General features: G+C 44.4%; 47 protein-coding genes, 2 pseudogenes and 1 CRISPR repeat array (1 of these 50 cut by a window edge). Of the genes and pseudogenes, 19 read left to right on the top strand and 30 right to left on the bottom strand.

Translation table 11 applies throughout. The features are described 5' to 3' along the window. The 3 genes from pstC to BM283_RS01815 all read right to left on the bottom strand — a co-directional run. Positions 1–548, bottom strand: partial view of a phosphate ABC transporter permease subunit PstC gene (gene pstC, locus BM283_RS01825; protein ID WP_090688439.1) — the 5' end (the start) only. The gene continues 835 nt to the left of window position 1, outside the view; the window shows 548 of its 1383 coding nt (coding positions 1–548); it begins with the start codon at positions 546–548; its stop codon lies beyond the left edge, outside the window. Positions 549–605: 57 nt separating this feature from the next. Beyond that, on the bottom strand, positions 606–1652 hold the full coding sequence (locus BM283_RS01820; protein ID WP_175491995.1) for a PstS family phosphate ABC transporter substrate-binding protein: 1047 nt from the start codon (positions 1650–1652) through the stop codon (positions 606–608). A gap of 321 nt (positions 1653–1973) precedes the next feature. Then, on the bottom strand, positions 1974–2606 hold the full coding sequence (locus tag BM283_RS01815) for an Hsp20 family protein (RefSeq protein WP_090688436.1): 633 nt from the start codon (positions 2604–2606) through the stop codon (positions 1974–1976). Positions 2607–2976: 370 nt separating this feature from the next. Here BM283_RS01815 and BM283_RS19810 point away from each other — a divergent pair. Together BM283_RS19810 and BM283_RS01805 are read left to right on the top strand one after the other, a co-directional pair. Continuing rightward, positions 2977–3144 (top strand): annotated as a pseudogene (locus tag BM283_RS19810) (transposase); the annotation flags it as partial. A gap of 231 nt (positions 3145–3375) precedes the next feature. Next, complete coding sequence (locus BM283_RS01805) at positions 3376–4809, top strand: NHL repeat-containing protein (RefSeq protein ID WP_090688428.1); 1434 nt, start codon at positions 3376–3378, stop codon at positions 4807–4809. Between the two features lie 177 nt (positions 4810–4986). On the opposite strand, the pseudogene BM283_RS01800 reads toward BM283_RS01805, so the two are convergent. Next, positions 4987–5070 (bottom strand): annotated as a pseudogene (locus BM283_RS01800) (transposase); the annotation flags it as partial. 560 nt (positions 5071–5630) lie between these two features. Here BM283_RS01800 and BM283_RS17865 point away from each other — a divergent pair. Beyond that, the gene (locus BM283_RS17865; RefSeq protein ID WP_139225163.1) at positions 5631–6029 is read left to right on the top strand and encodes a hypothetical protein; all 399 of its coding nucleotides are present in this window, start codon (positions 5631–5633) and stop codon (positions 6027–6029) included. A gap of 1316 nt (positions 6030–7345) precedes the next feature. Continuing rightward, positions 7346–8674: a PhoH family protein gene (locus BM283_RS01785; protein WP_090688418.1), complete on the top strand. Its 1329-nt coding sequence runs from the start codon at positions 7346–7348 to the stop codon at positions 8672–8674. A 313-nt stretch (positions 8675–8987) separates the two neighbouring features. Here the strand turns inward: BM283_RS01785 and BM283_RS01780 are convergent, their stop codons facing one another. Next, a complete protein-coding gene (locus BM283_RS01780) occupies positions 8988–10745 on the bottom strand; it encodes a bifunctional ornithine lipid synthase OlsF (protein WP_090688415.1) in 1758 nt (585 codons plus the stop codon). 322 nt (positions 10746–11067) lie between these two features. Next, positions 11068–11379, bottom strand: a complete 312-nt coding sequence (locus BM283_RS01775; RefSeq protein WP_090688411.1) for a hypothetical protein — start codon at positions 11377–11379, stop codon at positions 11068–11070. A 151-nt stretch (positions 11380–11530) separates the two neighbouring features. Here BM283_RS01775 and BM283_RS01770 point away from each other — a divergent pair, with 151 nt between their 5' ends. Next, on the top strand, positions 11531–11752 hold the full coding sequence (locus tag BM283_RS01770; RefSeq protein WP_090688408.1) for a hypothetical protein: 222 nt from the start codon (positions 11531–11533) through the stop codon (positions 11750–11752). On the opposite strand, the gene BM283_RS01765 is transcribed toward BM283_RS01770, so the two are convergent. The 5 genes from BM283_RS01765 to BM283_RS01740 all read right to left on the bottom strand — a co-directional run bounded on the left by BM283_RS01765 (position 11749) and on the right by BM283_RS01740 (position 16626). Continuing rightward, entirely contained in the window at positions 11749–11931 is a 183-nt protein-coding gene (locus tag BM283_RS01765) for a hypothetical protein (protein WP_090688405.1), read from the bottom strand. The genes BM283_RS01770 and BM283_RS01765 overlap by 4 nt on opposite strands. A gap of 88 nt (positions 11932–12019) precedes the next feature. Further along, on the bottom strand, positions 12020–12415 hold the full coding sequence (locus BM283_RS17860; RefSeq protein WP_139225162.1) for a hypothetical protein: 396 nt from the start codon (positions 12413–12415) through the stop codon (positions 12020–12022). A 1213-nt stretch (positions 12416–13628) separates the two neighbouring features. Beyond that, the gene (locus BM283_RS17855; RefSeq protein ID WP_139225161.1) at positions 13629–14027 is read right to left on the bottom strand and encodes a hypothetical protein; all 399 of its coding nucleotides are present in this window, start codon (positions 14025–14027) and stop codon (positions 13629–13631) included. A 797-nt stretch (positions 14028–14824) separates the two neighbouring features. Beyond that, positions 14825–15592, bottom strand: coding sequence for an alpha/beta fold hydrolase (locus tag BM283_RS01745; RefSeq protein ID WP_090688393.1), 768 nt, complete (start codon positions 15590–15592; stop codon positions 14825–14827). After that, complete coding sequence (locus BM283_RS01740; protein WP_090688390.1) at positions 15589–16626, bottom strand: M14 family zinc carboxypeptidase; 1038 nt, start codon at positions 16624–16626, stop codon at positions 15589–15591. Before BM283_RS01740 ends, BM283_RS01745 begins: the two co-directional genes overlap by 4 nt. A 292-nt stretch (positions 16627–16918) precedes the next feature. On the opposite strand from BM283_RS01740, the gene BM283_RS01735 reads away from it, so the two are divergent. Beyond that, positions 16919–17830 (top strand): patatin-like phospholipase family protein, encoded by a 912-nt coding sequence (locus BM283_RS01735; protein ID WP_090688385.1) that lies wholly within the window; start codon positions 16919–16921, stop codon positions 17828–17830. A gap of 273 nt (positions 17831–18103) precedes the next feature. Here BM283_RS01735 and groL read toward each other — a convergent pair whose 3' ends face one another. Beyond that, positions 18104–19699: a chaperonin GroEL gene (groL, locus tag BM283_RS01730; protein ID WP_090688382.1), complete on the bottom strand. Its 1596-nt coding sequence runs from the start codon at positions 19697–19699 to the stop codon at positions 18104–18106. 244 nt (positions 19700–19943) lie between these two features. After that, positions 19944–20420 carry an Hsp20/alpha crystallin family protein gene (locus BM283_RS01725; protein ID WP_090688379.1) on the bottom strand — a complete coding sequence of 159 codons (477 nt, stop codon included), beginning with the start codon at positions 20418–20420 and terminating at the stop codon, positions 19944–19946. 631 nt (positions 20421–21051) lie between these two features. On the opposite strand from BM283_RS01725, the gene BM283_RS01720 reads away from it, so the two are divergent. After that, positions 21052–22035, top strand: a complete 984-nt coding sequence (locus BM283_RS01720) for a diacylglycerol/lipid kinase family protein (protein ID WP_090688376.1) — start codon at positions 21052–21054, stop codon at positions 22033–22035. Positions 22036–22075: 40 nt separating this feature from the next. Here BM283_RS01720 and BM283_RS18555 read toward each other — a convergent pair whose 3' ends face one another. Beyond that, on the bottom strand, positions 22076–22237 hold the full coding sequence (locus BM283_RS18555; protein WP_175491994.1) for a hypothetical protein: 162 nt from the start codon (positions 22235–22237) through the stop codon (positions 22076–22078). A 206-nt stretch (positions 22238–22443) separates the two neighbouring features. On the opposite strand from BM283_RS18555, the gene BM283_RS01715 reads away from it, so the two are divergent. The 8 genes from BM283_RS01715 to BM283_RS01680 all read left to right on the top strand — a co-directional run bounded on the left by BM283_RS01715 (position 22444) and on the right by BM283_RS01680 (position 33787). Further along, positions 22444–23286 (top strand): GNAT family N-acetyltransferase, encoded by an 843-nt coding sequence (locus tag BM283_RS01715; RefSeq protein ID WP_090688373.1) that lies wholly within the window; start codon positions 22444–22446, stop codon positions 23284–23286. Between the two features lie 2 nt (positions 23287–23288). Beyond that, positions 23289–24215: a UDP-2,3-diacylglucosamine diphosphatase gene (locus BM283_RS01710; RefSeq protein ID WP_090688370.1), complete on the top strand. Its 927-nt coding sequence runs from the start codon at positions 23289–23291 to the stop codon at positions 24213–24215. Beyond that, a complete protein-coding gene (locus tag BM283_RS01705; protein WP_090688365.1) occupies positions 24212–25225 on the top strand; it encodes a glycosyltransferase family 4 protein in 1014 nt (337 codons plus the stop codon). The genes BM283_RS01710 and BM283_RS01705 overlap by 4 nt, the downstream gene beginning before the upstream one ends. Positions 25226–25624: 399 nt before the next feature. Then, positions 25625–25939 carry a hypothetical protein gene (locus BM283_RS01700; RefSeq protein WP_090688362.1) on the top strand — a complete coding sequence of 105 codons (315 nt, stop codon included), beginning with the start codon at positions 25625–25627 and terminating at the stop codon, positions 25937–25939. Between the two features lie 111 nt (positions 25940–26050). Beyond that, positions 26051–26359 carry a transposase gene (locus tag BM283_RS01695; RefSeq protein WP_175491993.1) on the top strand — a complete coding sequence of 103 codons (309 nt, stop codon included), beginning with the start codon at positions 26051–26053 and terminating at the stop codon, positions 26357–26359. A gap of 299 nt (positions 26360–26658) precedes the next feature. Beyond that, on the top strand, positions 26659–28494 hold the full coding sequence (locus BM283_RS01690) for a two-component system response regulator (protein ID WP_090688355.1): 1836 nt from the start codon (positions 26659–26661) through the stop codon (positions 28492–28494). 79 nt (positions 28495–28573) lie between these two features. Continuing rightward, the gene (locus BM283_RS01685) at positions 28574–32923 is read left to right on the top strand and encodes a response regulator (RefSeq protein WP_090688350.1); all 4350 of its coding nucleotides are present in this window, start codon (positions 28574–28576) and stop codon (positions 32921–32923) included. A gap of 420 nt (positions 32924–33343) precedes the next feature. Next, entirely contained in the window at positions 33344–33787 is a 444-nt protein-coding gene (locus tag BM283_RS01680; protein WP_090688347.1) for a rhodanese-like domain-containing protein, read from the top strand. A gap of 105 nt (positions 33788–33892) precedes the next feature. On the opposite strand, the gene BM283_RS01675 is transcribed toward BM283_RS01680, so the two are convergent. Together BM283_RS01675 and BM283_RS01670 are read right to left on the bottom strand one after the other, a co-directional pair. After that, positions 33893–34441: a glutathione peroxidase gene (locus BM283_RS01675; protein WP_090688345.1), complete on the bottom strand. Its 549-nt coding sequence runs from the start codon at positions 34439–34441 to the stop codon at positions 33893–33895. An 84-nt stretch (positions 34442–34525) separates the two neighbouring features. Beyond that, positions 34526–36979 carry a Lon protease family protein gene (locus BM283_RS01670; RefSeq protein WP_090688342.1) on the bottom strand — a complete coding sequence of 818 codons (2454 nt, stop codon included), beginning with the start codon at positions 36977–36979 and terminating at the stop codon, positions 34526–34528. A gap of 558 nt (positions 36980–37537) precedes the next feature. On the opposite strand from BM283_RS01670, the gene BM283_RS01665 reads away from it, so the two are divergent. Beyond that, the gene (locus BM283_RS01665) at positions 37538–38869 is read left to right on the top strand and encodes an MATE family efflux transporter (RefSeq protein ID WP_090688340.1); all 1332 of its coding nucleotides are present in this window, start codon (positions 37538–37540) and stop codon (positions 38867–38869) included. A 101-nt stretch (positions 38870–38970) separates the two neighbouring features. On the opposite strand, the gene BM283_RS01660 is transcribed toward BM283_RS01665, so the two are convergent. The 3 genes from BM283_RS01660 to BM283_RS18550 all read right to left on the bottom strand — a co-directional run bounded on the left by BM283_RS01660 (position 38971) and on the right by BM283_RS18550 (position 41687). Further along, positions 38971–40179, bottom strand: a complete 1209-nt coding sequence (locus BM283_RS01660) for a Fic family protein (RefSeq protein ID WP_090688338.1) — start codon at positions 40177–40179, stop codon at positions 38971–38973. Between the two features lie 618 nt (positions 40180–40797). Continuing rightward, a complete protein-coding gene (locus tag BM283_RS01655) occupies positions 40798–41229 on the bottom strand; it encodes a PGPGW domain-containing protein (protein WP_090688336.1) in 432 nt (143 codons plus the stop codon). Between the two features lie 308 nt (positions 41230–41537). Beyond that, entirely contained in the window at positions 41538–41687 is a 150-nt protein-coding gene (locus BM283_RS18550) for a hypothetical protein (RefSeq protein WP_175491992.1), read from the bottom strand. Between the two features lie 756 nt (positions 41688–42443). Here BM283_RS18550 and BM283_RS01645 point away from each other — a divergent pair. After that, positions 42444–42767: a BON domain-containing protein gene (locus BM283_RS01645; protein WP_090688332.1), complete on the top strand. Its 324-nt coding sequence runs from the start codon at positions 42444–42446 to the stop codon at positions 42765–42767. Between the two features lie 692 nt (positions 42768–43459). Here the strand turns inward: BM283_RS01645 and BM283_RS01635 are convergent. Next, positions 43460–43813, bottom strand: coding sequence for a hypothetical protein (locus BM283_RS01635; RefSeq protein ID WP_090688325.1), 354 nt, complete (start codon positions 43811–43813; stop codon positions 43460–43462). A gap of 287 nt (positions 43814–44100) precedes the next feature. On the opposite strand from BM283_RS01635, the gene BM283_RS01630 reads away from it, so the two are divergent. Together BM283_RS01630 and BM283_RS01625 are read left to right on the top strand one after the other, a co-directional pair. After that, positions 44101–44412 (top strand): helix-turn-helix domain-containing protein, encoded by a 312-nt coding sequence (locus BM283_RS01630; protein WP_217646406.1) that lies wholly within the window; start codon positions 44101–44103, stop codon positions 44410–44412. A gap of 310 nt (positions 44413–44722) precedes the next feature. Beyond that, positions 44723–45118: a hypothetical protein gene (locus BM283_RS01625; RefSeq protein ID WP_090688321.1), complete on the top strand. Its 396-nt coding sequence runs from the start codon at positions 44723–44725 to the stop codon at positions 45116–45118. Between the two features lie 186 nt (positions 45119–45304). Next, positions 45305–46773: a CRISPR direct-repeat array (repeat unit 28 nt; unit sequence TTTCTAAGCTGCCTATGCGGCAGCAAAC). Positions 46774–46904: 131 nt separating this feature from the next. On the opposite strand, the gene cas6f is transcribed toward BM283_RS01625, so the two are convergent. From cas6f to BM283_RS01580, 10 genes are all read right to left on the bottom strand, one after another. Beyond that, complete coding sequence (gene cas6f / locus BM283_RS01620) at positions 46905–47489, bottom strand: type I-F CRISPR-associated endoribonuclease Cas6/Csy4 (RefSeq protein WP_090688318.1); 585 nt, start codon at positions 47487–47489, stop codon at positions 46905–46907. A 3-nt stretch (positions 47490–47492) separates the two neighbouring features. After that, positions 47493–48518: a type I-F CRISPR-associated protein Csy3 gene (csy3, locus tag BM283_RS01615; RefSeq protein ID WP_090688315.1), complete on the bottom strand. Its 1026-nt coding sequence runs from the start codon at positions 48516–48518 to the stop codon at positions 47493–47495. A 3-nt stretch (positions 48519–48521) separates the two neighbouring features. Further along, a complete protein-coding gene (csy2, locus tag BM283_RS01610) occupies positions 48522–49427 on the bottom strand; it encodes a type I-F CRISPR-associated protein Csy2 (RefSeq protein ID WP_217646405.1) in 906 nt (301 codons plus the stop codon). Further along, positions 49424–50674, bottom strand: a complete 1251-nt coding sequence (gene csy1 / locus BM283_RS01605; protein ID WP_090688312.1) for a type I-F CRISPR-associated protein Csy1 — start codon at positions 50672–50674, stop codon at positions 49424–49426. The genes csy2 and csy1 overlap by 4 nt, the downstream gene beginning before the upstream one ends. A gap of 64 nt (positions 50675–50738) precedes the next feature. Then, positions 50739–51647: a hypothetical protein gene (locus BM283_RS19205; RefSeq protein WP_217646404.1), complete on the bottom strand. Its 909-nt coding sequence runs from the start codon at positions 51645–51647 to the stop codon at positions 50739–50741. Between the two features lie 26 nt (positions 51648–51673). Next, on the bottom strand, positions 51674–54076 hold the full coding sequence (cas3f, locus tag BM283_RS01600; protein ID WP_217646403.1) for a type I-F CRISPR-associated helicase Cas3f: 2403 nt from the start codon (positions 54074–54076) through the stop codon (positions 51674–51676). Further along, positions 54073–55062: a type I-F CRISPR-associated endonuclease Cas1f gene (gene cas1f / locus BM283_RS01595; RefSeq protein WP_090688309.1), complete on the bottom strand. Its 990-nt coding sequence runs from the start codon at positions 55060–55062 to the stop codon at positions 54073–54075. Before cas1f ends, cas3f begins: the two co-directional genes overlap by 4 nt. Positions 55063–55154: 92 nt before the next feature. After that, positions 55155–56123: a helix-turn-helix transcriptional regulator gene (locus BM283_RS01590; protein ID WP_090688307.1), complete on the bottom strand. Its 969-nt coding sequence runs from the start codon at positions 56121–56123 to the stop codon at positions 55155–55157. 351 nt (positions 56124–56474) lie between these two features. Then, the gene (locus tag BM283_RS01585) at positions 56475–56816 is read right to left on the bottom strand and encodes a nucleotidyltransferase domain-containing protein (RefSeq protein WP_090688304.1); all 342 of its coding nucleotides are present in this window, start codon (positions 56814–56816) and stop codon (positions 56475–56477) included. After that, on the bottom strand, positions 56795–57196 hold the full coding sequence (locus BM283_RS01580; RefSeq protein ID WP_090688298.1) for an HI0074 family nucleotidyltransferase substrate-binding subunit: 402 nt from the start codon (positions 57194–57196) through the stop codon (positions 56795–56797). The genes BM283_RS01585 and BM283_RS01580 overlap by 22 nt, the downstream gene beginning before the upstream one ends. Positions 57197–57671 lie beyond the last annotated feature (475 nt).

Here is a 57671-nt window from a genome sequence, read left to right as displayed (position 1 = left end):
ATACCCATCGTAGTAAATATTGCGATGGTCGAACAGGCTATCAGAAAAACCAGTATTGTACTTTCAACCTTATTGCGCGCCCTATGTTGTTGGTCAACACAAGATAATGCATAGGCAGCCCCAGCCAGACCGAGCGCTATCATCACAACAAATAATGCCATGTCACTGATAGTCTGCAAATCTCGATAATGGTCAGCCGCTGCGGCAATTTCTGGGCGAGTCATGTCAGCTACCATGTTTCCGCTTACTATGTTCCGAATTTCGTTGATGACAAGATTTAATTGCTGTTCTGAAAGAGAGGTAACCTCTTCAGAAAGACCAGCAATAACAAGATTAGTGATAATCGCTGATTCAGAAAACTGCCAGAAAGTAAAAATGACGAGTGCTGGGATACCGCACCAGAGCGCTGTGTAATAGCCGTAGTAACGGGGTAGTGAGTTTAGCTTCCTAATATTACCATTTGCAATCACTAAAGCACGTCGGCGCCCAAAGTAGAAACTGGCCACCATTAATACAAGTAAAATAAGAAAAAGGATGAGCGTATGCATGTGCAATCTCAAGTCAGTAAAGGTGGCGCAGATACAACTGTACCCGATTAAAATCTGTTAATTACAAATTATATTTGCCTTTAGCTGCTTAACCGTCTGAGCAACTTCAGCACGCTCTGCGGCTGGCAAAGGAACCAAGCCTCTGTCTGACAAATAACCCTCATCACCCCAAGCTTTCTCACTGGTAAACTCGTTCAAATATTCCTTGATTCCTGGAATCATGCCAACATGCGCTTTCTTCACATAAAAGAAAAGTGGACGAGAAATAGAATAACTGTGATCTGCGATGGTATCGAATGTTGGCGCCACACCATCTATAATTGAACCCTGTACCTTGTCAATATTCTGATCCAGGAAGTTAAACCCGAAAATACCTAACGCCTTTGGATTTGTCTGCAGCTTCTGCAAGATCAGGTTATCGTTCTCACTCGCATCGACATAAGCACCATCTTCACGGATGGTTTGACAAATTGCCTTATATTGCTTTTCATCCCTTTTTTCTATCGCAGCAATCCAGTCAAAGTTTTTACATCCTGCCTCCATGGCAAGCTCAACAAAGGCATCGCGGGTACCGGAAGTTGGGGGCGGACCCAGCACTTCAATGGCAATATTGGGTAATTTTGAATTGACCTGTTTCCAAGTCTTATAGGGATTGGGAACCAGTTTTTCGCCCCCTCTGGGATCGGGTACATTCTTGGCTAGCGCTAAAAACAAATCTTTCCGTGAAAACCGCAATGCCGTGGTTTTCTTGGAATTGGCGATGGCAATACCATCATAGCCAATTTTCACCTCAATAACTTCAACGACACCGTTTGCTCGACATAAATCGATCTCTGATTTTTTAATCGCACGAGAAGCATTGGTGATATCAGGATGCGCCACCCCTACCCCACCACAAAAAAGCTTAAAACCGCCGCCTGTCCCTGTAGATTCAATTTTCGGTGTTTTAAAACCTGTTGTCTTACCAAAAGTTTCCGCCACTACTGTAGCAAAGGGATAAACCGTGGAGGAACCAACAATATTAATATAATCACGCGCAGCTTGAGCAGAACCGAGACTGGCAACCATCAGCATAATTGCTAGAATAAATGATTTTCTAAACATTTTTTCTCCTGGGCAAAACACGCTGGTCAGTTTCAGAATGGGTAAATAGCTTCCCCATTCATGACAAGGCTATACTGTATACTGCGTTTGTTACATAATTATGACCATACGAGCTGCAAGCCCCAAGGCATACACCATCCTGAAATCCAGTACTTGCTTTCCCAACTATGAAATTGCCTGACTGAAAGTTTTCAATTTGCTCAGATAACTTCACTTACGCACGATCGTATATTCCCCAGACAGACATAAGTACGCCTACTCTTGCCATCAATAAACAAACAAGAAAAATCATTCTTTTTCCAGGCGGGAGAATTTCCTGAGTTACTGAATTTCGAGTTCCTTGATAGCTTTCACATGTTTTTTTGGCAGGGTTAATTCCAGCACGCCGTCTTCATATCTTGCCTCAGCCTTATTCACATCGATTTCCTCATCCATTTTAAATGTACGTGAAACAGGTTCCTGAGAGCGTTCGAAAGAAATTATTTTTTCACCTTCTTTTTGGCCTACCTTTTCCCTTCTTTCTACATTAATAACAACACAGCTACTATCCAATTGAACTTTTATGTTACTTTTGTTTACCCCAGGAATATCTACATAAAGCGTATAAGCAGAAACATTTTCAGTTAAATCAGCTTTCATTTTTGGAATCTCTCCTATATGTATGCCTAAATTATTGAGCCAATCTCCAAGTGTAACAAGTACGTCAGTGACATTACCGGGCAGAACTGATAATGGTTTTATAGTCGTCTCTTCACAAGGCAGTGGCTTGGCACTTATCTCACGAGAAGATGGCTGTGTAAGCTGTGGAGCTGTTTTCTCACCATGCGAAGTAGAAGGTGACGTTTTGGCACCTGATTCCTGTGTGGTTGTTTTCTCGCCATGTGAAGTAGAGTGTGACTTCTTGGCACCTGTTTCATCCGGCTGAGATGAAGAGTGGTGTTTAGTACTCGTCATAATCGTTCTCCTCTCATCTATGAAAAGCGACCCTTTCTTTAGATCAATGCGTTTCTCAAATCAGTAACTAGAGAAAGAGTATGAATTACCTCATCGTCTTCATTTTATTCGTAGTGAGATATTGATTTGAGTTCACGCTATGTCCTTTCAGACTCGACCCGTTTCCAAGTGTTAATTAAAAAAGATTAGATGAAATAAGAGTCGAATACCAAAAGTAATCTCCATAATACGGACCTTAAAAAAAAAAAAAATACGTATTAATACGTATCTAACGAGAGTTCAAGATAAGAAAAGAAGCAAAAGGAATTTGAATCGTTTAGGATGAGGCTGTTTTGAAAAAGGGTTTCATCATAAGAGGAGTGAGCTTCCGATGGATGCGATAGCGATTTTTTTGCAGTTGACGACTTTTGTAAAGAGTTTGAGCCGTGGGAAGCAGCACTTATGTTTATGTAAATGCTCGATCATTGAAACCGTCAACGCCCCATTGAACAATATCTCGCAAATCGAGCATTCTCGCCATCGCATCTCATTTAATTTTTGCTAACCGGTGGCTTGATTAGGGTCTTACGCATTCCCTGAGAGAAAACTCTTTAATAGTAGGCTCTCTCAGGCTCTTCCAATCGTGATGTGATGATTCTTATGTCGAACTCACGTGTCGTTAATAAAAGCGTAACGTTCTTAAACCAGAATTCACAGCGCCAGATGGATTTAATCATGTACTCTCTGATTTATCCGGCAAAATTTAATTTATTCTGCTAGGAATACAGTTATGAAAAATAAATCTTGTTTTATATTTGTGGTGGCTGCTTTGGTTGCTGGTTCTTCAATCCATACTGTTGCCGAAGGTGTTACCGGACCTTCTAGCTCTGCCTCCCCTTATCTGACGCCCTTAACCAACGGTGTAGAATTTACTTCTATTCTGACGGTAGGCGACAGCGTCAGGCTCAAGCATAAAGGCAACGAGACTTATCGCATGGTCGGCATTCCGGATGGTTTGGGTGCCTACGACAACAACGATGGCACCATCACTGTGCTGATGAATCATGAATTGCGCAACACAGCCGGGGTGGTACGTAACCATGGCGACAAAGGCGCGTTCGTGTCCAAGTGGCAAATTCGAAAGAACGATCTCAAAGTACTTAATGGCGGAGATTTGATCAAGAAACTTGAACTAACCAATCCCGACCAGACTGCCATCAATCGCCTATGCTCCGCCGATCTGCCAATGCTCGGTGCTTTCTTCAACAGCAACACCGGTAAAGGCTTTAGCGAGGGGCGCATCTTCATGAGTGGCGAAGAAGTTGATGCTGCCGGCCGCGCCTTTGCCCATATAGCGGAAGGCCGTCAACATGGCCTCTCTTATGAACTGCCCGCTTTGGGCAAAGCAGCTTGGGAAAACTTGGTGACCAGCCCTTATGAGCAGGATAAAACCATTGTGGCTGGATTGGATGACGGCAGCCGTCTTGCCAGCAAGGTCTACTTCTATGTCGGTAATAAGCAAGAAGCCGGCAATCCAGTTGAAATGGCCGGTTTGACCAACGGTATCAGCTATCAGCTTCTGATTGGTTCTCATGTAACTGAGGCTACCATCCCGAATGGCCATACTGATCAATTTAACTTGGTCGCATCCGGCGGTACTGGCCTCAATCGCGTCGAAGACGGTGCATGGGACACAAAAAATCCAAATCGTTTTTATTTTGTAACCACTGACCAATTTGATGGTAATAGCCGTTTGTGGAGCGCTACATTTCAAGACATCACTAAACCAGAATTAGGCGGTGAAATCAAGGTGCTGATCGACGGGGCCGTGAGTGGCCCACAAATGATGGATAACATGACGGTCGATAGTGCCGGCAATGTCTGGATTCAGGAAGACGTTGGCAATCAGGTTCACCTCGGCAAGATCTGGAAATTCGAGCCGACTACCGGCAATCTGACAACCATTGCTCAACATGACGCCGAGCGCTTCATCTCTGACGCTTCAGCTGACATTGATGGTGCGGGCAATAAGCAATCTGACGAAGAATCCTCCGGTATTATAGAAGTTACTGAGATGTTTAACGGCGTTCCTGGCTACGACATAGAGAATAACCGTTATTTCCTGTTAGATGTGCAGGCACACTACAGTACCGTTAATGGCGCCGCACTCGATCCGGAACTGGTAGAGGGAGGTCAACTGTTGATGATGAAAGCGCCCAAGTAAAAGATCGCAGTCATGTCAGGGGGGCGCTTCCTGACATGATATTTTAACGTGAGTTCGACATAAGAATTATCGCTTTCCAGCTGGAAGAGCTTGAGAAAGCCTAATATTAAAGAGTTTTCTCTCAGGGAATGCGTAAGACCCTAATCAAGCCACCGGTTAGCAAAAATTAAATGAGATGCGATGGCGGGAATGCTCGATTTGCGAGATATTGTTCAATGGGGCATTGACGGTTTCAATGATCGAGCATTTACGTAAACATAAGTGCTGCTTCCCCACGGCTCAAACTCTTTACAAAAACCGTCGCTTGTTTAAAGGTGATGTAAGGGAAAACACAGCAGCACCAGCAAATAAATCAACCGATAAGTTAATGACACACTGAGATATAAGAGCGGCCTTTGAGGATGTATGGTTATTCATACATAAAACCTGCATGTTGGTTAACGGAAGCATTGAACTTTCTAAGAAAGCAGGGATGAGCTAATTTAAAAATCGTTTCTAGTCAGCCCTACCTCGTTAGTACAAAAATCGTCTATCTTCATATTTCTGCAATAATCAATCAGTATTATAAAAGCCATCTAGGAATTGTCAGAAAATCATGGAATCGATTTCTAGCCATAGGTAGCTACTAGCTAAACTTCCTCCCATCAGGTAGCTACCTATTCTAAACCATCAAGGGAGACGCAGCTGGCGAAGTGCATACCACTTGCATAACCTTTGCCGGGTATTTTTAAAATACGCTTACGAATCAGGTTGTGAAAAGCATTTAACCTCGTACCTATGCCGATCAATAAGCAATAACTTGTTATAGAAAGGATTATTAAATGATTAAAAGTACAAATTCAGCTACTCAATTATCAATCGAGAACAGGCCAGTTGATTATTTTTCTTCGGTGCATTCTTTGGGGCCAATTTTACACATGTTGAATACTCCATCTTCTACAGTTTGCGCAAACCGTGAGCCAAATTCACAGTCTTTCCTGTATTTGAAACTAGCTAATTATTCGATGCTCGAAGCCATGGCAAGACGTATGGGTATTAGTCTAAACGAGATGACAAATGAAGTAGTGACTATAGGTATTGCATATATTCTCAGTCATTTGAAAAAAAACTCAAAGAAGGAAATTAATGAATTGGCTGAGAAGGTTGTTCAGGAGGTTGAATTAGAAAATCTTCTGTGGGAAGAAAAAATGCCTAACGAACTGAATGATACAGTAGCTTAAATGTGTTTTGATAAAGCATATGAAAAGTTAAAGTGATTTTTAGAGGCAAATAATACGGAAACCATTAAAACTAGAAGCTTCCGCCTTAAAATCGACCGGGTTTGCAGAATTTTAAAAAATGTGAGTTCGACATAAGGATTACGCCACCACATCTGGAAGAGCCTGAGGGAATCTGATATTAAATTGATGTTTTTTTGACGTGAGGGATAAGTCACCAATCCAGCGATCAGATTAACAAAGAAGTTAAATAGATTGCGATGGCGGAATGCTCGCTTTAACAGCACAAAAGTACCACAAGCCACTTTATAGCAGATCAACAAAGCCGTTTTAGCTCATTACTTGGAAAATAGCACCGCTGATGCTTTAAAACTTCACTGAAGCAACCTTGCCATGGTTATCATGACTTCGCTTAGACATAGTTAGTTCTCCTCATCGCTGGCGCCATTTAAGCGATAACTGCGATAAGCGTTGCCCTACCACGGCCCAAATCCTTTACAAAAGTCGTCAATTGCACAAAAAGCCACTACTATACTATGCATCAAAACCTCACTCCTCTTGTGATGAAACTTTTTATCAAAACTGCTTCACCATAGGGGATTCAGATTGCTTTTGCTGCTTTTCTTATCCTGAACTCATGTTATCTAGTTACTTCCAAAGCTTTCTCAAATCATATGCTCAGGATCATGCCAGAGACCGCTAAAATTACTATTTGCACAACCAATTTCAGATAACAGCATGCCAATGTCGTTATCCTTACTCTTGCTTTTATATTCATTTTTTCTTATATAAAAAGTTTATCAAAATCATATCTTCAGGGATATCTTCAGAATTAAGCCTGAAACATTACGATATCTCTTTCATGTGACAATTTAATGACGCATATAAAAAACATTAAACAATGCTTCGTCACCAGACGAATTGCTAGAGAAAAAGTCACTTAAATGCGTTGATTAATAAGTGATCTAGATTAATATCTGTGCAAAAATCATACTAAGGGCAGTGGCAGAGAGAGTCATAAAATTGACTGAGCAATACTACAGTTACAATTCAAGCTCGAATGTCAAGCACTTCTATGCAGGCACCCCATTGAAGCTAAGAAAATTAAAAAAGACCGGGATTTTGAGCAAAATGTTTTTATCTGTTTTTTTTGATAAGAAGAGGTGTATATTTTCTTATTCCATTTCCAAATCAAAAATGACACGAAGGCGAGCCGCAGATAGTGGAAATAATATGGCAAGGAAAAGCTGATAAGGTCAGTCTGGATTTAGAAATGGGATCAGCCCCCCCCTCTAGCGATAATCAATCACATCAAAACTATGGCCAAACGCGCTAAAAAAATTTATGTATTGGATACTTCTGTTTTACTCTTCGATCACAACTCCATCAAAAATTTTGAAGAAAATGATGTAGCCATTCCTATTACCTGTTTGGAAGAGCTGGATCGCTTTAAAGTAGGAAATGAAACAAAAAACTTTGAAGCAAGAGAAGCCATCCGATTTCTGGATAAGCTTTCAGGAAATTATGGTCTTAACAACTGGATCGCGCTGGGAACAAAAAAAGGAAAACTGAAAATTGTAATGTCGAATCTAGTTAAAGGAATGGATGCAGAAGAGATCTATGGAAAAGGAAAGAATGATCATAAGATCATTAATGCTGCGCTGACGCTAGCTCATTCCGAAAAGTCTGCCAAAGTTATTTTGGTCACCAAGGATATTAATCTACGCCTGAAGGCCAAGGCCATAGGGCTACCTTCAGAAGATTATGAAACTGGCAAAGTAAAAAACGTCAAAAATATTTCGACTAGCTTTCCAGTGATCGAAGAGATCTCTTCCAATATGATTAATGAGCTTTTTAGGAAAGGCAGCATTAACGAAGGAGATCTCCTCGGCAAACATAAAATTGCCAATGGTTATTACATCATTAAAAATGGTAGTGACTCTGTTCTGGCACGATACAATGAAGCTCTGGATACGATAGAACGGGTCGAAAAAACGTATGTTTATAATATCAAACCTAGAAATGCCGAGCAGGCTTTCGCTGTGAATGCATTATTGAATGACCATATCAAGCTTGTTGCTCTTCAAGGTGTGGCCGGGACCGGAAAAACGTTATTGGCGCTAGCATCTGCACTCGAGCAAAAAAATAAATATGACCAGGTCATTCTCGCCCGGCCTATTATTCCATTAAGTAATCGCGAGATCGGATTCTTGCCTGGTAGCGCTGAGGATAAGATTTCTCCCTACATGCAGCCATTGTGGGATAACCTGAAATACATCAAAAGCCAATTCCGCACTACTGAAAAGAAAGCCAGGATTTTGGATGACATGGAAGAAAGCGGTAAGCTTTCAATCACTGCGCTGGCCTTTATCCGTGGACGAAGTTTGTCCAATGTCATATTCATCATTGATGAAGCACAAAACTTGACACCCCATGAAGTTAAAACGATTATCACGCGTGCCGGTGAGGGAACAAAAGTAGTGTTCACGGGTGATATCAACCAAATCGATACACCCTACATGGATGAACAATCAAATGGCCTTACTTACCTGATCGATCGTTTGAAAGGGCACCCTTTGTTCGCGCATATCCGGCTTGAAAAAGGGGAACGCTCAGCGCTGGCAAATCTCGCGAACGAGATGTTGTAATTCTCATGCGGTGCGTTATTAAGGCAAAGTGCTTTTAACTTAAAAACCACTTTAAGTTAATAGCATTTTCATCCCAGCTCGAGACTTGGACAAAAAATACTGAGAGCATCTCAAGCATACGCTCACAGCGGCTGGCTTATCCTAGGTTCAGTTCTTAACCGACTGAAACCTTGGGTAGGTACGGTTTCAGGAAAACCAAAATATTGAGTTATGCCATCTCTAAATCAAAACTGACACGAGTTGAACCGCAAGCACTGGAAAACCGATAAAGTCAAATTTGATTTCGAAATGGCAATTAGTTATAGATAACTTATTATGCAAAGCTAAGATTTTCAATAACTCTTGCATGACTTTCAATATAGCGTTGATGTTTTTTTTCTTTAATGCTATCGATATGGACTAGAATCAAAGCATCCACACAATTAGAAAAATCAGGATCAATATTAAAACCCAGAAATTCGCAACCTCCTGGATGACATAGCTCTACATACTGTTTATATAGTATAGGGATCTTTACACCTAAACTATCCAGCTGTTCTTTAAGAATGGCAAATGCATACTTGTATTCAATTTCGCTTGATACCTTTTTAAATGGTATAAAGTCCTTAATCTGTATAAAACTAAATGGAAGTCTGGGAGCGGAAAGCATTTTGTCGTTGCCAAAAAGTTCTGTATAAAAACTTGCAATGACTTTTTGTGCGGGTTCAGGCAATGAAGTGCTCAAGGAAACAGGCCCAAACATATATTGTATTTCCGGGTGCAGATAAAGATAAGCGCCAATCCCATACCAGAGATAATCCAGACTACGCTTTCCCTGATATCTAGGTTGGATAAAACTACGCCCCAGTTCTATAGCATTTTCAAGATAGGGAATGAAAGACTGATCAAATTTAAACAGGCTGTTAGTATACAGACCCGTTTCGCCATATTTCCTAAGAATCTTGGCTGCTTCCCCTATTCGGTAGGAACCAATGATTTCCAGCTCATCTTCGTCCCATAAAATAAGGTGTCGGTAATAGCGATCATAATTATCGATATCTAAAGAATTACCCGTGCCTTCCTGCACCTGGCGGAAGGATAATTCGCGCAGACGTCCAATTTCACGCATTACACTGGAATTGGAAATGTAATCGAATAGATAAATATGCTTGCCATCCTGTGTTTTACCTATTAATTGTGAAGCTTTTAGTTCTTTACGAATGAGCTTGGTTTTGACTGGATGGATAATATTCTCAATGGGTTTAAATAGCTCCTTTTTCTTCTTCTTACCCAATAAGTAAACATGTTTGCGCATTAATTTGGCAATACTTTTTTTGGGCATATCCATTGCTGCTATGGATTCCCACGGGATAGGCTTGCCAATCCTGAATGAAATTTCACAGCCTTTATGATTAAACATTTCATTGACCAGCATCATGGTGCCCAACGGTTTATAGATACTGGAAAGACCATAAAAAAGCATGGAATTTTTACCGCCAATATATACAGGAACAATCGGTGTATTGGTTTTTTTAGCTAGAGATAAAAAACCGGTTTTCCACTTGCCATCACGGATCCCAAGAGGAGAGATACGTGAGACCTCTCCAGTAGGAAACATGATGACAGCTTGTTCTGCTTCCAGTGCTTCAACAATTTGCAGCATACTATCGCGGTGCTTCGCTGTTTTTGATAAATTATCAACCGAGAGAAATAAGCCTTGCAGGGGATCGATACAGCTCAGCAATGTAGTCGCAACAATTTTAACGTCAGTTCTGATCTCTGATATTAATTTAAGAAGCGCCAATCCGTCTAGAGAACCAAGCGGATGATTAGCGACAATCAATACACGACGCTGGTCAGGTATATAAGCCCGGTCTTTGCTAGAAACCTGAAAGGTAAAATTAAAATGTTCAAGAACGGCATCATTGAATTCTAATCCTTCCAGATATTGGTGAGTTTCAATAAAAGAGTTAATTTCATCCTGATGGAAAAGTTTTTTTAATACAGAAGAAGCGACCTTCAACAGAGGTTGATCAATGGTCTCATCCACCTTTTGAAAATAATCTTTTAGTAAGACATCAACATCCAGCATAAATCTTCTCCCATTACACAATTAATAATGGATAAGATATATGATCAATATGACCAAGAAATGACGTAGAAATTACTCTAAGAAAATGAACTGGAAGAATTGAACTCAGATATTCCATTAGGAAAACCTTCTAATGAAAAATATGGGTTTATTTGACGTGATTTCAGGATTAGGAAAACAGCAGAAGGAATCTGAATTCTTTATGATAAATGGATTCTGGTAAAGAGTTTCATCATTATGTGCGAGAAGAAACATTCGCTTAACATTAAGTTATCTTAAGATCTTCCAATTATAGGTGGATAATTCTTATGTCTAACTCACGTTAAATATCTTTCCTATAGCTGCTTCCTGCGCTTTGTTTCACAATGAAGTTGGCAAAACCCATGCGTGCCTCGAAATCGGCATTCAGGCCTTGCGAGCGGCACCAACCAGAAAACATTTTAGGATCGATACGGGTGCGCACAACGGTATACCCATCTTGCTTAAGATTGTCCTCATCTTGCTCCGCTTCAGCAAGCCATACGTCGAAGCTTTGTGGCAGCTTATGACTATCAGTCATGATTCTGAGGATGGCATCGTAATCTTCGCGATAGTACCAGACCATGCCTATTTTAAAACGAGTTGATTTTTCCATGGTGTTTCTTTTGTTAATGAATAGCTGGTGCAACTTCATGCTTTATCGGTATCAGGCAACCAATCCTAAGCACAGGGCGTGCTGGATATTAGAAATCATGGAAAGTTCAATAATACATCGGGCCCAAGAGAATTTAAAATGGAGGAATTCAATGTTAATTATTGTTGGTGACAATTTCTCTAAATCATTGAAGCGTGTTTTTATTTTCTATGTCATTTATGAAGAGATCACTGACATCCGGTTGAGTATTGGCAATGAGGTAGTCACGGATGGAGCAAGCTTTTTCGCTGGGAATGTTAAAGACAAGCCAACCGAGTCCTGCATTCCTGCACCCGAATCTGATTCTGTCATCTTTGAGCTTTACAATGATTAGCCGTGGCTAGTCTTCCCAGACATACCTTCATCACTTTTAACTGGTGGTGTTTTTGGCGCTTCATGGAGCAAATTTGCTCTGACAACGGCGAGTTCGGCTATTAATGTTGACAGCTCGTGTGCTGACAATGTTTCATTGATTGACAAGCTCACAGATTTTTTGTTTTCGCTTAGTTTCATCGGTTCTCCATTGTTGTTAATAGTTGGGTGGAACTAACTATTCTATCAGCATAGGAGAGGATGCCTATTCAGCCAATATATAAAGAAGCTATTTAAGAGCATCAAGCGTAATTACTGATTCTTTATCACAATCCAGACAAGTGAAGGAAGCATCGACTATGCCCATATCTCCAAATATTCTATGTGGTGCACCGCCTGTGCTTATTAGCTTTGTCGAACTGCAATATCTACATCGATAAACCTGAGGATTTCTGCTATGGAAACTTTCAATCTTTTCATTCAATGCGCCGTTTTCGAGCTTAAGATTCTTAATTTCAGATTCAAGATTGCACATCAGATCCGCCAAAGCAGAAGTCTTTATTCTGTATGCACAAAGCTCATTCTCGTAAGCTACGATCTGGTCCTTCAAAAGCAGAAGCTGCTCTTTAAGATTTTCAATAGATTCATGTTCATTAATAAGTTTTTTAATAATTTCGATGGTCATGATAGGGCGAGGGTAAAAAGATTAGGTTGTGTAATACTCACGAATCTTGCTACCAAAAAAGTAGTGCAGTTTGATAAGTCTGATTTCCATCATTCTGTCATTACTAAAATTGCCATTCTCAAATCGATTGAAGTGAGAAAATAATCTATTGCAGATTGCCAGAATTAGTTTACTGGCTATTCGTTAAATTTTTGTGTAGCAATCAAGTCATATTACCAGTAGGGGGATAAGGATGAGTAATAAGAAAATCCTGTACGTAACCAAATGTATCAAATATAAGGCTAGTGCAAGTCGGGTCTGTCATATCAGTTTTTCTGCTGCTTTGCGTAACGAGCACGAAGGATTTTTGCAGTTTTCTTTTGATGTCGAGACCTAAATGTCAGCGGTGATGAGCCGCAATCGCTAAGCTATGCGGCTTTTTTATTGCCTTATGTGTGCCCTCCATAGCCGGACCTGGCGGGGAGCCAGAAGGCTCATCGGCGTCTGTTGGAAGCGTAGCTTGTGGTTCGTTCAACGAACAAGAATCAGCACATTATCATCACTAACGTGAGTTTGGGATAAAAAAGCAGCAAAATGAATCTGAATTTCTCATGATGAAGCAATTTTAAAAAGAACTTCATCACTAAAGGAGTCAGATTCCGATGGATACTATGCTATTGATTATTTGTGCAATTAACGATTTTGCAAAGGGTTTGAGTCGCAGTGAGAGGAGTGCCTGTCGGAGTCATCGCTAAAACGGCATTGTCGACGAGGGAATCTGTGTCTAAGTGAAGTCATGACAATCATGGGCGGAATTTTATCTGTCGGGCTACCAGACGTTTAAACACTATTATCTGAATTACATGTTGAGGTATTAGCCATCTATTTCCCAGGATTAGGGAGCCACAACCGCGTTGTTGAGTTGCAACAAAGGCAGCTTGTGGTACCTTTATGCTGTTAAAGCCAGCATCCCCATCGCAGTCCATTTAACTTTTTTGTTAATCTGATAGCTGAATTGGTGCCTTACGCCTTTCGTGAGAAGAGACCTTCAATTAATCTCAGACTCCCACAAACTCTTCCAGATGTGATGATGTGAGCCTTATGTCGAACTCACATTTTTATAAGGTTCTAGAGACTTGACCAACTTAAACCAAAAGCTTCTAGTTTTGATGTTTTCCATACTATTTGTCTCTAAAAATCAATTTAACTTTTCATATAATTTACCAAAACACATTTAAGCTGCTGTATCATTCAGTCCGTTAGGTATTTTTTCTTCCCTCAAAAGGTTTTCTAATTCGACCTCCTGAATAATTATCTCAGCCAATTCATTAATTTTCTTCTTAGAGTCTTTTTTCAAATGACTGAGAATGTATGCAATCCCTATATTTATCACTTCATTTGTTATATCGTTTAGACTAATACCCATGCGATTTGCCATCGCTTCGAGCATCGAATAATTAGCCAGTTTCAAATACAGGAAAGACCGGGAATTTGGCTCACAGTTTGCGCGAACTGTTGAAGATGGAGCATTCAACATACGCAAAATTGGTGCTAAAGAATGCATCAGAGAAAAATAATCACTTGGCCTGCTCTCGATTAATAGTTGAGTAACTGAATCTGTACTTTTAATCATTTAGTAAGCCTTTCTATAACAAGTCATCGCTTATTGATCGGTATAGGTATGGGGTTACATGCTTCTCACAACCTGATTCGTAAGCGTATTTTTAAAATACCCTCAAGGGTTTTGTGCAAGGACGTATGCACTTCACCGACTACGTTTCTCTTGGCAGATTAAAATAGACAGCTACCTGATGAGAGGAAGTTTAGCTAGTAACTACCTATGGCTAGAAATCGATTCCATGATTTTCTAACACTTTCTAGATAGCTTTTATAATACTGATGGATTATTGCAGAAGTATGAAGCTATACGGTTTTTTATACTAACGAGGTAGCACTGACTAGAAACGAAACGATTTTTCATTTAGCTCATCTCTGCTTTATTAAAAAGTTGAATGCTTCCGTTAATAAACATGGAGGTTTTATGTATGAATAACGATATACCCTAAAAGAGCGCTCTTACATCTTCATGTGTCATTGAGTTATCGGTTGATTCATTTGCTGGTGCTGGTGCTGCTGCTGTGCTTTCCCTTACATTACCCTTAAACAAGGGACGATTTTTGTAAAGAGTTTGAGCCGTGGAGGGCAGCACTTATGTTTATGTAAACGCTCAATCATTGAAACGCCGCCAATGACCAATGGAAGAATAGTATCTCGCAAATCGAGCATTCCCACCATCGCAATCCATTTAACTTTTTAATTAATTGGTGGACTGACTAGTGGCTTACGCGTTCCATGAGAAGAGACTCTTTAATATTAGGTTTTCTCAAGCTCTTTCAGTTGTAATATGATGATTCTTATGTCGAACTCACGTTATTTAAATTCCAGCAGTTGAAGAAAATCAGAGTTAAACCATTGCTTGATGATATTTGCCAGCCACTCTGGCTCATCCAGTGATAGATCATGGCCAGCCGTATCATGCTCCATATAGCTTGTTTGCCAAGTCTGCGCCAATTTCAGGCTACAGCGATAATCCACCAGGCGATCAGCCCGACTGGCTACAATAAGTACTGGTTGCTTCGGTTTGGAGGTTATCGAAAATTTTAACGCAGCCAGGAATTGGTTTCTCGCGCTGACAGTTGACACGGGGTTTTCTTGTTGCCATTGTTGCCAGGTCGTAAGCAATTGACTGTTGTGGCTGTGACGATTTGAAGTCAGAGTCAGAATATCCGATTCCTTTTGCAAAGATGACTGAAAAATCATTTTTATAACATGGGGATAAATCGTCCAGCGTAGACGGTGATAAAACGGTGAAAGCGGTCTGGCACTGGTATTGATTAAAACGGCCGCGTCCACTTCATCCGGATAGCGCATCATCCAATCAATCGCAATCATCCCTCCCATGGAAAGTGCAATCAGTCTGAGCGGCTGGTTGTTGGACACTTTCTCGCGCAATGCTTCTGTCATGCCTGCAATCGTTTTTGGGCTGGTAACATCATGCAACCGGCCATTACCAGGAATATCCAGCATACTAATATTCGCATGAGGAAACTGTTGCTGCAGATACTCGGTAAACCCTCCCCAGTGTCTGGTTTCACGCAACAATCCTCGAATCAATACAAAATGCTCGGGATATTTCATGTGTACCACAGCGCCCGCGCTTGTTGCTCTAATTCCAGTGAGTCACTCTTAATAAGCCAGTTTTCATAAGATAAAGTCGCGTGCAACAGAAATTCCATCAGTATTAAATGCCCCCTCAGCACTCGGTTAAGCCGGTGTGGTTTTATCGGATGATAAAGCCCCTGTAATTGACGTAACTGCAGCGGATTCTTGCGAATCCATCGCCAGGATCCCATTTCCAGCGTTAATGGCAGAAAAATATGATCACTTGCCAGCGATTTCAGATAAAGAAAATCCCAAAGATCACCATGTACCAGGTAATGTTGTGATTGTGGCTCAAAAAGATAATCTTGATAGGGATAAGTCTGCATAAAAAGCTTACGCAGATAAAAAACTTCTTTTAAATGTTTAATAGGTTCAAGTCGGCTCCTGGCATAAGGAAACCAGATCTGATTACGCGTACCAAAACCGGAATGGCAATCCAGAACCAGGCTGAACGGGGCAGAAAAAACCTCCCGGGTAATAAAATCACATAACGCTTGTGCTTCAGGCTGCATCCCTTCAGAAGCCTTCCCACGGTACCATGGCAAATAAGATGAAATCCGGTGCCCCCCTGCCAGCCAGATGGTTTTTTCATGGCTATCTACCGGGGCATTACGCATCAGGTCAACCCCTTGCCCATTCGCACGGGTATAGTTAAGCATACCAACCGGATTAATGAGCGGTAAAAAATTAATGCATACCCGCTGCAGAATATCACTCAAAACCTGATCCCACTTCAAGCGTTCCAGCAGAGCTTCCAGAAAAGCAATGACAACTTGTGTTCCAATGCGCTCTAGCCCATGGACACCTGCAACATAGGTAATACAAGGAACAGTTCGTGCCCTGTTACCGAGTGTTATGGCATAAATTGGCAAGCTACCTTCATCACAGGATAAATGACAAAGCACTTGACTGCTTAGACCTGTTCTATCACCCAAATGAATCATTGCTTCAATTTGTTGTAGCTCAGGTAATAACTGTTTCAAGGTATTAGTGGTATTAGCAGCAGGCATAAAAACTCGTTCTCGGCAATCTATCTCATCTGTGGTAGATCATGTTTTCCTAACAAAGATTGCATCCATATTTAACATAAACTTCAAGAAAGTTTAATCAATTCTTTTTAGAATTCATTTCCCTACTCAACTTTTTAAAAGCGATTTATAGGGTAATAATGAAAAGTATAGTTCCCCTTGAAAAATTTTGCTGTACTGCAGAATCCAGTAGCCATGAGTTCAAAAATACATCCACCTCGCAGCTAATAGCATACATCTCATACGTAGTAACATAAATCCCGGGAGATCGGTTGTGCAACACAAATATGTTTTGAGTTTAGATGGAGGCGGTAGCCATTTGTTAATTCAACTTAGCGTATTAGCTTGTCTGGAAGAGGATAGCAGTTCTTCAACCTACAATTTATTTGACATGGTTGCGGGCTCATCATCCGGGGGGCTGATTGCATGTTTAATTCTGGGCCGGACATTGACTGCCAAAGAGATAATCCATACTGTTCTCCAAGAGAAAATGTTAGAAAAAATGATGGCAGAACATAGGATGAGCAGATTGCTAAATCTACTGCAAATTCGCCCCAAATATAAAGGCACACCCAAAAGCCTGGTATTAAAAAAGGCATTAGGAAACTTAAGGCTTTCATCACTTAATAAACGAATATTGATTCCCAGCTTCAACCTTAATCGGGATCAGTTAGAAATTTTCACCAATGAGAGTCAGCCGGATTTTCTTCTTAGCGAGGTGGCAGATGCTTGCACGGCTGCACCAGCCTATTATCCTCCCGTACAAATGGAAGATGGGAGCTGGCGAATCGATGGGGGCATAGGTATGAATAATCCTGGCCTTAGTGTCTATCTTCATGCTAAAAGGTTTTGGAAGGAATATGATATAAAAGTACTTTCCATTGGATCAGGCTGGCGCAGTTTCGCTATAAATGGCATAAAAGCCTGTGGATATGGCGGAGTTCAATGGTCAGCAAAAGGGATCGCTTCATTAATTCTTAGGGAAAAAATGATTGCAAATGTCAAAATTACTGAGGAGATATTGGGTGATCGTGTGTTATATATCAATCATTATCTAAAAAATTATGATATGCCAGGTAATATGGATTCTGCAAATAATCCAGTATTCCAGCAAAAGGCATTAGAAATTGGCAGAATGTGGTATGCGCAACATCGGGAACAGATTCAACAATGGTTGCAAATCTGATTAATCACGATTGCCATCATCCCAAGAGCGATCTTTAGGATTATCCCTCTCTTAACAAAGGGAAAATATATTGAGAGATTTCAGACTGGATGCCCACATATCCTTACTCATGACCAAGCATCAAACTATTCCCCAGATTTGTAATTCCATTTCCAGATCAAACTGACTTTGTCGGCTTCTCTTTGCCGTCGCCTTCGTATCATGTGCGACTTCCAAATGGTATTAGGCACTTACACCCATCCCCCCAGCTCTGTTTAATTTATTTAGCTTGCTTTATACGGCTTGAGCCTCTTCAGATAAACCAGCGATCATGATATTGGCACTAAGAATCAGACCGGCAATTGAAGCGGCATTCTGCAAGGCACAACGTGTCACCTTGGTGGGATCGAGAACGCCCATTTCCAAAAGGTCACCATATTCCTTAGAGGCTGCGTTATAACCAAAGTTACCGGTATTTTTCAATACATTGGCGAGCACGATAGAGGGCTCATCTCCCGCATTGGTTACGATTTGCCGTAAAGGGTCTTCTAGCGCCCGCAGTACAATCTGAATACCAGCATCCTGTTCAGAATTATCACCTTTTAGTCGTCTGATCGCTGTTCTGGCTCGTAATAAGGCAACCCCTCCTCCTGGCCCAATCCCCTCTTCCACAGCAGCGCGAGCGGCACGCAAAGCATCTTCAATCCGGCTCTTTTTCTCTTTCATTCCCGTTTCAGTAGCGGCACCCACTTTGATGATGGCTACTCCGCCAACAAGCTTGGCGAGACGTTCCTGTGATTTTTCCTTATCGTAACCGTTTGAAGCTGTTTCAATCTGTTGGCGAATTTGTTGGATACGACTTTGAATCTGTTCAATCTTTCCCATTCCACCAATCAAAGTCGTCGTTTCCTTATCCACTTCGACACGCTTGGCCTGGCCAAGATCTTGCAGCGTCATCTTTTGAAGTAGAAGACCGGTTGTCTCAGCGATTACCATGCCCCCAGTGAGAACGGCCATATCTTCCAGCATCGCCTTGCGTCGGTCACCCAATCCCGGCGCTTTGACAGCTATGGATTTAACAATGCCGTGAATATTATTGATCACCAGTGTTGCCAGCGCCTCTCCCTCAACATCCTCTGCAATGATCAGTAATGGGCGATTAGCCTGGGAGACTTGCTCCAGTAACGGTAATAGGTCATGGATATTGCTTATTTTCTTTTCAGACAGAAGGATATAAGGATCATCCAGTTCTGCCTTCTGCTGGTCTGGGTGATTGATAAAGTAGGGAGATAAGTAGCCTTGATCAAACTGCATTCCTTCTACTATTTCCAATTCGTTTTGCAGACTCTGGCCATCTTCGACCGTAATGACCCCCTCCTTGCCTATTTTCTCTATGGTTTCAGCAATCATTTCACCGACCTCAGTATCTGCATTAGCAGATATTGTCGCCACCTGAGCAATTTCTTTTCGGGTTGAGCAGGGTTTGGATACTTCCTTAAGGGCTTTCACTATAGCCGTAATCGCTATGTCAATGCCGCGCTTCAAATCCATTGGATTCATTCCTGCCATCACAAACTTCATCCCTTCATGCACGATCACCTGGGCGAGGATAGTCGCAGTGGTAGTCCCATCGCCAGCCACACTAGATGTTTTGCTGGCCACTTCTCTCACCATGAGCGCACCCATGTTTTCAAATTTGTCTTCAAGCTCGATTTCCTTCGCCACCACCACGCCAGAATTGGCAACAAGAGGTGGGCCATTCGGGCGTTCGAGAATGACGTTGCGGCCTCGCGGGCCTAGTGTGATCCTGACTGCATTGGCCAGAATATCCATGCCCCTGACAATTTTGCTGTATACCGCATCCTGAAACAGGATTTGCTTTGCCGGCAACGGAGCCTCCTGAATGAATTTTTTATGGTCTTGCTCTGATTATTTTATTACAACAGAACTATCCAATAAACTGAGCTGAGGCAAAAGTCCAGTTCATCTTCTTCATCTGATCATAATTTATACTGAGGTTAGTACAAGAACACAAGAACACAAGATCAAAGTGACACGTAGCCCCAGTTTGTAAACCATCATTTTCCTCTAGGCATAAGTACCTCCGCAGCAAAAAATGCTCGCCTCTCTTTAATTATTTGATCTCAAGCTGCTTGATAGCTTTGACATGTTTTTTTGGCATCGTCAATGTTAGCACACCATTTTCATACTTAGCTTGAGCTTTATTCACATCGATTTCCTCATCCAGTCTGACTGAACGGGAGATAGATTCCCAAGAGCGTTCTCTGGAGATAAACCTTTCCCCCTCTTTTTGTTCCACCTCTTTCTTTTTCTCGACTTTGATGGAAATACGGTTACTTTCCAAATCAACTTTTATATTCTCTTTATTGACACCAGGAATATCAGCAAGAATAGTATATGCAGTATCATTTTCTGATAAATCAACTTTCATTACAGATAATTCTCCGATACGTATGCCTAAGTTACCAAGCCAATCCTCAACAGTAGCAAGTAGATCAGATCGAGCAACGATACTGGGCTGAGTTGAAGATGGTTGCGTAGCACTTGATTTACTTTGCAGAGATGAAGCGGGGTGCTGGGCACTTTTCATGATAGGTCTCCTTATCTAAAGCGGTGAAATTTTTGGAAGTCTCGTCAGCCAGTTTCCATCACATCGCGACTGATAAAATCGGCATAAATTACTCAATCACTGTTCTTACTGTTCTATCCATTAGCAACGTAATGCTGACTGACTCCCTCGTCATCTATTTTCTCTCTCATCTTGTTATGCCTGCTCACACGATTCGCTTTGCATAGTTTTAAGAGACAAGAAAGGTCACTAGCCGAGATAATGATTTATCTTAGACTACCCACAAGGAATAATAAATAAGTAGAAACACGTATTTCTGATGGAGAAAAATACCGAGATTTTTTCTCATTTCGATAAATCGCTTATACACGAAGCTTTAATAATACTGTCATCTGTTTGTCATCATCAATTGGTAGCATTCCATTAGTGTTAACATTTTATGATTCAGGTTGATTTCCACCAATCGGGTGAAATTTTTTTACAATTCAGGAAAATTATTCAAGATTTGGTCTAGTTTTAAAAGTTTTTCACTTGAAAAAAGTCAACTCAATTTTAGTCAAATAAACTCCCGCCGTGATTGGTTCGTTTACCAATTTATTAAAGAAACTAAATTAACGAAGTAATTAGTTAATCAGATCTTTATTAATTTTCCGTGAAAAATGAAAGCACATTTCTGCCAAAGGGAACACTGATTACCATTCCCTCTCCTCAAAAAATATTAATTATTTTCAATCCTATTTCCAGTGCGGGCAATACAGAATCATTAGCCCATGAATATGGGAGATTTCTTGCTCATCATGGGATAGCGGTGGAGGTCTGCGAGTCAAAGAAAAAAATGAAATCTTACCTACCTCTCGAGACAGCCATGACAGGACATGATCTTATAGTCGTGGTCGGGGGTGATGGAACAGTCAGAAAACTCCTTCCTTTACTTAGTAAAACAGATACCCCCGTTTACATGGTTCCCGGTGGAAACGAGTCCCTATTTGCCCATTCCTATGGAATGAGTGCAAACCCAAAGGATTTACTGCGAGCGATAACGGATGGAAGATGTCTGGAGCAGTTTTATGGCCTGATCAGCGGCAATGGGATTCAGGGAGAAAAGCCATTCTTTATTATGGCTTCGATGGGTTTTGATTCGCTCACAATCAAGCTGATTGGCAAACGAAAAGGACCGATCAGTGATTCTGCTTATGTTTGGAGCGGACTTAACGCCTTAGTTTTTTTACACCACCCTATCGTGACAGTCCATGTTGATGGGCAAGCTGTCATTGATTGCCAATCAGGCTATGTCATAGTGGCTAATAGCGCAGCTTATGCAAGAAATTTACAACTTGTTCCTACTGCCAGCCCATCTTTAAAAAAGCTTGTCCTTGGTTTTTTACCTGACGCAAAGCGTCAACATGAATTGATTAAAGCATTGCGTATGCTTCAACACAAGCCTGCAGGATTTCCTCTGCAATATTTTTCAGGAGAAAGCATCTCCCTTACCTTACACAGCCCCTCCTACCCTCTGCAGGTAGATGGCGATTATTTCCGCAATCGCGATATTGAAGCAGGAAGCACAATAAAATTCAGTATCAGTCAAAAACCAATCAAAGTATTGATTCATACAGACCTGCCTCCATGCGTTTAGCAGGTGAGTGAACACCGTATCCTACACTAGGCCAATATCCTCAACTATTGGCATGAAGCAGGAACGGAAAAATGCGACCAATTTCCCCATCATCTGCGAAAGCCAGCGGTACCAATTGGATTTGGAAAAATTTGTCCAGAAGCGTTTGTTCATCCCCGTTTACATTATGGGACAGGGTGGCTTGATGAAATATAGGACTCATTACTTTTTTCATTCCCCCAAACATGACACGGAGGTGAGCCGCAGACAATATAAATATCCTACGACAGGGAGAAGCCGACAAAATCAGGTTTGACTCTTTGGAATTTCATAAAAGCGACATAATAAATTCATGAAGTTCCTCAAGAATGCTAGGTAATAAGTGAGCAAAATAATCCAGTAACCTAACATTAATAAAAGGAGTCAAAAATGATTGCGCTACTTACATTTAATAGCGAATCATCTATTTTCCCACAAAAAACAATTCCAGCTCTGAGGGCTGCACCACTCATTTCTACAGATAGAGTGAAAAAATCCAATATCGTGACCACATGGGCAAAACGTCAAAGTGAGATTCGTGAAGCGCAGAAGTTGAGATACGAAGTGTTCACAGATGAAATGGGTGCAATTCTTCCCGCTCATATCCCTGGTTTTGATATCGATGACTTTGATGAGTATTGTGAACACTTACTCGTGCGAGATCGTGAAACCTGGCAGGTCATTGGCACTTGCCGCGTCTTGACCCCTGCACAAGCCCAGCTTGCAGGTCGAACCTACATCGAAGGCGAATTTGATCTATCTCCCTTGCAACCGTTGCGAGCGCATATGGCTGAATTAGGCCGAAGCTGTGTGCACAAAGATTATCGGAATGGCATGGTTATCCGAGCGTTATCGAAAGCATTGATCAGCTTTATGATACTTAAGAAGTTAAGCTATCTGATAGGTTGCGTGAGCATACCGATGAATATGAGTTTAGCAAACAATAAACGAGTATGTTCGGGAGATGTAGCTGCAAGTATTTGGCGCCAGGTTAGGGATCAGCATAGGGTGGAGACTCACTATCAAGTCAGACCCCGTTTTCCTTTGCCGGTTGATTGTTTGGATCAATCTTTAAAAATTGACCCACCTCCCCTGCTTAAAAGGTATCTCCGCTTAGGGGCAAAAGTATTAGGAAATCCTGCCTGGGATCCTCACTTTAATACGGCTGATTTGCCTATGTTATTGCAAATAACAGATTTACCAAGCCGCTACCGTAAACATTCTCTGAGGTAATCATGAATAAGCTCAATGGTTATTTTTATGCTAATGCTTTAAAAGCTTCCTTCTTAAACAACGAAGATTCTTCAACAATCATTCCTAAACCCAGAGTTCGTACGGTTTTTATCTCCGATATTCATCTGGGTACCCCAGGTTGTCAGGCACAAGCCTTGTTGGAGTTTTTGAGAGCTTATCCAAGCGAACAGCTCTATCTAGTAGGAGATATTATCGATGGCTGGCAGTTACGCCAAGGTTGGTATTGGCCACAGTCTCACAATGATGTCATACAGAAGTTACTACGCCGTGTCCGGAAGGGTTGCAAGGTAGTGTATGTGCCAGGTAATCACGATGAGTTTGCCCGTCAGTTTTTGGGTCACTCTTTTGGTGGGATAGAAGTCGTAGAGGAAGTGATCTATCAGACTGTTGATGGTCGGAAATTCTGGATAATACATGGTGATTATTTTGATGGCGTTGTGCAGTGTGCTAAATGGCTTGCTTACGTCGGTGATAATCTTTACGAATTAACCTTAAAACTCAACCGTTATTTGAGTTCTCTTCGCGCTCGGTTAGGTATGCCCTATTGGTCACTTTCCCGCTATCTTAAACATAAAGTCAAAACAGCAGTGAGCTATGTGACTTCTTTTGAGCAAGCCGTAGCTATGGAAGCACGTCGTCGTGGGTTGGACGGTGTCATCTGTGGACATATACACCACCCTGAGATACGCGATATCAATGGAATTACATACTGTAATGATGGAGACTGGGTCGAGAGTCTTTCGGCATTAGTCGAACACTTTGATGGACGAATCGAACTCGTTCACTGGCCTCAGTGTCAGCGAGAGCTGGAGAATCAAAGTTCGGCTAGTGCGGAGGATACTTTGGCCATCCCTGACCATATGCCTGCTACGGCAAAAGTCAAAGAAAAAGATGAGGCACTCGCATGAGACTGGCCTTAATAACGGATGCATGGCACCCCCAAGTTAATGGTGTGGTCACCACTCTGATGGAGCTGGTTAAAGAGCTCGAAAAACTCAATCATAGTGTGAAAATCATTCACCCCAATCTTTTCAATACTCGTCCTTGCCCAGGTTATCCAGGAATTGATCTGGCGATTCGCCCCACAAAGCAAATGGCGCAAATACTGAAAGTACTGAATCCTGATGTCATTCATATCGCTACTGAAGGCCCGCTGGGCTGGGCAGCCCGTTCCTTATGCCTGCAATCAGGCTGGCCTTTTACCTCTGCATTTCATACAAAATTTCCAGAGATCTTTAATGCATCGGTCAAAGTCCCCGTTTCCTGGGGATATGCTCTGCTTAGACGCTTTCACCAACCTTCAGCAGGGGTGATGGTTCCGACACAATCTGTTTTATCTGGTTTGCAAAAACGAGGTTTCCAGAATCTCAAACCTTGGACGCATGGAGTCGATACTGATTTATTTAAGTATCATCATCGGTCCGTTTTTTTCCCAGCTCTAGGTACGATACCCAGACCTATCGCACTATTTGTGGGCCGTATTTCATATGAAAAAAATATTGAAGCATTCCTGGAAATGGATTTTCGGGGAAGTAAGATCGTTAGCGGGGCAGGACCACTGGAGAAGCAACTCAGGCAACGCTTTCCTGAGGTATATTGGTTGGGAATATTGCCACGCAATGAATTAGTGACGCTATATGCGAGTGCTGATGTTTTTGTATTCCCTAGCAAAGCGGACACCTTTGGATTGGTTCTACTTGAAGCGATGGCAACAGGTACACCTGTCGCTTGTTATCCTGTTGATGGTCCGTTAGAAGTGATTGGTAATAGCGGCGGCGGAGCCATGTCAAATGATCTGGAAGATGCCGTTTCGAAAGCCCTGCAAATTTCCCGGGGGGAAGCACGAGCAAGAGCCGAAGCTTTCAGCTGGTATGCTGCTGCAAAGGATTTTATTGATTATTTAGAACCTATTCGGTAATAGAAAATATTCTATCTTTTAAGGCTGTGAATAAAAAAGATACTGGAAGGCTGGGCATACGTGACCTCGTAGCCAACATAAATTTTTTCAGTAAAGTAAATTGCCAACGATGCGGGCAAACTTACATTAAGTAAATCTATTTCACCTATATCGCTAGCTAGCTTTCTTTGATTGGAAACATTGATCGCCACTCTCGGTCTCAAAATTATCCCAGATTTTCCATTAAGAAGATTTTTTAATGGAATCCATTAGAATAATAAATTGTTAAAATAAGAACAGTCTGTTAGGTTAAGGCAGTTTGATTTATGCGGCAGTTTGATTTATGCACGTTTTTCTTGTGGAAGATCCGTGGATTTTGAGCTTCGCTTTAGTAATTAAGAGATAGCGGCTTGGGATAGCATGGGGTTGATAAAGCGGATGCTGGACCGAATTGAATTTAGTCAAGCTGTGCCAGGCTGTGGCTTGCCACAGCCTGGCAGTACTCGAGGCTATGCACCGATTCAGTTACTTTTACAGTTCATGTTATCAGTCTGGTGTAGCGCAAACCGTTTTGAACAGACGGAAGTGACACGGCATCATCCTGTGCTGAAAGAGCTGTTTGATTTCAAACGAATGGCTAAGGCCAGAGCGACAGCCATAGCACTCATAATGCATTGGCCTTTTGGTATGATAAGTACGACAGTTTGGATAAGCTGGCTGGTGGGCATTGAATGATGGCATAGAGCTGACTGCTTTTGACAATCAGGCGCCTGTTGAAAAAAACCGTGCCGGGTGATCGGTATTCGGCAAAAGATCAATGAGCGATCTGATACCAGAGGTAAGACGTTGTCTTTATTTGCAGATGATCCGGTTTTTGCTCAATACCGTTACAGTGCATGGGTTACCGATATGGATTTGCCTGCAGCAGAGCTTTGGCGTTTACATCGTGGCCATACTGACCGTGAAAACTGTATCAAGGAACTGAAATATGATTTTGGTGGACAAAGCTTTAACCCCGTAGATTTCCTGGCTACTGAAGCTGCCTTAATGACAATCATGCTGGCCTATAATTCGATGAATTTGTTTCGTCAGGCAGTATTACGAAGTGATAGGGTGTCAGGCAAACCTGATTCCAACACACCCTTAAAACCCTAAGTAACAAGCTCTTTGCCAAAGCAGGTTATATTACTCATGAAGGTCGAAAAAAGATTATTAACTAGCCGCTGTCATACTACAGCTTGAATGAATCAATCGTCTTTGGGATAAGTCCAAAACATTTGGTCTTCTCCGTTAAATTCAGCTCAATATTTTTCCCTTAATCGGCTCCAGCGGAAAATCGGGGATTATTTATGATGGTTGAATAACAAGCTGACGGCGGATGGGCTCGGTAAATCTAGTTGGTATTTACTTTGCGCCATATAACAAGGCTAATCATATTATAAAAGAACAATCATATGCTCAGACCAAAAGTTCTCATCGTTAATGACCACCCAGCTAGTTTGCTTGCATTGGAAAGTCTCTTAACCGACACGGCGGAAGAAAATGGCTTTGACATGGTGACTGCGCACTCCGGTGAAGCAGCCTTGCGGCATGTACTGCATCAGCAGTTCGCCGTCATCTTGCTCGATATCAGCATGCCTGGCATGGATGGTTTCGAAACCGCGGAGATCATTCACTCCCATCCACGCTCAGCATCGGTCCCCATTATTTTTGTCACGGCGCATCATGATGACGAAATGAATCGCCTTAAGGGATATCAGAAAGGTGCAGTCGATTACCTTTTTATTCCTGTCATTCCCCAGATATTGAAAAACAAGGTGCTGGTTTTCGTCGAGCTTGCCAAAAAGAACTTGCAACTGCAATATCAGACTGAGCAGTTGGAAGAGCTCAATCGCGATCTGCAGGTAAAGCAGATGCAGGATCTCAAGAAAATTAATGCCGCGCTGGAAGCCGAGATCATCGAGCGCCGGCAAGCGGAAGAACGTGCGCATAGTCTGGCAACTCGGGATGCGCTTACTGGTTTGCTGAACCGCCGCTCGTTGGTAGAACATCTAAAAGAGGCGATCGCGCGCGCCAAGCGTCAAAAGAAAAGCCTGGCAGTGCTGTTCCTTGACATGGATAACTTCAAAACCATCAATGACACACTCGGCCACGATGTCGGTGATGATTTGCTGATACAGATGGCTAAGCGGATTAGCGGTGCTGTACGCGGATCTGATATGGTTGGGCGGCTCGGAGGCGATGAATTTGTGGTGCTGATGGAAGACTTGCTATCTTATCAGGACGCGGCGTTGGTAGCAAAAAAGATTGTGCAAATCAATACGCCGCCATGCACTATCGGCGTACATAGCCTGAAGACCTCGGTCAGCATTGGCATCAGTCTGTTTCCACAGGATGGGGATACGGTACAGACTTTGATGAAACATGCTGACCTGGCGATGTACCATGCCAAGCAGCAAAGACGCGGCAGCGTGCAATTCTTCCACGAAGAGTTGAACAAGCGCCTGCTTGAGCGCATCCAGCTTGAACAGGAAATACAACACGCATTAGAAAAAAACGAATTTGAGCTGTACTATCAACCCAAAGTGGATATTCTTTCTAGCCAGGTCATCGGCCTCGAAGCGCTACTGCGCTGGCACCATCCGCGCCTCGAACTGATTTCTGGAATCGATTTTATCTCCGCAGCCGCCGATAGCGGTCAACTGGTAACAATAGGGGAATGGGTTCTCAATGCTGCTTGCGAACAAGCAAGACGCTGGCGCGATAATGAATCAAGCTTGAGCAAGCTACCGATTGCAATCAATATCGCGATTCCGCAGATTTTTGCAGGACTCCCCGGGACCCTCCGTAGGACGCTTCACAAATACGGCATTCTCCCATCATCGATACAACTGGAAATCACTGAATCGCTTTTGATCCGTGACCTGGAAATGGTGACATCGGTGTTGCGCCAAATTAGCGAAAGCGGTATTTCAATCGCTATCGATGATTTCGGCACTGGTTATTCATCGCTTTCGGTGCTGAAAGCGCTACCGATCGATATCCTGAAAATCGACCAGTCCTTCGTGCGCGACTTGGGTAAAACCACTAGCGATACCGCCATCGTGGCAGCTATCATCAATATGGCGCACGCACTTGCAGTACGCGTAGTGGCTGAAGGCGTGGAAACCAAAGAACAACTGGCGATACTAAAATCGCTCAAATGTGATGAAGTTCAAGGCTTTTATATTGGCCAGCCACTACCAGCCGATACACTGGCACAGCAATTATTGCAAACGACCAGCGCATGAGTCATTGGGTAGATCAACCTTCACTCGCCACTTCGCTTGAGGCACATACTCTAACCAACTGAAAAACAAGGCAAGCTTGATGGATATGACGACAGATTTGACTGAAGAGCTGGATGTAAGGCTCTTGCTGAAAGTATTGACCGCTCTCAAAAAGGGCAATTTTTTTATCCGCATGCCGTCCGACTGGACCGGGTTACCCGGCAAGATCGCCGATACGCTGAACGATATCATCGAAATAAATCAGCAAATGGCAAAAGGCATCACCCAAGTCAGCCGGGTGGTGGGACGTGAAGGACAGCTCACGCAACGTGTCCCCGTCTTGAATGTGGCAGGTGGCTGGGCTGCCAAAATCAAAGCTGTCAATACACTGATTGACGATCTGGTTCGCCCGACCACAGAAATGGCGCGTGTGATCAGCGCAGTCGCCAAAGGTGACCTGTCGCAAATGGTGGCATTGGATGTTGACGGGCGTCCACTCAAGGGGCAGTTCCTAAGCGCAGCTTCTACCGCAAATACGATGGTAGACCAGTTGAATTCGTTCGCCTCGGAAGTTACGCGCGTAGCGCGTGAAGTCGGCACCGAAGGTAAACTGGGCGGCCAAGCCCATGTACCTGGAATCGCTGGTATATGGAAAGATCTGACTGACAGTGTGAACTCGATGGCGGGCAATCTTACCTCGCAAGTGCGCAATATCGCGGAAGTAACCACGGCAGTCGCGAATGGCGACCTATCGAAAAAAATTACCGTGGATGTGAAGGGCGAAATCCTGGAATTGAAAAATACCATCAATGTGATGGTGGACCAGTTGAATTCGTTCGCCTCGGAAGTTACGCGCGTAGCACGTGAAGTCGGCACTGAAGGCAAGCTGGGCGGCCAGGCCCATGTGCCTGGAGTCGCTGGTACATGGAAAGATCTGACTGACAGTGTGAACTCCATGGCGGGCAATCTTACCTCACAAGTGCGCAATATCGCGGAAGTAACCACGGCAGTCGCGAATGGCGATCTATCGAAAAAAATCACTGTGGATGTGAAAGGCGAAATCCTGAGATTGAAGAATACCATCAATGTGATGGTGGACCAGCTCTCCTCATTTGCAGCAGAAGTAACGCGGGTAGCACGTGAAGTGGGTACCGAAGGAAAACTGGGGGGCCAGGCTTATGTGCCAGGGGTTGGCGGCACTTGGAAAGATCTGACGGATAATGTCAACTCCATGGCATCCAATCTGACCGGTCAGGTGCGCAATATTGCTGAAGTGACGACTGCGGTAGCCAATGGTAACCTGTCGAAAAAAATCACCGTGGATGTAAAAGGTGAAATCCTGGAATTGAAAAATACCATCAATGTGATGGTGGACCAGCTCTCCTCATTTGCAGCGGAAGTAACTCGAGTGGCGCGCGAGGTCGGTACCGAAGGCAAGCTGGGCGGGCAAGCCAGCGTGCCGGGCGCGGCCGGAACCTGGAAAGATTTGACCGAGAATGTCAACCAGCTCGCAGCTAATCTGACTACCCAGGTACGCGCGATTGCAGAAGTGGCGACCGCGGTGACGCGCGGCGATCTGTCGCGCTCGATCCAGGTAGAAGCGCGTGGTGAGGTGTCTCACCTCAAGGATAATATCAATGAGATGATCCGCAATCTCAAGGAAACTACGCAAAAAAATGCGCAGCAGGACTGGCTAAAGACCAACCTGGCACGCTTCACGCGCCTGTTGCATGGGTACCGCGAGCTCGATACGGTGACCAGGCTGATCCTGTCCGAACTGGCGCCGCTGGTATCCGCCCATCATGGCATATTCTATATGATGGATGTCACGGAGCAGGACGAGCGGCTCCGCATGGTAGCAAGCTATGGCTACCGCCTTGGCAATAATGGATGGCCGACTTCATTTGCGCTAGGCGAAGGGCTGGTTGGCCAGTGTGCGCTGGAGAAGAAATGCATCTTGCTTACCAATGTCCCGGGCGACTATATCAAAATCTCTTCCGGCTTGGGAGCGGCGGTGCCTACCAATATTATCGTGCTGCCTATCCTGTTCGACGAGCAAATTAAGGCAGTGATTGAAATCGGATCGTTGGAGTGCTTCACCGAAACCCGTCTGTCCTTTCTCGGCCAATTGATGGAATCGATAGGCGTAGTGCTCAACATGATCGAAGCCAACAGCCGGACTGAAAGCCTGCTGGCGCAGTCGCAATCCCTGGCGCACGAATTGCAGCAAACCAACCGTGAACTGGGGGAAAAAGCACGCCTGTTATCCGAGCAAAACATTGAAGTGGAGCGCAAGAACCGCGAGGTCGAGCATGCCAAGCTCGCGCTTGAGGAAAAAGCGGCCCAGCTGGCGCTGTCGTCCAAATACAAATCGGAATTTCTAGCCAATATGTCGCATGAGTTGCGCACGCCCTTGAATAGCCTGCTGGTTCTGGCCCAGCAGTTAAGCGACAACCCTGCAGGCAATCTGACCCACAAGCAAGTCGAATTCGCCAACACCATTTACAGTTCAGGCAGCGACCTACTGACGCTGATCAATGATATTCTTGACCTGTCGAAGATCGAGTCGGGCACAGTTACGCTGGAAATCAGCGAGTACAGGTTTCAAAACCTGTGCAATTATCTGGAGCGGACCTTCCGCCATATGGCCGAAGCCAAGCGCATCAGTTTCTCAGTAGAGCTCGCCGGCGACTTACCATTCTCAATGATGACAGATATCACCCGCTTGCAACAGATACTAAAGAATCTGTTATCAAATGCATTCAAGTTCACTACCCATGGCTCTGTATCACTGAAGATAGCGCTGGCGCAGGAGGGATGGAGCGTCGGTCACCCCACCTTGTCGCAAGCTGCTGCGGTACTGGCTTTTTCTGTGACCGATACTGGAATGGGCATTACGCCGGATAAACTGCAACTGATTTTTGAAGCTTTCCAGCAGGCGGACGGCAGCACCGCACGCAAATATGGCGGTACCGGTCTGGGGCTATCGATCAGTCGCGAATTGGCGTTCATGCTGAACGGGGAAATCCGGGTGCAAAGCAAACTCAACGTCGGCAGCACATTCACTTTATTCCTGCCTTACGACAGCAGTGTTCTCACCAATGATGAATTAGTGAGCCAGTCATCGTCGCAGGCGGCAGTGCTGACTAGCAATGTCATCCATATGCCCGAGAAAGCGTTCGATCATACCAAACCGGCCGAGCCGGCCAATACGGTAGTAATGACCACAGTGGGGGATGCGACCCTGGATGACAGGGCGCTGATTGCATCCGGCAGCCCGTCCATCTTGATCGTAGAAGACGATCCGCGCCTGGCTCAAACCCTGTTGGATTGTGCTCACGAAAAGAATTTCAAGGGGATCGTGGCATCGTATGGTGATTCTGTACTGGCCCTGGCGCGTGATTACCTGCCGACCGTGATCTTACTGGATATCGATCGGCCCGAGGCTGATGGCCTGTCAGTGCTTGACCGCTTGAAGCGCGACCCGGGCACCCGCCATATCCCGGTCCATATCCTCTCAAATCAAAAGGAAGGCGAGTACAGTTTACGACTCGGCGCCATCTCTTATCTGGTTAAACCGGTGAGCTTGGAGCGGCTGCAGGAGGAATTCGTCCACATGCAGCAATTCCTATCGAATCACAAGCGAAGCCTGCTAGTAGTGGAGAATGACCGGAAACGGCGCAACACCATAATTGGTTTGATTGGCGAGTCCGATGTACATATCGTTACTGCCGAAACCGGGCAGCAGGCGCTGGACACACTCCAATCCGATCATTTCGATTGTATGGTACTGGATCCTACTACCCTACCGGACATGAATGGCTTGGACCTACTTAATAGGATAGGTCAAGATGAAAGCCTATGCACCATGCCAGTCGTGATCTACGCAGCCAATAAACTCGAGCGCAAGGAAATGGCAAAACTCAAACATATCAGCAAAACCATCGTGGTTAAGGAAGCCCGTTCGCCGGAGCGCTTGTTGGATGAGACCGCGCTATTCCTGCATCGTTCTCTAGCCAGCCTGTCCGAGCCGAAGCGGCGCATGCTGGATGAGAGCCAGGCTGCCGATAACGGACTGAGCGGACGCCAGGTCTTGATTATCGATGATGACTTGCGCAATCTCTTTGCGCTCAGTTCGGTACTGGAGCAACAGCAGATGAAGGTATTGTTCGCGGAAAATGGCAAGGATGGCATCGAAGTTCTAAAAAACAATCCATCGATTGAAATCGTGCTGATGGATATCATGATGCCTGAGATGGATGGCTACGATACGATGCGGACCATCCGCCGCATACCCCGCTTCAAGCAATTGCCCATCATTACGCTGACTGCCAAGGCAATGAAAGGTGACCGTGATAAATGCATTGCGGCTGGCGCATCCGACTATATCACCAAGCCGGTTGATGTTGCGCGGTTACTTTCGATGATGCGAGTATGGTTGCATAAATAACTACTTCAAAAATGTGCGAAGGCGAGCTGCAGACCGTATCAATAATACGGCAAGGTGAAGCCGATAAAGCTAGTTTTATTTAGAAATAGAATAAAAAAGAAAGCTGCGATGATGCAACTTCCTTTTTATCGCACTATAAACACTCAACAGAAGGCAGCGCCGAGTCTATTCATCACTGCCTTCACTTATCGGAATCATTGGGGTTACTGCCAGAACGCCTTATTTTATTTACTTTACTGATTTTAAAGCCAATAACCATTGGAGGAAAACCATTAATACGATATGCTTGGTAAGCAAACGCAGAATTTACAGCTCAATCTCAGTGCCGCTTATGCAATATCCTATCAAGTATTTCCAGAAAGTATGGCAAGAATTTGTGGTTTATTTTCATTTTATTAGAAAAAAAATATAGGAAATAACATGAAAAAATATTTATATGCTCTGCTGTGCTTGTTTCTGCCTGCAGTCAGCGCCATCGCTACAGAGCATACCGCACCTGCAGAAGTCATGGGAGCGGTCACCGTAGACACAGCGACCGCTAAACGGTTATACGATCAAGGCAATATTTTTATTGATGTGCGTAATTTGGAATATTTCAATTATGAGCATATCCAAGGGGCCAAGCATCTGGATGTCAATAGTGAACTTTTCACGGACGGCGATCTGAATATCCTTGCCGAGAAGGGTCAAGGCGTTGTGTTTTATTGTAATGGGATTCATTGCCTAGGCAGCTCTAAAGCCAGCAAAAAAGCAGCAGAATGGGGATGGCGCAAAATCTATTACTATCGAGAAGGATTTCCGAAATGGAAAGAGGCTGGCTATCCTATTGGCTCTTTTGAATATCCACAGAGCGTAGCACACTGATGGACTTGATAGAGCACATTTTGTAGCGTCCTATCTTAAGCCAGCTAACCTGGATAGCTCACCAGGTTAGCATAGACCAGCTAATCAAATAGGTAGTTGAGTCCGTTACTTGGATGTTTGCTGGAGCGCTTGCTCGATTGTTGCGACCATTTCCGGATCAAAAGGTGTGGTATGGGGACTGAATTGCTTGATCAGCTTACCATCCTTACCAATCAAAAATTTATGAAAATTCCAGGTAGGATAAGTACCGGAAACTTTTGCCAGTTGCTGAAAGAATGGGTGGGCATCTTCTTTCTTGACGGTTATTTTCTCAAACATAGGAAATTTGACACCATAAGTTAACCGGCAAAAATCCTGTATTTCTTCCTCCGTGCCAGGCTCCTGCCCCATAAAATCATTGGAAGGAAAGCCAAGCACTGCGAATCCTTGTTTCTTATATGTCTCATGTAATTTCTCCAATCCATCATATTGAGGGGTATAACCACATTTACTGGCAGTATTCACCACGAGCAGCACCTTACCCGAATAAGCATGACATAAGTTTACGACCTCACTGCCTGCCAGCTTTCTAAAATTCTGATCGAGTAAGCCATCCTGGCAACTGAAAACAGGTTGAACAAAAAAAATTAATACGAATAGCAATAAAATACGCATCAATGCCTCCTTCTGTAAAAATTAATCTTATGGCGGCTCACTACAAATAATCGTGATCCTTATCGATCCTTATCGATCCTTTTCCTACCTTTCAGCGGACCCGAAAAACCGCCTGCGCTCTGTCTTAGTGTGCTGGGTAAGCTGGCAAGCAATACGGTAAGTACGAAGTACTTTCTGCGCATATCCCAACACACTGTCATAAGGATAATGAATCACCTCGTTAAGATCTGCTTCAGGCGCGAAGCCAGCCGGAAAATCGGTCAGCAACTCAATGCCTTCATTCACATGTTCTGCAGTATAAATATGAAACAAGCCTTGAGTAACGGCTTCGATTACATGGTATGACAGCATGAGATGCCTGCGGTTGCGATGAGGAATCAGCACCCCATGCGTCCCATCCAACCCCGCTTTCTCACAAACATTAAAGAACCCTTCTATTTTTTCATTGAGGCCCCCTACCGGCAGGATTTCACCATACTGATTCATTGCCCCCGTTACTGCAATTCCCTGTTTGAGTGGCACGCCTGATAAGGCAGAAAGCAAAGCATACCATTCTGCACACGAGGCAGAATCTCCTTCTATTCCATTATATTCCTGTTCAAATACAATAGAAGCACTGAGTGCAAGCGGCGCGATATGCGCAAACAGGGCCGCTAGATAGCTCTGCAGGATAAACATACCTTTATCGTGGATCGGCCCGGAAAGCCCTACCTCGCGCTCGATATTCAACACGCCTCCATTTTCACCCGCGAACGTGTGCGCGGTAATACGCACCGGTGCGCCAAAACAATGGTCTCCCAAATCTATTTGCGTCAAACCATTAATCTGCCCAACCTTTTTTCCTTCGATCACAATCGAGACATCCCCATCTGCAATCGATTCCTGCAGACATTGATCCGGATAATTATGCCGATGGATACGTGCTTGCAGCGCATTCTCGACATCAGCTACATCCACAAGGCAACCGGTGTGAGCTTTGCACTGAGCAGCGCTCTCCAATACCAGTGTTTCTGTACGGCTGAAAATAGCACTCTGACGGGACTGATCGTTAGCTGCCCGGTGACAATCTTCCAACAATCGCGCAACCGCAGCTGCGGTAAAATGGGGCAAACCGGCTTCATGGCAGGCGTGCGCCACAAAAATGGAAGAAGCAAGGCGGCTTTGTGCGCTGGCTATGAAGCTATCAGCAAAATCAACCTTGATACGGAAACGCCTGGCAAGCTCTGGATTCTCTTCCTGTAATATATAGTATTGTTCACGCGAGCCGATCAATATAATCTTAACCTGAATCCGCACTGCTTCTGGTTCGAGCGAAACAGCTGGAATCTGGGTTAAGGTCGTGCCGGGCTCTTCAATTTGCAGCAAATGACTGCGCAGCAGGCGGCATAATTTCTCCCAAAGCAGGCTGTCCACTAACACATCATCGAGGTGCAGCATGAGAAATCCTCCATGGGCCTTGAGCAGACTACCCGCCCGAATGCGCGTAAAGTCTGTCTCTAAAACGCCTTCTACGGATTGATACTCAATGCTGCCAAACAGTGAGCGAACAGACGGACTTTCTTCGATAATTACCGGTGCTCCCTTCAAATCATGATTATCTACCACCAGATTAATCTGATAGCGTGCTAATAAGGAGTTAATTTCCTTTTTGCGTTTTTCTTCGTCAGTATCAGAGAATTTGAATAACGCGACATTCTCGAGAATATCCTCCTCCATCTTCCCCAGATAGCGGTCGAATTTGCTGCGGTATTCTGCAGATAATTTCAGCATACTGCGAATTGCCTTTAATTCACCTTCCAGTAGCAACTTGACCTTATTGCGCTGCAACGTTATCAGAGCCTCATCTTTGATTCGCTCCAAGGGGCGTATCTTTTCAAAATAGCGTGCAATTTCAGCCTGTAAGGCTTGTTCTACTTCCTCAATTTCAGCTCTTCGCTCCTTAGGTAACGCCAACACTTGAGGTTCAGTCAAAATTTTTCCAGATTTATCTATTAGCGTGAAAACCATACGGCCGGCTTCCCGCTGAATAGCAAAATGATGTTTCTCAGCAAACGCATCAAGCTCAGCAAAGGCTTTAGCCTCTTCCAGTTTAAAGTTTTTTTCGATCCGTTTGCTTTCCGCCTTGAGAGCAGGCTCCTCAAGACATCGGGGTATTTCTGTCTGCAGATATTTCGCTAGCTGTGTCAATTTTTGGCGCAACAGACGCCCCTCTCCTGCCGGCAAATGCAAGGCTAAGGGTCTTTCTGGTACACCGAAGTGATGCAAATAACACAAATCAGGCGGAACAGGCTTGTTTGACGCTACTTTCGTCATTGCCTGCCGCAGCAAGGAAGACCGTCCACTCCCTACTTCCCCAAGCACGAATAAGTTATAATCCGGCTGCTCCATTTCGAGCCCGAAGTAAGCAGCCTTCTCGGCACGCTCCTGCCCGATCCAGGAAAGTGGTTGACCGACCAGTTCTGAAGTATTGGTAAATCCAAGTAAATCGGGATCAATCGTCAGGCGGAGCTGGTGCGGAGTCAGTTCAATAATTGGCATTTATCAGTATTTTTATTGTTAACAAGAAATCCACAATTGTAACCGTTTAATCATTGTTCCTGACAGGAACAATGACAACTACAATGACAGCCACAGTGTCACCATCACGTGCCATACTGTTTCAGGTTGTGCTATTTTATTAGATGAGCAATTTACTTCCGATTCGATTTCCCAATCAAACCGGTTCGAAAGTGAGCCGTAAATAGGTATCAATAATCAATAAGACCACATCAGGCTTGATTCAGCAAAGGAATGAGTTAGCGAGCGGTTGAAGAATATATTCGAGACCATTCATGATAGGCGAAAAAAGCCGATTTATTTTATATCTGATAAATGAGTATTTTGAGTCCTTTTCATCCCACAGCAGCCACATAGATCATTTTTAGACAGCCTCATTCCATTTCCAAATCAAACATGACGCGCAGGCTAGCCGCAGACAGTATAAAAATAATACGGCAAGGGGAAGCCGACAAAATCAGTTTTGATTTAGAAATGGAATTAGCCCTGTTGCGGATGCTCTCTGCCTGACTACCTACCATTTATTCAAATTAAAACACGATGACTCATCCCATTCGGCCTTTTACTGTCACCCACCGCCTGGTTTTCACCCTTGCCGCCCCGATGACCCTCGCTTATCTGACGACGCCCCTACTGGGAATAGTCGACACGGCGGTAGTGGGCAGGCTAGGAGAAGCGTTCATGATTGGTGGGCTGGCGGTTGGCGCTATTTTGGTTGATGTGATTTTTACCACCTTCAACTTTCTGCGTTCTGGCACGACCGGTCTCACTGCCCAGGCTTATGGCCGTGAAGATCAGACTGAAATTCAGGCAACGCTGTTGCGCTCACTGATAATAGGCGTTGCCAGCGGGAGCCTTTTACTCATGCTTACTCCACTGCTGTTATCGCTGGGTCTTTATCTGATGGAACCTAGTGAAACGGTTGCTATTGCTACACAGCAATATGTGCTGATCCGTATGCTCGGTGCGCCAGTGACACTGGGAAATTACGCCTTGTTAGGCTGGTTCATCGGGCTGGGCAGGACCCGGACTGGACTGCTGCTACAGATCGTGCTCAACGGCAGCAATATTATTCTTTCGATCTTTCTTGGTCTGCACCTGTCCCTAGGGATCAAAGGCGTCGCAGCCGCGACTGTCATGAGTGAATTGTTGGCTTTCCTGCTCGGCTTGCTGATTTGTTATCCATTCTTTAAATGCAGCGCACGGCCGTCTTGGCAGCGATTGCTGGATCGGGCTGCGCTTTGGCGCTTTGCTAATCTCAATTTTGATATTATGCTGCGTTCCTTTGCGCTACTGTTCGCTTTTGCTTTCTTTACTACCCAAGGGGCCTATCTGGGCGAGCAAACGCTTGCAGCCAATGCCGTGTTGATGAATTTTTTCATGCTGGCCAGCTATTTCCTGGACGGCCTGACCTCTGCTGCAGAACAACTTGCCGGTCGCGCCATCGGGGCAAATTACCGCGACGGCTTCATGCGCAGCCTAAAGTTGACCTTAGGCTGGAATACCGTGATGGCAAGCTTGCTGGCGATGATGCTCTGGCTCTTGGGTGAGCCCATGATCGCACTCATTACGACGCTGGAATCAGTACAAATGGAAGCAGCGCAATACCTGCTGTTAGTCGCCCTGCTACCGCTCACTGGAGTGCTTGCCTTCCAAATGGATGGTATCTTCATAGGCGCTACCTGGTCACGTGACATGAGTCTGATGATGCTGGTTTCGCTCGGTGCTTATCTGGTGACATGGTGGTGGCTGCGTGATCTTGCCAATAGCGGTTTGTGGCTCGCTTTGCATGTATTCCTGCTGGTACGCGGCCTTACTTTGTCTGCACGCCTGCCGGTAAGAATAAGACAGACATTCAGCCAAACTGAGTGAAACCAGTCATCTCATTCATCTCATTTCACTGCCCAATCAAAATGGACGCGAAGTTGATCAAAGGCAAACCTGGAGCATCAGAGTCATACGAGAAGCAAACTTCATAGTTGTTTTTTACCTAACGGCTTGATGTTTTGCGGTCTGATCACTCCCGGCCAAAGGTTATGATGGGTATCCAGGAAAACCAATTCCATTTCACGCAGATGACGTAAGTCTCGTTGCCGTGTCTTATCATTTAACTTCAAATACAGGCCTGTGTACCAGGGTGTCTGACGAATTTCATCCAGTGGCATTGCGCGACGCCTGCCCAGCAGCTGGGAAACAATCGTATATTGACGTACATTGATGCGCTTTTCCTCAAGTAAGCGGTGCAGCTTACTTTCAAACAGTAACAGTGCCGTCATCTGGTTTACCCTGTCTTGCAGCGTGTTGATCGTCTGACGGATACCCTCCAGGTAAAACTCGACAAATGGGTGATTAGGCCAGGCCTGCCCTTTTTCTGCGGTCTTGCGACAGGTATTAAATAGCGTGAAATAGCTATCGATGTTAGCGAGATAATAGCGTGCCAGGGCAAACGGCGCATAGCGATAACCTGCCGCTTGCAGCAGAGTAGCTTCGATTACCCGGCCTACCCGGCCGTTACCGTCCCAGAAAGGATGAATGAGCTCATAATAGAGATGCACCAGCGGCGCCCGAACCAATACAGGCACACCAGATCTTTCCATTTCCGCATGCCAGCCGATAAGCGCATCCAGCAGGCGATCAATATCCTTCCCATATTGAGGTGGCTTATAGCGTCCACCGTGGCCTTCATCTCCGACATAGGTAACATGATGCTTCGGATTATTGCGAAGCTTGCCAGGCTGGTTATTGGGATGAGGGATTTGCTGCGTAATGAGACGATGCACCTCAAGAATGAATTCCCGATTCAGCGACCACCCGGCAGTTCGGGCAACCTGTTGCGATAAGTCATAAGCAGCCTTGATGTTCACTGCGCGACGCTGTTCAATTTCCTTGACCTGCGCTGGATCAAGCATTAAAGCATTGGCAGTTTCGTCTTCACTCAGCTTGCCTCCTTCAATGGTATTCGTACCAAACACACTGCTGACCACCACTTCTCGCTCCAGCTGATTAGCCACTTGAGAAAAAGGTGAAGCAATAAAACGGTCATGCGTATCTTCAGCACGCTGAAGCGCCAGTTTAATCCGAGCAGCTTCAACGCCCACCTCGAAAACAAACGGACCAAAACGATCCATGTCAATGCGACGTGTTAAATATTCCAAGCCTGGAGCCAATTCAATGTCAGGCATAATGTCCTCACAAATGTCTTTTTATTGATATTTATTTCACATATTATTCAGTATATTACATTAAAAATCCAGATTATCAATGATCAGATAATGTCCATTTATTATGAGCCTATTGATATCACTCGCTCGATCAAATGGTTTTCTGGCACATAACAGCTTCACCTGCCGGTCATGCGATCAAGCCCACTCATACAATTTTTTCGCAGACATAGAGCAAGTCAGCTAATTTAAACTCCGATCAAACCTGATCCAATGACAAGCCGTAGCAGTACAAATCCTACAGCAAGGAAAAAGCCGACCAAGTCAGATTGAATTTAAGGGCGCCAATAAACATTTCAGCGTTCGAAACAAGACAAGGCGAGAACAAACAATGTTGACGCAGCCTATCACTGATAGGTAAGGAGCTTTTTTGTGAACAACGAAGTATGGTGACGAGAGGGGTAAGCAGGCAATCCACGAAGTGGATGCTCGCAAATATGAATTTTTAGAGGTGCTCTTAAATGAAATAAGACATTCAGCGGCCCTTTGATGGAGCAAGCTTTCCGGCTCTGACCAGAAGTAGTTAAAAGCCCTGGGTAACCAGGCAAGCGCGAGATCACTTCTCGCTTTCAGCTACCATTAAGAACGAGGCGCCAGAATCAGGGAAGGTTTATTAAATTTATGGCGGATGGAATTAATTGCTTTCAATATACTGGGTTGACTAACAATTCTGGCTTCCAGCTCACGTTTTTTGGGAAAATCCAGTAGAGAAATGCCAATCAGCATGGTCAATAAGCCCTGCCCCGGTACAAACAGCATAATAAACCCGGCCAGAACGAACACACTACCGACCAGGTTTTTAATGATTAAGCCTAGTATCCGTAGCACCGGATGATGATTTTTCATCCAGTGGCGTGGCGTACGCGTGTCAAAATAGTCCGCTGGTAAACGGATCAGAATAATGGGAATAGCGATCAAGGTACCAATAAAGCCAATAATCGAAGCTATCGTGATACTGATCAGGATATGGGCTGGAATCCATTGTTGAATTGCTTCAAATACTTCACTCATAATGTCTATCTTAGCATTTCTTACAGTTACAGATGAAGGATTCCACGGTCAGACAGCATGATCCGTAATGAAATGCGGTACTCGCATGATTACTGTGAAGTAGTTGCGCTGAGAACAAATAGGTTGGTCCAGCATAACGTTTACCAAAGTGCTGTCCGGACCGAGCTGTCATTCCATTTCCAAATCAAACATGACGCGAGGGCGAGTTGCAGGCAGTATTTATCATACGGCAAGGTGAAGCCGACCAAGTCAGCTTTGATTTGAAAATGGAATAAGAAGTAAAGGGTTTACTGGAACAGTTCCTTAGATTAAATATCTATCTTTATGTCTCTAATAGTGACCGCTTCCAAAGCATCAAATTTGACAGGATCCATAATTTCTTTCAACAAGTTTTTAATGTCTTCCAGACTAGCTTTAGATAAATTGATGTCTAATTCAACGGTTACTTCAACTTTCATTCATATCCTCCTTTAATCATCTCTCTGTATCTTCTATAGCGCTTCTTTGTTCAAAAAGAATTGGATTCAATTCAATCTGGAATCCGCGTTCAGGCTTCTTTCAAAGCGTCAATGCACCGTATCGCGCCCTGTGGAGACAGTCTCCCTCAGATCATCTATCTCGGTAAAAACCGGTTAAACCCATGCGCAAGAAGTATACCTCTCATTCAGATACTTCTTTGATGAAAAGATAATTTTAGTTAGTTTATTCACTCTTGCATTTTCTAATTATTCTTAAAGAAGCGTAGTCAGTATTGCCGCACTTGAACTTGAAATAAGCGCAACGAAATGACATGTTTTTTTCTTCTCTAATTGGAAGAGACATTGGCGCTCCGCGCTGTAATTTCTTGGAATCAGGTGCTCAGATATGTGCTAAATCTGGCTGGCGATGATTCATTTACCGCCGATCTTCAGCAGGTTATGTCAATTTTCACCCGGCTTAATAAAAAGCCCCTTAATCAACCCTGCGAAAAATCTTTTCCATCCTTACCCAGCTCCGCTGGCTGGTTGTACAACTAACTCAAGAAGACAGTTACAAGCTTATTGAGGAAGTAGTTGGAAGGCTAAGCTCAATGCTTATGTATGAACTTATGACATTGTCTATACCTCTAAAAATGTAGATGAGCTGTAAATGAGCATTTATAACTCAGGTTTTTTTAATCTAAAAACCTCAACAGATCTATTTTAAATCCTTCAATCCTTCAGGAGAACCTTGCTATGAAACAACTCAATAACCGTTTTTTTGCTTTTCTATTAATCGTTGTAATGGCTTTTTTCTTAGGCGGCACATCCGCGTTAGCGGAAGAGGAAACAGCTGGAGAATATTTGGATAATTCTATTATTACTACGAAGGTCAAAAAGGCAATTTTCGATGAGCCTACCCTCAAATCCAGTGAAATCAAAGTGGAAACCTTTAAGGGTGTTGTTCAATTGAGCGGCTTTGTAAGTTCCCAGAACGATATCGACAGAGCGGCCGAAGTTGCGCGTGAGGTTGAGGGCGTAAAGTCTGTCAAGAATAGCTTGGAAGTCAAGGGACAGTAGATTGGTGCAATTTGATATTAAATGCACTGAAGTTATCTCATGTTTCAATTCTCGCTCAGTATCACTGGCAATGTAAAACCCACAAACGGCAATGTAAAATTGCCCCCCCTGGGGCAAAATTTAATTGCCGTTGACAACCCGCTCGATAGCTGGGCGCTACGAGCATACTGACGGACTAGCATAGCCTATAAGCGCAAAGTGAAAAACTACGGATCAGAATGCAGTGTATTGCCGACGAAAAGAAAAATGACGAAATCTATAGCGCAATGATAACCAATGAAAAAGATATTAAAACCGATCAGCTTGTTGCTGAGCTTGCTATTTCTTACAGGTTGCGTCTCAGTGTCAAAGAAAGAAACTACGGTATCGACTCATAAATGTTGGATTTGTTCGAGACTTGGCGCGCTGTAATTGGAATTGAAAATAAAGCGTTCATTTTTCACACCCATCTTATCCGCTGGGTTTATTCCATTTCTCAATCAAAACTGACTTTGTCGGCTAAACTTTGTTTGCTGCCTTGCCGTATGACTGATACTGTCTGCGGCTCGCCTTCGCGTCATATTTGATTTAGAAATGGAATGACAAGGCATTGATGGGGCTTCTCATCAAACCATGCCGCAATCGTTAGCTAAAACAACACTGGCAAAAGAAAACAAAGAACCGGTGTAAGTTTTAAACATAATTCGTACAGATCACGACATATCACTCTCCGTCGGGATGAATGAGTACTTGGCATCTGTTCTCCACAATGGGTTGGGTGATTCAACCCATTTTTGATTATATGAATCAAAGAAATAAACCTCCCTCCCAGTCCTGGCCCATTCGATGATCATTTCAGCATGTGGATGGGGATTGCATAGCATATATTCATGCACCAGATTGGCATCATCAGTTTTATGATACAGGAGCTTTAATGCATAAGCACTGCTCCCGCTAACTATATTTGATTCCTTGCCGTTGATATCGCGCCACTTGAACCCATCCTTAGCGCTCATCATCTCACTGATCTGTTCTTTGCTTCCGTTGAATTTTTTCCAGGTGGGCATTAGTCATCTTCCTTTCTCAATTCAATTTTTTACAACCTTATCCACATTCTAGCATCGCCGTTTCAGGCAAATCATTTTGCCACATCTGCGCGAGGAGGTACGGCTTCTGGATTACCGATATCGTCATAGCCAAGGGCAGGTAACCATCTATCAATCTTATCTTGAGTTATCCTACGTTCTCGATAAAGGGACTCTTTTGGCTACTTTACTCCCTTAATAAGATTCTGGGGCAACCATTTCCATTCTGTTTCAATCTTCACCCAGCGCTTGGCTGGGCGCTACCAAAAATGACTGATAAACGTCCCTCACCCACCATGACATACGCTGAGATGAGAGAAAAAATGCTATCTAATCCCGTTGTTCAAGCTGAAGTTGAGCAGCTTGAGCGAGAGGGAAGGCCAATGCTGGATGCCATTCTCAACGCCCGCAAAGAAGCGGGATTAACCCAGGAGCAGGTAGTCGAGCGCATGAGTACGAAAGCAACAGCAGTCGCCCGACTCGAAAATGCACTTGTTACCGGAAAGCCCTCTCTTTCGCCAAATATTCTACTTAAATATGCCACTGCTCTTGGTAAAAAACTGGAAGTGGGCTTCTCGTAAGAATTGGAGAATAAACAATGAACAAAATCAAACTTCGACGCTGGGATAGCGCAGAGCACTTGAGCAGAGGGATAATGCTTGATGGATTGAGTGTCAACAGCGTCTTGATTGCAACACGATAATGTAATGAATAGTTCGGTAAACTGATTCTGGTAATTTGCAATAAGTTGTTGTCTTGACTCAATCGAGGTGAAAATGGCAATTTTGATAATTACAGAACGATCAAAACCAGATTGCTCAAGCTGCGCTACTTCTTTGGTAGCGTCAATCAGGTGTATTACACAATCTACTTTCTTCCCCTTGCCCTATCATGCTCATCGAAAATATAGAAAAACTTATTGATGAAAATGACTCTACTTTGATTATTAAAGAGCGACTTCTGCTTTTGAAAGATCAGCTCGTTGCTTATGACAAAGAGCTTACTGGATGCAGAAAAAAGGTTTCCGCTTTAGCGGATATGATTGGCTATCTCGAATTGGAAATTCAGAATATTAAGCTCGAAAATTTCACATTTACTGAAAATATGGAAAAACTTCATAGCCCAGATCCTCATGATTATCAATGTAGTCTTTGCGGATCGATAAAGTTAAAAAGGATAGAAAGCACATTCCAAGAAACGTTCGGAAGATTTGACGCAAAAAATGCTTTCTTCATTTGTCTTGACTGCGGAAAAGAAAAAGTAATCAAGATTGATCCTCCTAAATAGCTTTTACTTAATCTTTGGCTGAATAGGCGGCCTCTCCTATGCTGATAGAATAATAAGTTCCACCAAACTATTAACGATAAAGGAGAAGCCATGGGACTATTTGTTTCATTCCTCGCCCAGCTCGTTGGCTGGGTGCTACAAGTTTTTTAAACAACTAGAGACGTTAGCAAAATCAGACAACTTTCTTATCTAAGCTGCCTATGCGGCAGCAAACTCCACGGTCATGTCCAAGCCATCCACGCCAATTTTCTAAGCTGCCTATGCGGCAGCAAACACTTAGCAAGCTCCTTGCCCAAATCCCATTTATTTCTAAGCTGCCTATGCGGCAGCAAACCAAAATCAAGCCAAAATCCATCATAATGACAATTTCTAAGCTGCCTATGCGGCAGCAAACATCAAGAGAAATATGCATAAGATTTTGTCTCTTTTCTAAGCTGCCTATACGGCAGCAAACAAAAAACAGGACAAATTGACGGATCAAAAATTTTTCTAAGCTGCCTATGCGGCAGCAAACAACACTAGAGTTAAGTTCTTTTATCCCGTTATTTTCTAAGCTGCCTATGCGGCAGCAAACGGTTCTGAATATGGTTGTTGTGGGAATAGCTGTTTCTAAGCTGCCTATGCGGCAGCAAACGGATTCAACGCGTTATCAGCTAAAAAATTATGTTTCTAAGCTGCCTATGCGGCAGCAAACTCTTTTTGGTTGTGGTATGCACCTTTTTCCCTTTTCTAAGCTGCCTATGCGGCAGCAAACCGAATGAACAATGGCGTGATGTTGTTTTGTTCGTTTCTAAGCTGCCTATGCGGCAGCAAACTTATGGCTGGTCAACATGTTGGACGTCAGAAATTTCTAAGCTGCCTATGCGGCAGCAAACATTAATGTAACCATCGCTGGCGCAATTGCTACTTTCTAAGCTGCCTATGCGGCAGCAAACGTATTCCTGCATGTAAGCCCGCCCGCGGTTACTTTCTAAGCTGCCTATGCGGCAGCAAACTCTGCTTAGAGATACCTCGTGCCGCCTGTGTGTTTCTAAGCTGCCTATGCGGCAGCAAACCACTTTTTTCTTGGCTGGTGACGTTATTTTACTTTCTAAGCTGCCTATGCGGCAGCAAACTTTGCAATAGCGAGCTTTCCTCTTGTCTTATTTTTCTAAGCTGCCTATGCGGCAGCAAACAGTTAATTGAAATCGTGGATTTTGCAGCAACATTTCTAAGCTGCCTATGCGGCAGCAAACAAAAGACACCTCCGACGCTGGCGCATCCACCTTTTCTAAGCTGCCTATGCGGCAGCAAACATAACCTTATTATTGATGGGTTTTATATCAAATTTCTAAGCTGCCTATGCGGCAGCAAACATTAAACTGCCTTCTTGAAAATTTTTTAATCGTTTCTAAGCTGCCTATGCGGCAGCAAACTAAAAAGCTTGATTCGAGTAGTGCGCCCCTGTTTTCTAAGCTGCCTATGCGGCAGCAAACTCAGAACCATTAGCGTAGAAAGCATCATTCCATTTCTAAGCTGCCTATGCGGCAGCAAACCGACATGCTACGCCTGAGATGAGAGAGCAATTTTTCTAAGCTGCCTATGCGGCAGCAAACTAAAGGCGGGCGCGCTTGGTTAGAGGGTGAATTTTCTAAGCTGCCTATGCGGCAGCAAACTGGTTTTAAAAGACATCAAAGCTAATTGCATAGCGGTTTATAGAGCTTTTGAGCGATTATACCCACCACTAAAACCATAACACACAAGCCATTGAATTTTAATTATATTTTTAAAGAGCGCAAAAATAGGGTCAAAATTCAGGAACAGTGGCTTGAGCACTTAAGCCATAGCTGTTATAGGTAGCTCCCAAGTGTTCTGATAGCATCGTTTTCTTAATCCACAAACAGAACACCTGACCGCTACTCAAACTTTTGAGGCGAATAAACGGCGTTGTTATGGATGTATGCACCATGTCGTTATAGCGAAGCAACGCCTCGTCATAACTCTCGTTATGCCGCACGGCATAACGCCGGGCTAAGCGCTCTTTGCTGGTTTTGGGTTGCTGGCGGTGGTAGATCGCGTATCCCTTAAGTTTTCTAGGCACCGGACGAATACTGCTGCAATGCACATAATCGCTCAAGCGGTTCAGCCATTTCGCGGCATCAAAACGGGAGAGCGTGGCCTCATCTTGAGCAAGCAACCGGCACTTGCCGCCCAAGACACTGCATTTCTCGCTAATCACGTACTCTGGAAATGAAACTCCAATAGGCACTTGACCTTTATCATCCTGTATTTTAACCAAGCCAAGGTGAATTTGTTGGAAGACTTTGGACCAGAGGAAGTTAAGATTGAGTTCAGGAGTGGGTAGTAAAGTAATTTCACAATAACAGCGCATAGCCTATTCCTTACCGCTTTGCCCAAATACACCGCCGCGCACTAATACAGCCATAACGTAATGTTCCTGGTTTTTGTCTGCGAGCTTTTCACCTAAGGCAAAACGATCGAACAGCGTATAAAAATCGGCTTTGTCTTTTGGACTACGGAAGGCTTTGCCCAAGTTGGTTACGGCTCCGTAAGGCTCAATGGCAATCGGTCCGATACCGATTGCGGAATCCTCGTATTCTGGATACCAGGTGTCGATGGTGCGTAAGGCGTTGCCGATTTTTTGCGAATGTAGTGCCGCCACGCCGTTCACCGCGTACAGAATTTTGCTTTTGTCTCCTTTACCGTTTCCGAGTATCAATTCTTCGCTGGGATAGACTTCTTGCGCTTTGCCGATCAACGCATAGGCCTCAACATTAATCAGCAAGTACGGCAAACGGCCGCACAAAGCAGCAGCAATTTTATCCACCAGTTTTTGCAGCAAGCCAGTATGGTCGGATTCGAAGTCGCGCAGCGAAAATTGCTTGGCATCGAATATCAATTTGTCGTTATCACCAGTATCAACGACGACTTCGATTTTTTCTGCACCTACCCGGTTACGCCACAAATAGCGGGCATTGGCTATATTGGTCGCGTAACGTTTAGCAAGCTCAATGAAACCTTCTTGATCGATATAAGTTTTAGCTACGCCCGGATACAATGTGTTGAAATTCGGGCCGTTGCTGGCGGAGGGTTTTTCCACGCCACTCAAGACTTTGAGTGTGAAGCTGAGTTTGAGGGTGTCGTGGTGTTCGGTCAACGCACAGGCATCAACTGTTTGCAGATTGGGCTTTTCGACTTCGGCGTTCAGTTTTAACGGATCGTTTTGTTGCGCTGACTTCAACCGGTTGGAAATCGTACCGCGCACTGATTTTTCGTTGAGTTTTAGCGGCACCGGTTCTTTTTGCCGTCGCTCCTCCCATATGGTGCCGTATAAATAACCATCCGAAGGTACCAATTTTTTCTCGAAAGCCAGTACAGTTGCATCGTTTTTTGCTGCCATGTTTTAGTCTCCAATAAGTTTTGCTGATGATAGGGTTTGGCAAAGATAGAGATTTCGTCCGGTATCGGCGTGATATTGCCAAAGCACGTCGTCCAGGTTACTAATACGATAAGGCATTTTGAATTCTCCCAGCGTCACCACACTTTCAGCGAAGCGGTGCGGCGTTTGGTTGTCGCGTTGGTTGGCAGCTTGGGCCAGCTCAGAAATGCCATGGAAGCCCACGGCAATCGGCACCAGCCAGCCCGGTGCTTTGCACTGGCTGCTCCAGGCGACCTTACCGCTTTCTTCATCTTGTTCGCTGCGATGCATCACTTTCAGATATCCAAGCAAGGCGTTCAGTGCATCTTGGCCTTCCTCGTGCAAAGCTTGCACCATCAATTCGCGCCGCTCGATCAAGACATAGCCGAGCATCAAGCGGTTGAGCAATTTCTTAACGCTCTGTTCATCGTTCTCGTCAGCGGTATAAACTTTTACATCCGTGACTGCCAATACATCTCCCCCCGCCCATTTCATCTGTCGTAATTTTTGGTTGACCAGCACTTCGAAGCGATCTTGTTCGTCGGTATCGAAGCCTTCCAACTCCACCAATAACGAAACTTCCAAGTGGCAGCGTGCCTCTTCGACGAATGCCGGCCGGCTACCATCCTTGTCCAGTGGATTAGCAGTACCGACGATGGATTGCACAAAATCGCCTCGCCCTTTGTAGCTTTGTAAGTCGAAGCGATGACAGCTAACTGCCACGCTGATCAGCTCGATATTCGACAAATCTTGCTGGTGAAGATAGCGCTGCAAGGCGTGGACACCACCCAGCCATGCCGTCATGGCCGGAAAGCCGATGGTATAAGGGCTGCTCATAGCATTGGCGTTGTGGATTTGCAAACGGGGGATTAACAGAAAACGTCGAATCATCTGAAAAACTCCTTGTCGGCGGTGATGGCCTGCTCGACTAGAGAAACCAATTCGCGAAACTCGTGGTCGCCCAGCTTGGTACGGCTATCCTTGTACGAGTATTCGTAAGTTCTGACAATCCAACGGGCAAAATCGCTGGCCACCTCATTCAGCCAATCTTCGTTTTGCTCGCGTTGTTCGAGATAGGCATCGTCCAGCCAAATTCGTTGTGCCAGAGGTACAGCCTGGTAATGCTCGGTTTGTGACCAACCGGCCCCGCTGGTGCGGATTCTGAAAGCTTGCTGCAATACCGAGTCAATCAAATATTTGAGAGTGTTGCGTATACCTTCGCGGACGTGGATATTATTGACGCCGCTATGCATCAATCGGTTCAAATTCTGGAAGCTTTCTTGAAAACGGCGAACCGAAAGGGAGTTTCTAAAGAAATGCCGCGTCGGCAAACGCACCTGACGCTGTTCGAAGGTCGGCGGCACACTACTCAGCAAATAGGCCCGACCGGCATTCTGGTTGTTCAACACGCTAATGTTTTGTGGTTTGGTGCCACCGTAAATGGTTACAGTCAGATCGAAGATATCGTCGAAACCGTCGGCATGGTGCTCGTTTTTCCGGCGGCTATCTTTGGCTTGTCTGGTGGTTTCGGAAAAGCGCATGGCATCGATCCGGCTTTTAGTTTGGGTCAACAAACCGGCTGGGGTCAGGATGGATAATAAGTGATAGCCAGCATCGACAGGAAAATACACCTGCTTGACCAAACCATCCGTCTTATTACCAATGCTGCTTTGCTTGACGGCGAGAAAGCCGGAACGCAGGTTTTCGTAGCTCGCAGTTGGAATATCTAATAGTTGTTTAACCTCTGCGCTATCCTTCTCCAAATGCTGCAACACCGTTTCTCCGCCGCCCATAGGCAGGCAAAGAAATCTGTAGACATCCATTGCCGCCGCATTGCCGAACACATCCAGCTCATAAGCAACATTACCGCTGCGCAAATAGCCATCGTTGGCTTGGTGGCTGTCGGCAATAATCGAACTGGTCTTCGCGCTTGGATGACTAAATTTGCTTGGATGGCTTACTATTGAAAGCCAAGCTGCTCGCTTGGCGGCATCAGGCAGCCAGGTCGATAAGGAAAATTTGTCTTCTGCTTCTTGTTGAATGGCAGCTTGTTCATCCGTATCTGCCGTTGTTTTCAACTTCATTTTTAACCAAGCCATTTTTCGCTCGGAAAAAAACGTTAAAATAGATTGATTCATTGAGTACGGCCTCCTTTGTCAGTTTGGCGGGGAAATTAAATCAGCATAATTGCCTTGTTTTGATTTAGTTCATGTCTTGAAACAAACCAAACTGATCCGAATACATCCACGGCCGATCGGTATTTGTACGCAGCGTAATTTCACCATAGCGTTCAGATTTTGCTTGCATGATTTGCTCGATCTCGATTTCATCTGTATTGGATTCCGCTTCAACATATCGGCGCAAAATAGTTTGATAATCTCTAATTAGCCATAGCTTGGTTTTTGTTTCACCCTCGAAAAACTGAGCCGTCTTAATGTTATACACCGCTTGGCGGGGAATAAATTCGCCCTGTTCGTCTTTTTCGCAAAATACCGCTTCACCATTACGCCAAACCATATACAACAAAAGATCCGGGCTACTGGCCCGAAAGCGGTTTAATTGCTGCGGAACGGCGGTCAACCACCAGTTTTCGCTTAACCATGCTTGCAAGGCTTGCGGGCCTTTTTGTTGATAGTCGGTCAGGCTTTTATGTATGGCTTCATGTTCCAGGTCGGCTAAGCGTTGTTTGGGCTGCAACTTTTCTGGTCGTTGAATGCGGGGAATTGCATTGACGGCTTTATTCAGGGCAGCTTCGTCGATCAATTGGCATAAATCATGAGAAATTAGCTTCAAGCTTTTGGCATTTTCATAGCCAGGTCGACAATAGGCAGGGCCATTACTTTGGCGTAGGGCTTTCAGGTTGTATTGCATGACGGCGATATTAGCGTACTCGATGTCCACATTGAGACAGCGATGGCGCAGGACGCGTCCTGCCAATTGAATGATGGAACGAAAAGACGACGGTTCGATAATCGCCCAATCGAAATCATGATCGCGCCCGACTTCTTCCACTGGCGTCGCCACCAAAATGAATGACACATCGTCAGTTTCGGTATAGTCCAAATGTTTGCGGATAACTGCATCCTCGAAGGCCTTTGGCGCTTCGCCCACTTTTTCCTTGCGTTTTAGAACACTATCTAGATGTTTTTCTTGTTCGTGGCGCGCAGTAACAGCACTTGGCTGCTGTGGTAAACCATAATCTTCGGTGCAATATTATCTCTCCAACCAGCTTGTAACAAGTATTGCGCCAACGCGACACAAGGTGCAATGTTCGCCATGCGTATCACGCCAAAAGATACTCGTTTGCCAGTTTTGGTATCGATGGTGTGGTGATGGGTATGCAACTGCTCAACGGTTTGTTTGATTTTGTCAAAGTAATGATGTCGTTGCGTTAACGAGTCGTTTTTATTGGTTAACAACTCATCGCAACGCACGATCATGGCTTTGCGTTTGACCATTTGCTTTTGCAAATTGGCAACCCGTTTGCCGATGAATTTCCGGTGGGCGTTTTGATATAACCGGCAACGGTTTTCCGATTCTGGGTTATCCACTTGTTCAGTTTGAATGCCGAACTCATCGATCCAAGCGCAAGCGACTGTCACGTAAGCATTTTTAAAGTAGCTATGCAGCCGCCAGCCCGCTTGATAGGTGTTGAAAAAGCCTTCAGCCAAATTGGGGGGAATAGTGGCCGAGGAGATCATGACTTTGCGGCCCAACATGCCGGCTAAATGAATTAGGCGGCCAATAGCGATCAGATCGGTGCCATCGAAATCGTCAACTTCATCGATCACCAGATCAGACGACAGTAGCCGCAGACAAGGCAAAATATACTTGCCCCCACGCAACGTTTCGGTGGCGGCGATGATATGATCTATCGTGCAAGCTAGTACCGGTTTGTAGAGAAAAGCCTTGTGCTTCTCAGCCAGTTTTGGTTTGTTTTTGGGAAACAAGACATCAAGAAATTCGGCACTCGGCATATCACGATAATCCAGATCCTCGGCGAGCAGCTGTTCCAAGGATTCGGAACCCAATTCTTCAAAACTGGGTGGCTGGTCTTTTTCGCGTACGGTTTTGTCATACAATTCTTTGACAGCTGCGGAGCCGATTAGCACAGCCAATTCGTCATTGGTCAGGCCGATTCGGGTGCGGTATTCGTTGCCGGTTTGCAAGGTTAATGTACGCAAACCAAGAGCCAAGATGTAACGTAAACTATTGCTGTCATCCGACAAGGCGCGCATAATTTTGGCATTGGCAACGGTTTTGCCACTACCGGTACTTGCCATATTCACCACGAACCAACCGTAACCTTGTTCCCTTAAAGCCTCGTATTGGGATTTAAAACGTGCGATGCCGTCTACAGCCTTATCTTGCCATTCGAACCCAGCCGGGCTTTTTTGTTTTAGACTTTTGATGTCGTAAGCTAGATCCATCTCACTACTGAAACGCGACAGGGTTTGACTGATTTTTAATGCCTGTTCGCCGACTCGTACCAAATGTTCGTCTAGTTTTTGTTTTAGGCCGTGTTTGTCTGTGTTAGCGTACAAGCTAATTGCTGTTTTCCATTCCGAGTCGGCCTGACAAGATGAGTAATAATGGTCTCCCAGCATCAGACAAAGTCTGGCATGATGCAGCAATAATCGGTAAGTGCCATTTTCCAGTAAAGACTGAATTTGCGCTTGGGCTTGCAATAACTTAGCTGACCATTTTCTCAGTTGTTTCAGCCAAGATACGGATTGAGAGAGTAAGCCTTCGGGAAACTCGAAACAGGCACTCAGGCGTTTCTCGTCATCCTGCATATTTTGGTAACCCCAGTCGGCTGTCAGGCTTTTCAGCATTCTCGACAGGCTTTCTCGTTTCTGTCCAGATTCTTCACCTGGTTTTTGTCGACCCGGTAAACGATGATGGCTCATAATCAACCAGCCCACTAATTGCGCAATCGGTGGTAAATCCACCAACGGATTTTTGCAGTGGACGGCCACCGTATTTTTCAAAACTTTTTCGTCCCAAATACCTTCGCTTATTAAGCGAAGCCACGCTTCGTCGGTATTTTCTGTTTGCCGAACCAAAGCATTCAATAACAAACAAGAAATCCATTCATGGCGTAGTGGATCACTCTTAGCCGTAGCAGTTCTCAGTTTGCTTTGGAACAACGCAGTAGCCTTGCCCCAATCGTGCAATAAAGCAGCAACAGCTACCAATGCTTTGATGGCAGGTAGATAAGTCCAATTATTTTCCCAATGGCAGTTGAGAAAATTCTTCTGAGTACTATTCACTGGCACAATCCCCTCGGGATTGAAGCGATTACGATTCCCAACAATCCAAACCAATTCGTTGCGGCTTCTCGACCGTATCCAGTGGCAAGCTACGGCAGTATTTTTGGTGGCGGTTTTGCGTAATAGGGTTTTGACAGCGATCAGCCCGTCCTCGGTAATAACGGTTTGCCAAACTCTGTCACCGATGCGGTTGGCGAAAGCGTCGAGCACGCGACGTGTACGGTTGAGAGCTTTTTTCTCACATTGGCTGACAAAAGTGACCATCATGGGTGTTTCTCCTCACCCTTAACCTCTCCTAGAGGGAGAGAGAATTCAGTGTTTTGAATAGCTTGTTGCTTGACTTGCTCGAACATGAAATCCAAGGCTTTGTGTTCGGTGAATTTCTGTAAGCATTGCTGGCGGAATTCCTGCTCGCTCATCTTCTCTTTGGCACAAACAAACGCCCAGGGCAATACGATAGCGTCTTTGACCAAATCAGCGACGTCGAACACCAATGCACCACGCCGGGTTTTGCCGTGCATGACAGCGAAGCCGTGCGGGATGCCCAATACCCACAGAGTACTGGCAGCCAAGCCATACGCCAGGTAATTACCGTGGTTCAAAAAGCCATTGGCGAAATCAGCAGCCTGATGGTCACGAGTAAAATCACCGAAATGGGTGACTTTGGCGGCATAGCGGTACAATTGTTTAGTCAGCAGCGCTTCGCGTTGCAACAAATCGCCGACTTTCTCTGCAGTTTCAATTTGAATTACATAGCTCTCCATAGCTGAGCTGATTATGAGGTCGTCAATAAAAAAGTTCTCGCTTTTGAGTTCGCGGTCTTTATCCCAAATGCGTTTGATGTAATCAAGGCGGGCTTTCTGAAAAGTTTTTGCGGCACATAATCGTTTGGAATCGTCGAACCAGAAACTTAGCCAGCCTTGCACGTATTCCGTAGGCCTATATTCGCTTTGCGGGGTAAGCCACTCAATTTCGTTACCTGATAATAACGGCGTTGCTCCACCACCGCAGAAACCAACCAGTACTCCAGCGCTTGCTAACATGCGCATGGCGGCCTGGGTAATGGATGTTCCCGTTCCCAATAAGATCACAGTAGTGTTTGCAATCGGAATGTTCCAATAAAGATTTTCATCTTTTGTTTCCGTTAGATAAAGCACTCGACCGTCTTTTTGCATGACGCGACATTTTTCAAGGTAATAAATGTTCGCTCGCTTGGAATGGAGTATTGCTTTCAAATCTGTAATTGGTTCCATTGGCAGTATCTATACTCTTATGATCTAGAAAATAACTAGCGTTTAATATTTTGCAGAATACCTTATGTACTAGCTCAAAATATGACCATGTACTAACAATATTTCTCGATCGCTGCTTGCAACCGATTGATGACTTCCTGTCGTAATGCCACAGGCTCCAATACTTCCACACCCGCCCCATGTTTCAGAATATCCATCACGAGTTCTTTGCTATCAGCATAAGGGATGCGTAATTCATAGCTGCCATCGGGTAACAGTTTGCCTCGTTGCTGGGGGTGCCATTGTTCATCGGCTACCCAGCGGGCACGTTCGGGAGAAAAAAGCAGCACGGCGGTTGCTTGCGGCTGACCAGCAAAAATGCCATAGCTGGAGGCGAAATGAGCATCGAGTTCGATCTCATCGAATTCGAGCGCAACCTGATCGAGTGGATGGCATACGCGGATGCGGTCGACAGCAAAGCTGCGCAGCGCATTCCGTTTGTGGCAGTAGGCATCCAGATACCAGTTGTCACGATAATGAGTCAGCCGCTGCGGCGAAACCTCGCGTTGGCTGGTTTGATCGTCGCTGCGCCCATGATAGTGGATGTGCAGCCGTTTTCTTTGCAGCAAGGCGCTGGCTACAGACTGGAAGTGTTCGCTGGCAGCATTCCTTGCTGTCATCCGTAGAATACGGATACGCTTGGCAATTTCATCCTTATTAAGCTGCACGGTGGTGAGAATTTTTTCGAGGCGATTTTTGATCGGTTTGAGGTAATCATCCAGCAAGCCGGGTTGGGTTTGCTGCAGTAACTGCTGCACGGTTAACAGAGCATACAGTTCATTGGCATTGAACCAGAGTCCGGGTAATTCGAAGATTGCTTCCTCCCGGGTATCGTAAACATAGCCGTTGTGTTTTCGGTTGTATGCTAGCGGTGCGTTAAAGTACAACCGCAATTCATCAATCAAACGCTTGACCGTGGCAGGTGAGCATTCAAGCCTTTCTTCGAGTGTTTTCCTTGAAACGGGGAATCGACAATTAGTCAATATTTGATGTAATTTGTATATACGCTGCAGGTGATCCATACGGGACTTACTTTTTATTTTTATTATTACCGCATAATTATTTAATACTCAAAATAACCTGTTTACGCGCTTTAACGAGGCTTTGCTCCTGTGACGCCACAAGATAATGAATAGCACAATAGTCTATCATCATACTACCGCCATTGAGTAAATCTATCATCCGATTGTCATTTTATATCGTTTGTCATGACTCAGACCAAGGAAGCTGAAATTCAATGATTCCTGTATGCCATATCCATTTTCATGGTCATGAAGTGGGTGACTCAATATTCATAGAGACGGCCACGCAGATTCAGATAACAAGCAGGGCAAGGATAAATTGACAAGGTCAGGTTAGAAGATGAGAGTGATCTATTCGCTTCTCACCTGCTGCTCTAAGGAATAAAATAACTGCCCTTCTCTCAGAATTTTAGTCTTAAGCCGTTCATCAGTGAGCTTGTCCCAGTGCAGCAGATCCACCTTGAACACGAGAGGCAAGTCATCGATTGCGTTCCATAATTGGGCGAAAGTATTGTCGGTCATAGTCGGGGCAGTGACAGCCAGATCGATGTCTGAGCTGTCTTTGTAGGTGTTTTTGGCACGTGAGCCAAAAATAAGGACGCGTTCGATTTCGGAATAATGCCTGAATATCCGATGAAAATCAGCCACAATGGCCGGTGCCAATCCGAAAGTCATTGAATATTCGTCTGCCATGTCTTGGCCGCCTCCGCCAGCTGCTGAAACAAGGCCAGGCCTTGGTTAATGATATAGTGGTAAACCCTTTGCGCCAATGTTTGATCATACGTGTGACTGGTTAGATTACGATGACTTTGCAATTGACTCCAGGCATTTCCATCTTGAATAAATCCTGCTTGTAGAGCCTCTTGCAGTACTTGGCGCGGTGTTGCAGCTATGATGGCTTCTGCCTCGAGCCGCAGTTTCAGCATTTTCCAAGCAAGCTCATAGGTAAACTCAAAGCGTTGTATCACTGAGTCACGTATGAATTCATCCTCGGGTTGACGAGCCGCTCTTTCCAGTTGATGCAATGCCTTGAGGTAATCGGTAATACGTTGTTGCAGGCGTTCATAATCCATGAAGATCTCCGTTATAACTGAGCTATGCTATTACACCTGCACTTTACAAATCATTTATCATCTTATAATCATATTCAGAGAATCTTAGCTTTTATCTTATTCCTTCATTACTTTATCTTTCTCTGGAATAGGAATAATCATGCCCCATCATTTCCTGCACTTCGAGGAATATTCATTTAGCCAAATGGATTGTTAAATTTTTGCTTCATCGGTTGCCTCAATCCAATATAGCATTTACAAAAACGGCCACAAACAATATGCATCACAATATGACAAGGAAAAGGCTGCAGCGTCAGGCTAGAATTGGAAATAGAATGAGCGGTTCGACATGGTTACTGCAAACGGTAAACGGCTTATTGAAATGATCTACTCGTTTTTATCAATTCATCCGGATTATCCACAAATTTCGTGGATAAGGCTGTGGGTAACTGCTTTATGTCACAGAAGCGTAATGTTTATTCCGAGTGCTTTAAAA

The sequence above is a fragment of the Nitrosomonas sp. Nm34 genome (genome assembly GCF_900113925.1).
Lineage (GTDB): Bacteria > Pseudomonadota > Gammaproteobacteria > Burkholderiales > Nitrosomonadaceae > Nitrosomonas.
This window is presented reverse-complemented; position numbering and strand designations above follow the sequence as displayed.

Bases quoted from the DNA above. Each gene is read 5' to 3' on its own strand.
- BM283_RS01820 (WP_175491995.1), bottom strand. From the start codon at position 1,652: ATGTTTAGAAAATCATTTATTCTAGCAATTATGCTGATGGTTGCCAGT.
- BM283_RS01815 (WP_090688436.1), bottom strand. From the start codon at position 2,606: ATGACGAGTACTAAACACCACTCTTCATCTCAGCCGGATGAAACAGGT.
- BM283_RS01805 (WP_090688428.1), top strand. From the start codon at position 3,376: ATGAAAAATAAATCTTGTTTTATATTTGTGGTGGCTGCTTTGGTTGCT.
- BM283_RS17865 (WP_139225163.1), top strand. From the start codon at position 5,631: ATGATTAAAAGTACAAATTCAGCTACTCAATTATCAATCGAGAACAGG.
- BM283_RS01785 (WP_090688418.1), top strand. From the start codon at position 7,346: ATGGCCAAACGCGCTAAAAAAATTTATGTATTGGATACTTCTGTTTTA.
- BM283_RS01780 (WP_090688415.1), bottom strand. From the start codon at position 10,745: ATGCTGGATGTTGATGTCTTACTAAAAGATTATTTTCAAAAGGTGGAT.
- BM283_RS01775 (WP_090688411.1), bottom strand. From the start codon at position 11,379: ATGGAAAAATCAACTCGTTTTAAAATAGGCATGGTCTGGTACTATCGC.
- BM283_RS01770 (WP_090688408.1), top strand. From the start codon at position 11,531: ATGTTAATTATTGTTGGTGACAATTTCTCTAAATCATTGAAGCGTGTT.
- BM283_RS01765 (WP_090688405.1), bottom strand. From the start codon at position 11,931: ATGAAACTAAGCGAAAACAAAAAATCTGTGAGCTTGTCAATCAATGAA.
- BM283_RS17860 (WP_139225162.1), bottom strand. From the start codon at position 12,415: ATGACCATCGAAATTATTAAAAAACTTATTAATGAACATGAATCTATT.
- BM283_RS17855 (WP_139225161.1), bottom strand. From the start codon at position 14,027: ATGATTAAAAGTACAGATTCAGTTACTCAACTATTAATCGAGAGCAGG.
- BM283_RS01745 (WP_090688393.1), bottom strand. From the start codon at position 15,592: ATGAAATATCCCGAGCATTTTGTATTGATTCGAGGATTGTTGCGTGAA.
- BM283_RS01740 (WP_090688390.1), bottom strand. From the start codon at position 16,626: ATGCCTGCTGCTAATACCACTAATACCTTGAAACAGTTATTACCTGAG.
- BM283_RS01725 (WP_090688379.1), bottom strand. From the start codon at position 20,420: ATGAAAAGTGCCCAGCACCCCGCTTCATCTCTGCAAAGTAAATCAAGT.
- BM283_RS18555 (WP_175491994.1), bottom strand. From the start codon at position 22,237: ATGAGTCCTATATTTCATCAAGCCACCCTGTCCCATAATGTAAACGGG.
- BM283_RS01715 (WP_090688373.1), top strand. From the start codon at position 22,444: ATGATTGCGCTACTTACATTTAATAGCGAATCATCTATTTTCCCACAA.
- BM283_RS01710 (WP_090688370.1), top strand. From the start codon at position 23,289: ATGAATAAGCTCAATGGTTATTTTTATGCTAATGCTTTAAAAGCTTCC.
- BM283_RS01705 (WP_090688365.1), top strand. From the start codon at position 24,212: ATGAGACTGGCCTTAATAACGGATGCATGGCACCCCCAAGTTAATGGT.
- BM283_RS01700 (WP_090688362.1), top strand. From the start codon at position 25,625: ATGGGGTTGATAAAGCGGATGCTGGACCGAATTGAATTTAGTCAAGCT.
- BM283_RS01690 (WP_090688355.1), top strand. From the start codon at position 26,659: ATGCTCAGACCAAAAGTTCTCATCGTTAATGACCACCCAGCTAGTTTG.
- BM283_RS01685 (WP_090688350.1), top strand. From the start codon at position 28,574: ATGGATATGACGACAGATTTGACTGAAGAGCTGGATGTAAGGCTCTTG.
- BM283_RS01680 (WP_090688347.1), top strand. From the start codon at position 33,344: ATGAAAAAATATTTATATGCTCTGCTGTGCTTGTTTCTGCCTGCAGTC.
- BM283_RS01675 (WP_090688345.1), bottom strand. From the start codon at position 34,441: ATGCGTATTTTATTGCTATTCGTATTAATTTTTTTTGTTCAACCTGTT.
- BM283_RS01670 (WP_090688342.1), bottom strand. From the start codon at position 36,979: ATGCCAATTATTGAACTGACTCCGCACCAGCTCCGCCTGACGATTGAT.
- BM283_RS01665 (WP_090688340.1), top strand. From the start codon at position 37,538: ATGACTCATCCCATTCGGCCTTTTACTGTCACCCACCGCCTGGTTTTC.
- BM283_RS01660 (WP_090688338.1), bottom strand. From the start codon at position 40,179: ATGCCTGACATTGAATTGGCTCCAGGCTTGGAATATTTAACACGTCGC.
- BM283_RS01655 (WP_090688336.1), bottom strand. From the start codon at position 41,229: ATGAGTGAAGTATTTGAAGCAATTCAACAATGGATTCCAGCCCATATC.
- BM283_RS18550 (WP_175491992.1), bottom strand. From the start codon at position 41,687: ATGAAAGTTGAAGTAACCGTTGAATTAGACATCAATTTATCTAAAGCT.
- BM283_RS01645 (WP_090688332.1), top strand. From the start codon at position 42,444: ATGAAACAACTCAATAACCGTTTTTTTGCTTTTCTATTAATCGTTGTA.
- BM283_RS01635 (WP_090688325.1), bottom strand. From the start codon at position 43,813: ATGCCCACCTGGAAAAAATTCAACGGAAGCAAAGAACAGATCAGTGAG.
- BM283_RS01630 (WP_217646406.1), top strand. From the start codon at position 44,101: ATGACTGATAAACGTCCCTCACCCACCATGACATACGCTGAGATGAGA.
- BM283_RS01625 (WP_090688321.1), top strand. From the start codon at position 44,723: ATGCTCATCGAAAATATAGAAAAACTTATTGATGAAAATGACTCTACT.
- cas6f (WP_090688318.1), bottom strand. From the start codon at position 47,489: ATGCGCTGTTATTGTGAAATTACTTTACTACCCACTCCTGAACTCAAT.
- csy3 (WP_090688315.1), bottom strand. From the start codon at position 48,518: ATGGCAGCAAAAAACGATGCAACTGTACTGGCTTTCGAGAAAAAATTG.
- csy2 (WP_217646405.1), bottom strand. From the start codon at position 49,427: ATGATTCGACGTTTTCTGTTAATCCCCCGTTTGCAAATCCACAACGCC.
- csy1 (WP_090688312.1), bottom strand. From the start codon at position 50,674: ATGAATCAATCTATTTTAACGTTTTTTTCCGAGCGAAAAATGGCTTGG.
- cas3f (WP_217646403.1), bottom strand. From the start codon at position 54,076: ATGATGGTCACTTTTGTCAGCCAATGTGAGAAAAAAGCTCTCAACCGT.
- cas1f (WP_090688309.1), bottom strand. From the start codon at position 55,062: ATGGAACCAATTACAGATTTGAAAGCAATACTCCATTCCAAGCGAGCG.
- BM283_RS01590 (WP_090688307.1), bottom strand. From the start codon at position 56,123: ATGGATCACCTGCAGCGTATATACAAATTACATCAAATATTGACTAAT.
- BM283_RS01585 (WP_090688304.1), bottom strand. From the start codon at position 56,816: ATGGCAGACGAATATTCAATGACTTTCGGATTGGCACCGGCCATTGTG.
- BM283_RS01580 (WP_090688298.1), bottom strand. From the start codon at position 57,196: ATGGATTATGAACGCCTGCAACAACGTATTACCGATTACCTCAAGGCA.